The following is a 53,030-nucleotide window of genomic DNA, read 5'->3' as shown; positions in this document are numbered from 1 at the left end:
TCTGGACCAAGACCGCCGACCAAATCCTCGAATCCATCGCAAATTACTGCAAGCGAATTAACGACTCACAACACTAGCACCCCCGCGCGGCTAGCCGTGGCCCAAATACGCCAGCGCGAGCGCGGCGGCATTGGCGCCGCACATGCCGTGTGCACCCGGGCCCGGTGGAGTCGCCGCCGAACAGATGTACATGCCGGGCACCCCAACGCTGTAGGGCGACAGGGTGATTCGCGGACCGAACGTCAGCTGGCGAATGTCCTTGGCGCCGGTCATGATGTCGCCGCCGGCGTAGTTCGCATTGAACGTGGCCAGCTGCGTCGTGGTACGCACCGCCTGACCGACGATGCGGTCTCGAAAGCCGGGGGCGAACCGCTCGATCTGCGCGATGATCGCCTGCGTGGCATCGCCGGTATAGCCGTTGGGGACGTGGGCGTAACTCCACAACGGGTGGATGTCGCCCACCGACCGTTGCGGATCGGCGAGATACTGCTGCCCCACCAACACGAACGGCCGTGCGGGCATGCGTCCGGCGTGTACATCGCGTTCGGCCGCGGCGAGTTCGGCGTAGTTGCCGGCCACGTGCACGGTGCCCGCCAGGCGCGCGTCCGGGTTGGTCCACGGCACCCCGCCCTCGACGGCGAAGTCAACCTTGAACGCACCCGGACCACGCCGGAACCTGGTGAAGGCACTGGCAATTCGGCGGGGCAGCCGATCGCCGAGAATCCCGGCGATCGCGCTGGGCGCCAGGTCGAACATGGTGACGTCGGCCGGCGGCAGCTGCGCGGAGTTCTGCACCCGCACGCCGGTTTCGATCGTGCCACCCAGGTCGCGCAGCAGCGACACCATCGCGTCGGCGATCGCCTGCGACCCGCCCTGCGCCACCGCCCAGCCGTGCCGATGCCCGGCGGTGATGATGCCCATCCCGATGGCCGAGGTCATCGGGTAGTGCAGCGGCCGGAAAGCGTGCGCCGCAACACCTCCGAACAACGCCCGGCCCGCCTCGGTCCGGAACACCCGCGCGAACGTCGAGGCGGGCAACAACGTGGGCGCACCGAACCGGGCCAGCGTCAGCGGGTGACGTGGGACGCGCAGGAGTGGACCCATGATGTCGTCGCTGAGCGCATCGAAATGGGCGGCGGGGGAGCCGAACACCAGGCGCCACCGCGGGCCGTCGCGGCCCAGCCCCGCCGCGGTCTGATGCACCGACCGGTGCAATACCCCGGCGCGGCCGCCGTCGAGGGGATGGGCGCAATCGATCTCCGGCCAGCGCCATGACAATCCGTACCGCTGCAGGTTGAAACGCCCCACGAACGGGGAGCCGACGGCCATCGGGTGAATCGCCGAACAATGGTCGTGCAGCAGGCCGGGAACGATGGCCTCGGCGCTGCGGGTGCCGCCGCCCACCGCGTCGGCCGCCTCGAGCACCGTGACCTGCACTCCCTTGGCGGCCAAGCAAATGGCGGCGGCCAACCCGTTGGGTCCACTGCCGACTACCACTGCCGTACTCATCGTCTTGTGCACGTTACCGGCGGCGTTTTGAATACTCGTCCGCGATGCGCAATTGTGTCGCCACGGACATATTCTTTTCATCAATTGTGGCTAATCATATGAGGATGACTATTCGCGACGACGACACCGTTTTCGAAGGTCCTCTTCGGCAACTTGCCAGCAGTGCCTGGCAAGTGCTCCTCCTCACCGGCGTCCTGGCCATCGCCCTGGGCATCATCGTGCTGGCCTGGCCGGGCCGGACGTTGTTCGTGGCAGGCGTCCTGTTCGGCATCTACTTGGTGTTTTCCGGAATCGGCTACGTGTTCGCCGCGTTCGGCACGCACGCCGGCGTTGCGATGCGGGTGTTCACCTTCATTACCGGCATCGTGTCGCTGATCCTGGGATTCTTCTGCTTCCGTGAGGAATTCGAGGCGGTGACACTGCTCGCGATCTGGATCGGCATCAGCTGGCTGTTCCGCGGCATGACGTTGTTGGCCGCGGCCCTCTCGCTGGACCACATGCCCGGCCGGGGTTGGCAGGTGCTGTCCGGGTTGATCATCGTGATCGGCGGCGCCGTGTTGATCATCTCACCGCTGCGGTCCATTGCCGTCCTCGCCCTGGTCGCCGGCTGCTGGCTGATCGCCATTGGCGCCGTCGACGTGGTCAGTGCGCTGCAAGTTCGCAGCCGGACGAAAGCGGCCTGACCTGCAGTACCGAATCCGGTCCACAACGCCGGTCCGTGTGACCGGCGTTGTGTCCTGGCGGACGGGCCGTCGGATAGACTGGCGGACGAAATTCGACAAACTTTGGTCGAATACCGCAAAGCCCGTTTAAATCCGACTGTCGAAGGTTGTGCCTTTTGTCCTCCAAGAAAAGCGAAACCCCGGAATTGCAACCGTATTTCGAGGACGTCCAGGCGCACTACGACCTGTCCGACGACTTTTTTGCGCTTTTCCTGGATCCCACCCGCACCTACAGCTGCGCGTATTTCGAGCGTGACGACATGTCGCTGGAGGAAGCGCAGTACGCCAAGGTCGACTTGTCGCTGGGCAAACTCGGGCTGCAACCGGGCATGACGTTGCTCGACATCGGCTGCGGATGGGGCACCACGATCGTGCGCGCCCTGGAGCGTTACGACGTCAACGTCGTCGGCCTGACACTGAGCCGCAACCAGCAGGCGCACGTCCAGCGGCGGCTGGACGGCCATCAGTCGTCGCGCACCAAGCGGGTGCTGCTGCAGGGGTGGGAACAATTCGACGAGAAGGTCGACCGCATCGTGTCGATCGGCGCCTTCGAACACTTCGGCCGCGACCGCTACGACGAGTTTTTCAAGACCGCCTACGCGGCGCTGCCGGACGACGGGGTGATGATGCTGCACACCATCATCAAGCCCAGCGACGAGGAATTCGCCGAGCGCGGATTGCCCATCACCATGACCAAGATCCGGTTCATGAAATTCATCATGGACGAGATCTTCCCGGGCGGTGATCTGCCCAACGCCAAGTCCGTCGAAGAGCATGCCCGGCGCGCCGGCTTCACCGTCCAACTCGTCCAGCCGCTGCGTCTGCACTACGCCCGCACCCTGGACCTGTGGGCCGCCGCTCTCGAGGCGCGCCGCGACGAGGCCATCGCGATCCAGTCGCAGGAGGTCTACGACCGCTACATGAAGTACCTGACCGGGTGCGCCGACCTGTTCCGCGAGGGCTACACCGACGTCGCGCAGTTCACGCTGACCAAGAACGTGACCAAGAACGCCACCAAGAATTAGGTGCGAATGGCTGCGGTCACCGCGCCGGTGAGGCGGATCAGGTCTTGCGGAGCCACCGCGATATCCCAGCCGCGCCGACCGGCGCTGCAGAACATCCGCTCCCAGCGGAGCGCGCTGGAATCGACCACCGTGGGCAGCCGCTTGCGCTGGCCGAACGGCGATACCGCCCCCACCACGTAGCCGGTGGTCCGCTGGACCAGCGCGGGGTCGGCCATCGACGCTTTCGGCGCGCCAAGTGCGGCCGCGGCGGCCTTGAGTGAAAGCCGCGCGGCGGCCGGCACGACCGCCACCGCCAGCCCGTCGGGCACCGCGATCACCAAGGTCTTGTAGATCTGCTCCGGCGCGACGCCGGCCTGGGCGAGTGCCTTGACGGCTTCCACCCCGAACGACTGCTCCCGCGGATCGTGGCCGAACTTCACCACCTCGTGCGGCACGCCGGCCCCGGTCAGCGCCGCCAATGCCGGCGTCGCGGCCACGGCGCCCGCCCTAGGGTCCCGTATATCCCGGCGGATTGACGCCGTCCACCCAGAAGTCGCGGCCGAGCTGCCCACCGGGCACGCAGTTGTACACCGAGAGGTCGGTGACGCCGGAGTCCACCAGCACGTCCTCGCACAGCAGCATGTTGCCGGTGAATTCTTTCGATGGCTTGTTCAGGATGACGTAGGCCGCGTCGGCGTAGATCTCCGGCTTGCGGGCGCGCCCCATCGCCTCGTCGCCGCCCAGCAGGTTCTGCACCGCGGCGGTGGCCACCAGCGTGCGCGGCCATAGCGTGTTGGACGCGATGCCCTCCTCGCGCATCTCCTCGGCGATACCCAGCGCGCACAGCGTCATGCCGAACTTGGCCATCATGTACGCCGTCGGCTTCAGCCACTCCTTGCCGAGAAGCACCGGCGGGGACAGCGTCAGGATGTGCGGGTTCTCCCGGCCTTTCAAGTGCGGGATGCACGCCTGCGACACGGCGTAGGTGCCGCGCACCTGGATGCCGTTCATCAAATCGAAGCGCTTCATCGGCACCTCGGTGATGGACCCCAAGTTGATCGCCGAGGCGTTGTTGACACAGATGTCGATGCCGCCGAACTGCTCGACGGTCTTTGCTACGGCGGATTCGACGGAGTCTGGGTCGCGCACGTCTCCCACGATCGGCAGGGCCTGGCCGCCGGCCTCCTCGAGCTCCTTGGCGGCGGTGTACACGGTGCCCGGCAGCTTGGGGTGCGGCTCCGCGGTCTTGGCGATCAGGGCGATGTTGGCGCCGTCCTGAGCGGCGCGCTTGGCGATGGCCAGCCCGATGCCGCGGCTGGCGCCGGAGATGAACATGGTTTTGCCACTTAGAGACATGGCGTCACAGTAACGTCCGGCGGGTGCGTATTGAACTGCGGGTGAATCCCGGGACGGCGCCGATCGCGCCGCGACGGGAAATAGCAGATCGGCCCGCGCTGTTGATTCTGACGGTCTGAAAAACACGTGTCAGCGACCCGGGCAGAGCCCGTCGGTCGCAGCCTTTAGATTGGGAGGGGTACTCGGTGTCAACGGCGACGTGCCTGCTAGGCCCACCACGCAGGGACGAGCAGTTGGCTCGCTTCTTTGCGAGCCAGTTGCCGCCGACGGCGCGGCCGGGTGGCGCTGCAATAGAAGGGACCGTGTTGATCGAGATGGCCGACTCCGAGGATGGCCCCGACCACGTCGAGACGGCGGAAACGCCGGTTGTGGCACCGGTTCACCAGGCCGAAGAGTCCGACGAGGAACTGACCGCGCGGTTCGAGCGCGACGCGATTCCCCTGCTGGATCAGCTTTACGGTGGCGCGCTGCGGATGACGCGCAATCCCGCCGACGCCGAGGACCTGCTGCAAGAAACGATGGTCAAGGCGTACGCCGGGTTCCGGTCGTTCCGCGCGGGCACCAACCTCAAGGCGTGGCTCTACCGGATCCTGACCAACACCTACATCAACAGCTACCGCAAGAAGCAGCGTCAGCCTGCGGAATATCCGACCGAAGAGATCACCGACTGGCAATTGGCGTCCAACGCCGAGCATTCCTCCACCGGGCTGCGGTCGGCGGAGGTCGAGGCGCTGGAAGCGCTACCGGACACCGAGATCAAGGCGGCCCTGCAGGCCCTCCCGGAAGAGTTCCGGATGGCGGTGTATTACGCGGACGTCGAGGGTTTCCCGTACAAGGAGATCGCCGAAATCATGGACACGCCCATCGGGACCGTCATGTCGCGGCTGCACCGCGGCAGGCGCCAGCTGCGCGGCCTGTTGGCCGACGTCGCCAAGGAGCGCGGTTTCACCCGGGGCAGGCCGACGCACGAGGAGGTGTCGTCATGAGCGAGTATTCGCCCACCGACCCCTCGGCGAGCGCGGGGACGCCGCGCACCAAGGCCGAGTGCGCCGAACTGATCGCCGAGGTATGGACGCTGCTGGACGGTGAATGCACGCCCGAAAAGCACGAAAAACTCAAACGCCACCTCGACGAATGCCCGCCATGTCTGCGGTTGTTCGGGATCGAGGAGCAATTCAAAGCGCTGATCGCGACCAAATGCAGCGGCGAAAAGGCCCCGGAAGGCCTCCGCGAACGGTTGCGACTGGAGATCCGCCGCACCACGATCATCCGCGAGGTCCAGTCTTAGCGGACTCGGGTGCGGCCGCGCTACCGGTTAGGAGTTGGGCCGTTTGCCGTGGTTGGCCTTGCTGTGTTTGCGATCACGCTTCTTACGGCCGCGCTTGGCCATGGGGAAACCTCCGTCGCTCGTTCATGATTGGGGCGCCCGGCGCCCATCAGATTGCCCACCATTGTCGCACGGCCCGGTGCCGCCCATTTCGCCCCACCGGCGGCGCCCGGTGTTCGGCGATCCCCGATGATGTTGTGGTTCGATATACATGAGCTTGATGCAAGCCCAGACCAGTCAGCATGCGGAATGGCCGAGACAGTGGGGTGAAGATGGCCGAGGATGTTCGTGCCGAGATCGTGGCGAGCGTGCTCGAAGTGGTTGTCAACGAGGGCGACCAGATCGGCAAGGGCGACGTCGTGGTGCTGCTGGAGTCGATGAAGATGGAGATTCCGGTCCTGGCCGAAGTCGACGGCACGGTCAGCAAGGTGAGTGTGTCGGTGGGCGACGTCATCCAGGCGGGCGACCTCATCGCCGTGATCAGCTAACCGTTGAGCCGCTCATAGCTACCGCCGTTCGACGACGCGGGAGTACTTGATGTCCACTCTCGGTGATTTGCTGGCCGAGCACACGATGCTGCCCGGCAACGCGGTGGATCATCTGCACGCGGTGGTCGGCGAGTGGCAGCTGCTGGCCGATTTGTCGTTCGCCGACTACCTGATGTGGGTGCGTCGCGACGACGGTGTGCTGGTGTGCGTCGCGCAATGCCGGCCGAACACCGCGCCGACAGTGCTGCAAACCGATTCGGTGGGCAGCGTCGTGCCGGCCGAGCGGCTGGCGCTGGTCGCCGACACCTTCTCCTCGGGCGTCGCGCGACGTGAAATCACTGCAGCCCAACAGGATTCGTGGCAGTTGCCCGGACCGCATGTCGCGGCTTCCCCGGTGCGCTACGCGGACCAGGTGGTCGCCGTGCTCACCCAGCACCAAACCGTGCTGACGGCCCAGGAAAACTCCGGCCACTTAGAGACCGCCTACCGCGAATGCGCCGCCGAGTTGGTGAACATGTTGTCCGAGGGCACTTTTCCCGATGTGCGCGACGTCGCAATGTCGCGATCCACGCCGCGCGTGGGCGACGGATTCATCCGGCTCGACGTCGACGGCGTGGTCGCCTACGCCAGTCCCAACGCGCTGTCGGCGTATCACCGGATGGGATTGACAAGCGAACTCGAGGGCCACAATCTGATCCGGATCACCCGACCGCTAATCTCGGATTCCTTTGAGGCACAGGAGATGGCCGAGCACGTGCAGGACCTGCTGGCCGGCGGTAAGAGCATGCGCATGGAGGTCGACGCCGGCGGCGCCACCGTGCTGCTGCGGACGCTGCCGTTGGTGGTGCACGGTGCCAGCAAGGGCGCCGCGGTGCTGATTCGCGACGTGACCGAGGTGAAGCGGCGGGACCGGGCGCTGATCTCCAAGGACGCCACCATCCGCGAAATCCACCACCGGGTGAAGAACAATCTGCAGACCGTGGCCGCGTTGCTGCGACTGCAGGCCCGCCGCACCGCCAACGCCGAGGGCCGCGAGGCGCTGATCGAATCGGTGCGCCGGGTGTCGTCGATCGCGCTGGTCCACGACGCGTTGTCGATGTCGGTCGACGAGCAGGTGAACCTCGACGAGGTCATCGATCGGATCCTGCCGATCATGAACGACGTGGCCTCGGTGGACCGCCCGATCCGCATCAATCGGGTCGGTGATCTGGGCGTACTGGACTCCGACCGCGCGACCGCGCTGATCATGGTGATCACCGAGCTCGTGCAGAACGCGATTGAGCACGCGTTCGACCCCGCAATCCAGGAGGGCGCGGTGACCATCAGCGCCGAACGGTCGGCGCGCTGGCTCGACGTCGTCGTGCACGATGACGGCCGGGGCCTACCCGAAGGGTTCAGCCTGGAAAAGTCCGACAGCCTGGGCCTACAGATCGTGCGGACGCTGGTGGCCGCGGAGCTGGACGGCACGCTGGGCATGCGGAAAGCGCCGCGCGGCGGCACCGATGTGGTGCTGCGGGTGCCGATCGGCCGCCGGTCCAGGTTGTTGCTGTGAATGCTCACGCAACAGCGCGGCCCCGGCGTTTGCCGGGGCCGCGCTGTTAAAGACTGCGTCAGACTCCGCTGCGGGCCTTCGTCCGAGCGTTGCGGCGCTTCAACGCACGCCGCTCGTCTTCGCTCATACCGCCCCACACGCCCGAGTCCTGGCCCGTGTTCAGCGCCCAGCCGAGGCACTCTGTGGTCACCGGACACCGACTGCAGACCAGTTTCGCGTCAGCGATCTGCGCGAGTGCCGGACCACTGTTCCCTACCGGGAAGAACAGCTCCGGATCCTCGTCGCGACAGACCGCCTTGTGGCGCCAATCCATAAGTCGTTACTCCTCACTATGTGCGCAGCAGCGCGCACTCGCGTTATTTCGTCGGCTCTTAACGCTTGCATGAGTAAGGGTCCGTCGGGCACCCCTACAAAATCTCTGCATGCAACCTTTCGATCGTTTCACAGGCTCAACAGATGTCAATAGGATCAGTTCGCTCGTGGGGTATCTCACTTTGGTCACGGCGACGTCGGGCCCTTAATCCGTTGTACTACACTCGCCGCGCCCAGCGCCGCCCCGACGACCGATAATTGCGTCGTTTGCGCAGTTCAGACGTGTTTATTTGGGTGGCGGCGCGGCGACGGGCAGGGCCTCGCGCACCGCGCGGAACGTCATGGACTCCCGTCGCCCCAAATACTCCCCGTCGTACTGGCTGGCGACCGGACCGTCGGCGCACGTGATTCGCAAACAGGCCGCGTCATCGTCGCGGACGAGTTGTTTGGCGTCCGGATCCGCGCCGGTGGCGAGAATCTGCCGCAATAATCTCAGCGTCGGAATCACCTTCATGTTGGTGACCGCGAATACGCCGAGGCCCGATTCGAAGCTGCAACCCGGGTTGGTGACCATCGGACGGCTGTTGCTGTAGGTCCACGGAGTCGTGTTGGACACCCAGGCGAACTGCACGCCCGACACGGGATCGCGGCCGGGCAGCTCGAGGGTCATGCTGGGGGCGCGCCGGCTGTAGCCCACCGTGATCGGCACCGCGACCCGCCAATACCGCAACGGTGTGACCTTGACGCCCTTGTTGCGCTGGGCCTCCACCGCGGCCACCACCTCGGCGTCGACGCCCATCCCCGCGTTGATCACCGCCCATTGCTCGCCGCAGTCGATCAGGCTGATGCGGCGCCAGGTCTGGTGGCGGCGGTAATCGTCGATCAGCTGGATCAGCTGGTTGGTCGCGGCCACCGGATCCCGGGAGATCCCGAGCGAGCGCGCCAAGACGTTGGCCGACCCTCCCGGAACCACGGCGACGGCCGGCAAATGGGCGGGCCGCGGCGCGTCCGGGCGGCCCAGCAAACCGTTGACGACCCCGCTGACCGTGCCGTCGCCGCCGTGCACGACGACCAGGTCCACGCCATCCTCGACGGCGGCCTGACCGAGTTCGGTCCCGTGGCCGTGGTGGTTGGTGTGCTCGACGGTGAGCTCGAGCCGGCTTTTGAGCGCGTGGGCCAACAGATCGCGGCCGGCCGAGGTGGTTGAAGTTGCTGCGGGATTCACGATCAGCACGGCTCGCATGATGCACGAGCTTATGCGGCACGGTTATGGGCCCGCTGTGGGGGAAGCGCCGGCTCGCGGCGCCCGCCGCGGGCGTGGCTACGCTGACGCTGTGAACCGCCCCTCGAGCAGACCGGCCACACCGCCGCCATCGGCCGTCCGCGGCGCCGGGTTCATCGTCGCGGCCCAGGGCCTGGCCGCGGTGGCGACGGCCGCAATCCTGGTGGTGCGGGCAATCGCGGGGGCCGACCAGCGAATCGTCAACGGCCTGGGCACCGCGGTGTGGTTCCTGCTGATCGGCGGTGTGGTGCTGGGCGCTGGGCGCGCATTGGTGATCGGCCGGCGCTGGGGCCGTGGGCTTGCCGTGTTCACTCAGCTGCTGCTGTTGCCGGTGGCCTGGTATCTGGCGGTCGGTTCGCATCGACCGGTCGTCGGCATTCCCGTTGCCGTGCTGGCGTTGACGGTGTTGGTGTTGCTGTTCAGTCCGCCGGCGCTGCGCTGGGCCGCCGCGGGCGATCAGCGCGGCCCGGCCAGCTCCGCCAGCGCCGACCCGGATAGCCGGTAAGTGGTCCACTCGTACTGCGGCTGGGCACCGACCCCATCGTAGAGCGCGATCGCGTCGACGTTCCAATTCATCACCGCCCAGGACAGCCGCGTGTAGCCGCTGTCGACGCATTCACCGGCCAACGTGGCCAGCAGCCGGCGGGCCAGGCCGCGACGGCGAAATGCGTTGCGCACGAACAGGTCCTCCAGGTAAATGCCGCCGGCTCCGTCCCAGGTGGAGAAGTTGACGAACCACAGTGCCATCGCCGCAACCACCCCGTCGACCTCGGCGACGTGGGCGTGGGCGATCGGCGTGTTACCGAAAAGGGCTGTGTGGATTTGATTTTCGGTAACCGTGCACTGATCGGCGGCGTGTTCGAATTCGGCCAGCGCGTGGATCATCTCGGCGATGTCGGCGGCGTCCGCGGGCGCGGCGCGGCGGATGATCTCGCTCACTGCTGAACTCCTAACGCGGTGAGTATCGTGGCGAATTTCGTGGTGGTTTCCCTTACTTCATCGTCGGGATCGGATTCCGCGACGATGCCGCCTCCGGCGCGGGCCGTCGCGGTCCGGCGATCCGCCGACAACTGCGCGCAGCGGATGGACACCACCCAGTAGCCGTCGCCCGCGGCGTCGCAGGAACCTACGGCCCCGGCGTAGAAGCCTCGGTCACCCTCCAGTTCGGCGATCAGCTCGGATGCCGCCTTGGCCGGAACCCCGCCGACAGCGGGGGTCGGGTGTAGCGCCAACGCGAGATCTATTGCGGTGGTTGCGGTGTCGCGCAGCCGGCCGCTGATCGGGGTGCACAGATGCCAGACGGCAGCGGTGCGGCTCAGCTGCGGTTCGGGCGCGATGGTCAGCTCGCTGCACAGGGGTTCCAGTGCCGTGCGCATCGTGTCGATGACCAGCTGGTGCTCGTGACGGTCCTTTGCGGAGGCGGCCAGCGCGGCGCCGTTGGCGGCGTCGCGGTCGGGATCCGCCGCCCGCGGGGCCGACCCGGCGAACGGCTGGCACATCACTCGATCGCCGACGCGCGCGACCAGCAGTTCCGGGCTGGCGCCCACCAGCGCCGCGCCCGCGTAATCCGGTCCGGCCGAACCCAAGTCGACCAGGTAGCCGTAGGCCGCGGGATCGTTGGCGACGAGCCGGCGCAGGATGGCGCGGGCGTCCAGCTCCCCGTCGGAACTCAACCGCAATGCGCGCGCCAGCACCACCTTGCTCAGTGCGCTGTCCGAAGCGGCCAGCTCGTCGCGGGCCCGGCTGATCCGGGCGCGGTAATCGGCCGGGGACGGCACAGCGGCCGCGATGCGCACCGCGGGCAGCGGTCCCATCGGCCAGTCGGGCAGCCGATCGCCGCGGCGCACCTCTTGGGGCACTATCAGCGCCGCTGGCCTTTCGAGGTTAAAAGGCAAGGCGCCCAATACTATTGGAACCGAGCCGGTCGTCAACGCGGCTTGCGCCGCGGCCAGTTCGCCGTAGCGCGCCCGCACACCTTCGCCGATCAACGTGCCGCGCGGGCCGCACAACGCGAACGGCGGCTCGGGACTTGGCTGCTCGGGGTTCACACCGTGTGACCGGTCAGCCCGAGCGCCAGCAGCTGCCGTACGCCGTGCTCGAAACCGCACACCGCCACGGAGGCGGTGCGCATACCGAATCGTCGGCCCTCCACCAGCGGCAGCTCGACCCAGCGGGTGATCACCGCACGGGAGAAGTGGCCGTGGCTGACGAACACCACGTCGCGCGACTCCAGCTGGGGCAGCGCCATCGCGATCGCCCGGTCGGCGCGATCGCTGACCTGCGCGACGCTCTCACCGCCGGGGCAGCCGTGCGTCCACACCAGCCAATCGGGCACGCGTTGGCGAATCTGTTCGGTTGTGCGGCCCTCGTATTCGCCGTAGTCCCACTCGGCGAGCAGCGACGACACCTCCTCCGGCGTCAAGCCCGCCAACTCCGCGGTGACCACGGCGCGTTGCCGCGGGCTGGTGATCACCAGCGGGTTGTCCAGGCTCAAACCGTTGAGCACTCCGCCGGCCAGCTTGGCCTGCGTCCGGCCAACCTCGGTCAGGCCGATCTCGGTGGTGCCGGTGTGCTGGCCGGACAACGACCACTCGGTTTCGCCGTGCCGGAGCAGGAGCAAGCGATGGCTGTGCAGGCCCATGTCGACTGATTCTGCCTGACGAGTTGCCGGCCCCCGCGATCGAAGTCCGTAGCGACGGCGCCGAACGTGCCAGGATGGCAGGTGTGAGTGAAACGCGAGTACTTGCGGTGGCCAACCAAAAGGGCGGAGTCGCCAAGACGACCACGGTTGCCTCGCTGGGCGCGGCGCTGACGGAAAGCGGCCGGCGCGTGTTGCTCGTCGATCTGGATCCGCAGGGCTGTCTGACGTTCTCGCTGGGCCAGGATCCCGACAAACTGCCCGTGTCGGTGCACGAGGTGCTGCTCGGTGAGGTCGAGCCGAGCGCCGCGCTGGTCAGCACCGTCGAGGGAATGACGCTGCTGCCGGCCAACATTGACTTGGCCGGCGCCGAGGCGATGCTGCTGATGCGGGCTGGCCGCGAATACGCGCTCAAACGCGCGCTGGCCAAGGTCGCCGACCAGTTCGACGTGGTCGTCATCGACTGCCCGCCGTCGCTGGGAGTGCTCACGCTCAACGGGCTGACGGCCGCCGACGAGGTGATCGTGCCGCTGCAGTGCGAGACGCTGGCGCACCGCGGCGTCGGGCAATTCCTGCGCACGGTCGCCGACGTCCAGCAGATCACCAATCCGGAGCTGCGGCTGCTGGGCGCGTTGCCGACGTTGTACGACTCGCGCACCACCCACACCCGCGACGTGCTGCTCGACGTCGCGGACCGCTACAACCTGCCGGTGCTGGCGCCGCCGATCCCGCGCACCGTGCGATTCGCCGAGGCGAGCGCGTCCGGCTCGTCGGTGATGTCGGGCCGCAAGAACAAGGGTGCGGTCGCCTACGCGGACCTGGCGCGGGCGTTGATGAAGCACTGGAAGACCGGCAAGCCGCTGCCGACGTTCACCGTCGACGCCTGAGCGGGCCCGGCCCCGCGTCACGCGCCTTCCTCGGGGTGCGCTGGCGGCGTTGCGTGTGCAGTCGCGGTGCCAGGCCCCGGCGTGTCGCCGCCCGCGGCGCACTCAAAACGCCACGGATGCACACGCAACGCCCGGAGCCGGTCGACGCGTACGTCAGCCCAGGGCCACGATGGAGCCGCCGCGCTGTTCGAACACCTTGGAGCCGGACACGGCCGGCACCACCGGGGCGTCGCTCGGCGTTCGGTGGACCGGGATGTAGCGCTCGCTGGCGCCGGTGACGGGGTCGTAGACGCCGATCGCGCCGGTGACCGGAATCAACAGCTTGCCGGCCATCATGGCGCCGGGCCCGATCGGCACGGTCTGCGGGCCCGCGGCGATGGTGTAGCGCAGGGTCAGGCTGCTGGCCTCGAAGACCAGCACGGAATCGCCGGTCCACCACGTCACGAGGTTGCCGGCCTGCGACACCACCGACTTCGACGGCGGCTTGGGCAGCAGCGTGCTGCCCACGGTGGTGCCCGTTTCGTCGACCACCTCGACGCGTGGTTGCGTGCCCGAGACGCCGGGCAGGTACACGGCCGTGCTGCTCTGCCACACCGTGAGCACCTGAGCGCCCGAGTTCGGCCCAAGCTTGGGTTCGGCGACGAAATGTTGCTGGGGCTCGTCGTCTTCCTTACCCGGACGCAGCAGCGCCAGGCGCAGGTCTGCCTGATTCGCGCAGGTCTCGAGCACCGAGACGGCGAGCGAGCTGGCCGCCCCGGAATGCAGCGTGCACCCGGAGTGCAGCCCGCGCGCCGACGGCTTCACCCGGGCATCGGTCTCGCCGTAGGCCAGCATCCGGACCATGTCCGAGCGCCACAGCTCCAGGCGGGTGGCGCCGACCGACAACACCGTGGTGCCGTCCGACGACAGGTGCACCTGCGGGTCGGCGTAGCTGCTGCGGGCGGGGCCGCGCCGGCCCGTGGACCCGTCGATGGTGCTGACCTGTCCGCAGCCGCGGTCGTCGTGGTAGACCGCGACGGCGTAGTGATAAACCCAGGACAGGCCGCACAAATCGGTGTCACGCGCGTAGCTCCAGCGGGGCCGACCGGTGCCGGGATCCCGCCCGGTCACCTCGCGTCCGTCGGCGGTGACGACCGTTCCGCCCACGATCACCGGTGCGGTGGAAGCGGAGCTGGCCGCGGTCCACAACTGCTTGAGGCTGCCCGGCACCTCGCGCGCGAGGCTCGGGTTGGACGCCGGCGTCGCGGCGGGCCGACTGATCGTCGCCCGGGCGTCGCTGGTCCACCAGATCAGCGCCGCGGTGACCGCCACAACGACCGCGATCGCCGCGGCGGCCAGCAGATCGCCCCTCGTGCGGCGTTCGGGTTTGACCATGTCTGCGCTGTCGGTCAGTTGGCTTGGGTGGTGGCTTCTGCGGGCTTGCGGCGACGGCGACGCCGGCTCTTGCCGGCACCGTTACCGCCGTTGCTGCCGGCGCTGCCGTTGGGCGATCCCGCGCCGGACACCGTCTCGGCGGCTGAACCGTCGCCTGCACCGGCCGAGCCGGTGCTGCTGTCCGGGTGGCCGGTGACGGGCTGCCCCCCGCGGGTGCGCCGCCGGCGATTTCCCGACCGGGGTCGGGCGGGCCGCTCGGATGTCGAGGTGCGCTGCTCCGGCTCGCGCCGCTTGACCGGCGATTTGCGTGGCGCGCCGACCGTGCCGCCGGCGTCCGCGGGAATACCCAACTCCGTATAAAGATGCGGCGAGCTGGAGTAGGTCTCGGCCGGGTCGGGGGAGCCCAGGTTCAGCGCCTTGTCGATCGCGGTCCAGCGCGGCAGCTCGTCCCAGTCCACCAGGGTCACGGCGATGCCGGTTTTGCCGGCGCGACCGGTACGGCCGATGCGGTGCACGTAGGCCTGCTCGTCCTCGGGGATCTGGTAGTTGATCACGTGCGTGATGTCGTCGATGTCGATGCCGCGGGCGGCCACATCGGTCGCGACCAGGACGTCGACGTCACCGGCCCGGAAGGCCTTGAGCGCCTTTTCGCGGGCGATCTGGCCGAGGTCGCCGTGCACCGCGCCGACCTTGAACCCCCGCTCGGCCAGCTCGTCGGCCACCTTCTGCGCGGTGCGCTTGGTGCGGGTGAAGATCATCGTCGCGCCGCGGCCTTCGGCCTGCAGCACTCGGCTGACCAGCTCCACCTTGTCCAGCGCGTGGGCGCGGTAGACGAACTGCTCGGTGGTGTCGTGGGTGGCCGCCGAATGCGGGGCCTCGGCCCGGATGTGGGTGGGCTGGTCCATGAACGTACGGGCCAGGGTGATGATCGGATCCGGCATGGTCGCCGAGAACAGCATCGACTGCCGGTCGGCCGGAATCTGGCGCAGAATGCGCTCGATGTCGGGCAAGAAGCCGAGGTCCAGCATCTCGTCGGCCTCGTCGAGGACCAGCACCGACAGACCGCCGAGCTGCAGGTGGCCCTGCTGGGCCAGGTCGAGCAGCCGGCCCGGCGTGCCCACCACGACGTCCGCGCCGACGCGCAGCGCGTCGAGCTGCGGTTCATAGGCACGTCCACCGTAGATGGACACCACCGACAGCGGGCGGTCCTCCTCGGCGATCAGGTACTTCGCGGCTGCGGCCAAGTCCTCGGTGACCTGCAGGCAGAGTTCGCGGGTGGGCACCACGACCAGCGCGCGGGGCGTGCCGTTGAGCGGTCGCACGCCGACGCCGTTGGTGATGCGCTGCAGCAGGGGGATGCCGAAGGCCAGGGTCTTGCCCATCCCGGTGCGGGCCTGTCCGATGACATCGTCGCCGGCCAGCGCCATCGGCAGGGTGAGTTCCTGGATGGCGAACGCGTGCTCGATGCCCTTCTCGGCCAACGCCCGGACGATTTCGTCGCGGACGCCGAGTTGGGCGAAAGTGGGTTCAGTTTTGCTTGTGAGTGCAGTCATGCGTGGGGGATGTACCTTTCGGTGACTATTCGATTGGGTCGGTTTTCTGTCGCGGTCACGCGCGCACGAATTCCGACTCCCGAGTCGCCGAGTCGCTGGTCCCCGCTGAATTGAGGCGGGCCAACTGTGCACGCACATTTCGCCGATAGCGACGGCAGAAGGAAATACAGCCACTATCTATCTGCATGATAGCTGGTCGACAGCTCGGACCCATCCTCGTACAAGTCCGCCGACTACAGTGATGCCCATGACTTCGGCCTCCTCTGCCGACCAAGTGGACGATCCGGCTTCCCCAGGAATCAGCGCGGATCACCCCGGCATCAACGAACTGTTCGCAGTGCTCGCCTACGGCGAGGTGGCCGCCTTCTACCGGCTGACCGACGAGGCCCGCATGGCCCCTGACCTGCGGGGACGCATCTCGATGGCGAGCATGGCGGCCGCCGAGATGATGCATTACGAACTGCTGCGCGACGCCCTGGAGAGCCGCGGTGTCGACGTGGTTGCGGCGATGTCGCGGTACGTATCGGCGCTGGAGAATTACCACCGGTTGACGATGCCCAGCACCTGGCTGGAAGCGCTGGTGAAGACCTACGTCGGCGACGCGCTGGCCGCCGACCTGTACCTCGAGATCGCCGACAGCCTGCCCGACGAGGTCGCCGATGTGGTGCGGGCGGCGTTGGCCGAAACCGGGCACTCGCAGTTCGTCGTCGCCGAGGTCCGGGCCGCGGTCACCGCCAGCGGCAAACAGCGCAGCCGGCTGGCGCTGTGGGCGCGCCGGTTGTTCGGTGAGGCGATCACCCAGGCCCAATACCTGCTGGCCGACCACGATGAGCTGGTTGACCTGGTGGTCTCCGGAGCGGGTGGCCTGGGCGCGCTCGGCGCGTTCTTCGAGCGTATGCAGCAAACGCACGACCGGCGGATGCGCGAGCTCGGTCTGAGCTGACCGTTACCGCGTGCAGGTCGCCAGGTTCGAGTTGTTGGCCGAGGCCACCTCTACCTGGCCCTCGGCGTTGACGATCGCGCAGTTGAGCCGGCCCACGATGCTGGTCGCGACGACCGATCGGGTGGTCACTCCGGGATTGAGTACCACCACTTTGGTCCAGGGCAGCGACACGTTGAACTCGGTTTGCGGGTAGCCACGAGCGTCGGTGTAGACGACGTTCACCAAATCGAGCAGTTGCTTTGTTCCGGTCACGCTGTAGTAGACGGTGTTCGGATCGACTGTCGCCCTTGGCGATACGACCGCCGGAGGCGGGGTGACCAGGGGCGGCACGGTCGGGGCCGCGCTCGGCGTGGTCACCGTCGTGACGGTCTCCGGGGGTAGCTGCCCCCCGACGGAGGTGCTCGGCGACGGGCTGCGCGAAACACTCGGCGCGCTGGAGGTCCGCGGCGCCGACGTCACGGTTGTGGCGGCGGGGCCCACCGTGCCCTTGGTCGAGGCGCTGTCGCCGCTGTTGATGATGACGGCGGTCGCGACGGCGCCGATCGCGACGATCGCGCCCAGCAGGGCGACGGCCGGGCGCCAGCTGCCGACGGGCCAGAGCAGCTCCCTGTACTCGTCGTACTCGTCGTACTCGTCGTCGGCGTAACCGTCTTCGTCGTAGCCGTCATCCCCGTAGCCGTCGTAATTGGCTCCGGCGTAGGTGTCGTCCTCGGGGTAGTCGTGGGCGCGGCCACGGGCTAGGCCGGGACGATCGTCAAGCGTGTTTCTGATGGTGCCGATGTTACTGACGTGAAAATGCCGGCAGCGGTCCCGAACGGCCACCTTGACCCAGCTGAGAACGAATCGTTATCTGCCGTTAGAAACGGTTTCGCTTACCGCGAACTCGCGCCGGTGACCAGCGCACCGGTCGCGTCCACTAACCTGCAGCTGACACGCCTGCGACGAAGAACAACGGAAGGGGCCATCGTGGAGGTCAAGGTCGGTATCACGGACAGCCCGCGCGAGCTGGTCTTCACCAGCGCGCAAACGCCCGCCGAGGTTGAGGATGCCGTCAACGCCGCGCTGCGCGAGGGCCCAGGTCTGCTCAGCCTGACTGACGAGAAGGGCCGCCGCTACCTGATCCAGACCGCCAAGATCGCCTACGTCGAGATCGGCGCCGCGGACAGCCGCCGGGTTGGCTTCGGCATCGGTTTGGGCGCCGACCCGAAGTCGAGCGGGAAGGCCCGCTAAGAGCGGGTGAGCGGCACGTGGGACAGCCCGCCCCACGCGAACGCGACGGTGCCGTCGACGGCGTCCGACTTGGAAATCGGGCGATCGGAGTCCAGCCAGTAGCGGGCGCAATCGACGCTGATGCCGACCAAACCGACCGCGATCATCCGGGCGCGGTGCGGATCAAGGCCGGAATCGGCGCTGATCAGCGCGAACACCGCGTCGATGCACGATTCGGTGGCTGCCCGCACCTGCGCGGCGACCTCAGGCTCGGTGACGTAGTCGTTCTCGAAGATCAGCCGGTAACCCTGGCTGTCGTGCTCGATGAAGTCGAAGAAGGCCTGGACCGCCGCATGCAACCGCTGCCGGTTGTCGGTCGTGGTGCTCAGCGCATTCTGCACGCCCGACACCAAGTTGTCGACGTGCCGGTTGAGCACCGCCAGATACAGCTCTAGCTTGCTGGAAAAGTGTTGGTATAGAACGGGTTTGCTTACTCCCGCTCGGTCGGCGATCTCGTCCATGCCGGCGGCGTGGTAGCCGTGGTCGACGAAGACGTCGCTGGCCACCACCAGCAATTGGCCGCGACGCTCGTCGCGCGGCAACCGGTTACCCCGCCGGTTCGAATTCGCGATGCCGTCACTGGGCCGACCGCGGTCACCCGATCTGACAGCACGCCGTGCCGCCGACTTGGCGAGATCGCTCACTTGGTCCTCATTTGGATTGTGGCCGGCCATCCGACAGGCCGGCCGCGCTTCGCTCGTCGCACAGACATTACTACCCATCATGTGCCCACTATCGGCATCGCCGCCGTCGGCGCAGGCGGAACGAGTGTTGTCGGGCGCGCCAGGGGCGCCTGGGCTCGCGGCTGTGCCATTCTGGGGCAATGACGTCCGAGCCGCCGACGCACGGCACCGGCCGGGTGCCCGTGCTCCGCGACGAGTGGCGGGAGCCGCTTCGGGCGCTGCGTGACCCCATCGCGGCGGGCCCCGGACGACCGCGCGCCGACCGGGAGCGCCCCCGGCGCTGGCGCAAGCAAACCTGGCTGGGGCGTTTCGTCTCCACCTACGGCTGGCGCGCCTACGCGCTGCCCGTGCTGGTGGTGTTGACGGCGGTGGTCATCTATCAGACGGTGACGGGCGTCGGCGAGCCCAAACCGACCGCGGTCAAACCCATTGAGGGCCCGCCGGCGATCGGCGCGACGGGTACGGCCATCCTCGACGCGCCGCCGCGCGGCCTGGCCACCTTCGACGCCAACCTGCCGGCCGGGACATTGCCCGACGGCGGCCCGTTCACCGAAGCCGGCGACAAGACCTGGCGCATCGTGCCCGGCACCACCCCGCAGATCGGGCAAGGCACCGCCAAGGTGTTCAAATACAGCGTCGAGGTCGAGAACGGCCTGGACCCCGCAATGTTCGGCGGCGACGACGCGTTCGCGACCATGGTCGATCAGACGCTGGCCAACCCCAAGGGCTGGACGCACAACCCGCAGTTCGCCTTCGTCCGGATCGACGGATCCACCGGGGTCAAGCCGGATTTCCGGATATCGCTGGTGTCGCCGGTGACGGTGCGCGAGGGCTGTGGCTACGAGTTTCGGCTGGAGACCTCTTGCTATAACCCCGTCTACGGACCCGACCGTCAGGCGCGGGTGTTCATCAACGAAGCGCGCTGGGTGCGCGGCGCCGTGCCCTTCGAAGGGGACATCGGCTCGTACCGGCAGTACGTCGTCAACCACGAGGTCGGCCACGCCATCGGCTACGTGCGCCACGAACCCTGCGACAAGCAGGGGGCGTTGGCCCCGGTCATGATGCAGCAGACGTTCTCAACCTCCAACGACGACGGCGCCCAGTTCGACCCGGAGAGCGTGAAGGCCGACGGCAAGGTCTGCCGCCCCAACCCCTGGCCGTATCCCATCGCCTAGCAGTGGCGATACCGTGCGGGGAAGCAATGCCGGCGATCGAGGCGTTTACTTCAATTAGGTGAGTCGCGCAGTTGACCGAGGAGATATTCGGTGTCCGCATCGTTGCCGCCATTGGTAGCACCCGCCGGCGAGTTGAGCCGCGACGAAGTCGCACGGTACAGCCGTCACTTGATCATCCCCGACGTGGGCGTGGACGGGCAGAAGCGGCTGAAGAACGCCCGGGTGCTGGTGATCGGCGCCGGAGGCTTGGGCGCGCCCGCATTGTTGTACCTGGCCGCGGCCGGCGTCGGGACCATCGGCATCGTCGACTTCGACGTCGTCGACGAGTCCAATTTGCAGCGCCAGATCATTCACGGCGTGGCCGATGTCGGCCGTCCCAAGGGCCAGTCGGCGCGCGACTCGATCCACGCGATCAATCCGCTGGTCGAGGTGCGACTGCACGAATTCCGCCTCCAGGCGGACAACGCCGTCGACCTCTTCGCGCAGTACGACGTGATCATGGACGGCACCGACAACTTCGCCACCCGCTATCTGGTCAACGACGCCGCGGTGCTGGCCGGCAAGCCCTACGTGTGGGGCTCGATCTACCGCTTCGAGGGCCAGGTCTCGGTGTTCTGGGAGGATGCTCCGCCCGACGAGGCCGGCAATCAGCGCGGCCTGAACTATCGCGACCTCTACCCGGAGCCGCCGCCGCCGGGCATGGTGCCGTCGTGCGCCGAAGGAGGCGTGCTGGGCATCATCTGCGCGTCCATCGCATCGGTGATGGGCACCGAGGTGATCAAGCTGATCACCGGCATCGGCGAATCGCTGTTGGGCCGGTTGATGATCTACGACGCGCTGGAGATGAGCTACCGCACTATCACGATCCGCAAGGACCCGTCGACGCCCAAGATCACCGAATTGATCGACTACGAGGGGTTCTGCGGCGTGGTCTCCGAGGACGCGGCCGAGGCGACCAGCGACTCCACCATCACCCCGCAAGAGCTGCGTGAGCTTTTGGACTCGGGCAAAAAGCTGGCCTTGATCGACGTTCGGGAGCCGGTTGAGTGGGACATCAACCACATCGACGGTGCCCAGCTGATCCCGAAGTCGTTGCTCAGTTCCGGCGAGGGACTGGCGAAGCTGCCGCACGACCGCAAGGCGGTGCTGTACTGCAAGACCGGCGTGCGCTCCGCCGAGGCGCTGGCCGCGGTGAAAAAGGCCGGCTTCTCCGACGCCGTCCATCTGCAGGGCGGGATCGTCGCGTGGGCGCAGCAGATGCAGCCCGACATGGTGATGTACTGACGCAATACCGCAGCTGGGCTGCACTAGGCTAACCCGCGTGAGTGTCGAACCGCCGCCGGAGCACGTGCTTTCGGCATTCGGTTTGGCCGGGGTAAAGCCCATCGCGCTGGGCGCCAGCTGGGAGGGCGGCTGGCGTTGCGGCGAAGTCGTGTTGTCCGTCGTGGCCGACCACGCCCGCGCCGCGTGGTCCGCGCGGGTACGCGAGACACTGTTCGTCGACGGCGTGCGGCTGGCCCGGCCGGTCCGCTCGACCGACGGCCGCTACGTGGTGTCGGGTTGGCGGGCGGACACCTTCGTCGCCGGGACACCCGAGCCCAGGCACGACGAGGTGGTCTCCGCCGCCGTGCGGCTGCACGAGGCCACCGGCAAACTGGAACGTCCCCGATTTTTGACCCAAGGACCGACCGCGCCGTGGTCAGACGTCGACGTCTTCATTGCCGCCGACCGGGCCGCGTGGGAAGAGCGTCCGCTGCAATCGATTCCGCCCGGAGCGCGCACCGCCCCGCCGACCGCGGACGGTCAGCGCTCGGTCGAGCTGATCAACCAGCTTGCGACGCTGCGCAAGCCGACCAAAAGCCCCAACCAGCTGGTGCACGGAGACCTTTACGGGACAGTGCTTTTCATCGGAACCGCCGCACCCGGCATCACCGACATCACGCCGTATTGGCGGCCGGCGTCGTGGGCGGCCGGCGTCGTCGTCGTCGATGCCCTGTCCTGGGGCGAGGCCGACGACGGGCTCATCGAACGCTGGAATGCGCTGCCCGAATGGCCGCAGATGTTGTTGCGCGCGTTGATGTTCCGTTTGGCGGTGCACGCGCTGCATCCGCGTTCGACGGCGGAGGCCTTCCCCGGTCTGGCGCGCACCGCCGCGCTGATCCGGCTGGTGCTCTAGTCCGAGGGGAACTCGTAGCGAACTTCGCCGAGCGCGATTCTGCCGTCAACGGCCAGAACCCCTTCCGCGCGCAACAGTTCGAGTTGCCGGGTGGTCAGGTGCCGGGCCGGACGCCCGGAGGCCGTGATCACTCGGTGCCAGGGCAGGTCCGACGAGTCGGTGCGCATGATCCAGCCGACGACGCGCGGGCTGGAAAGGCCTGCGACAGCGGCAATGTCGCCGTAGGTGGCGACCCGACCGGAGGGGATGGCGGCCACCAGGGCGCGCACCCGCTCGACTTGCTGGTCGGTCACCGGCGGCACGGTCAGCGCGCCTGCAACTGCTTGCGGATCAGGGCGGCGACCTCGGTCGGCTTCGCGCCGGCCACCATGTGGTTGCACTCGAAGGTCAGCGCCTCGAAGTCCGAACCCAAACGGTCCTGCAGCCCCGCGACGAGCTGGTCACTGACGTAGGGCGGCGTCGTCCACGCCGCCCGCACCAGAACGGTCGGCGTGCCCGCCGGCGGATACACCACCGGGCGGGCCATCTGGCTCCAGTAGGACAGCACCGCCGGAACGCTGATTCGCCAGCGGTACCGCCCATTCGGCAGCTGGATCAGATGCTCGTCGAGTTCCGCATCGAGCGCGGCGGGGTCCACGTCGGCCCACGAACCCGTGGCCTTTTCCGCTCGCGCCTCGGCGGGATCGGGGTAGTCGGGCGAGGCGAACATCCGCTCGGCGATGTCGCGCATCCACGCGCCGTCCAATCCCACTGCCGGGTCGAGCAGCACCAGCGCCGACACCAGGTCCGGCCGCGCGGCGGCCAGGTGCATGGCCAAACCCCCACCAAACGAATGCCCGACGACCAGCACCGGGGCCACCGCCACGTCCTCGAGCAACGCGGCCAGCGCCGCGACATTGGCGTCGATGGTCCACGGCGCGTCCCAGGACGACCTGCCGTGGCCGATCAAATCCGGAGCGGCAAAGGAGATCTCGGGCAGGTATTCGCTCAGATGCTTCCAGCGCTCACCGTGGCCGGTCAGTCCGTGGAGGGCGAGAAACTGAATCGGGGCGGCGGGGCCGAAGCGGTGCACGTACAGATCGGTGGTCACGCCTCGATGATGCCAGGCCCGGCCGACACCCGTGGTCGTCGCCGGGCCGACTTGTCAGACCCTCGTGATGTCATGCCGGTATGTCGTTGACCTGGGATGCCGAGGCGAGCGCGGTGCTGACGCCGGGCGCGCGCGGCGTGATCCGCATCCTCGGCGGCCCGGGCACCGGAAAGAGCAGCTTGCTCGTCGACGCCGCGATCGCGCGGGTCGCCGCCGGCGCAGACCCGGAATCGGTTCTGCTGCTTACCGGCTCGGGACGGATCGGGACGCGGGAACGCAGCGCGTTGACGATGGCGGTGCTGCGAGCGACCGATGCGAGCCGGTCGGCGCTCCGCGAACCGTTGGTCCGCAGCGTGCACGGCTACGCCTACGCGGTCTTGCGCCGCGCGGCCGAGCGCGCCGGTGACGCGCCGCCCCGACTGGTCACCAGCGCCGAACAGGATGCGATCATCCGGGAGTTGCTGGCCGGAGACCTCGAAGACGGCGCCACCCGGTGGCCGGCCCAGCTGCGGCCCGCGCTGAGCACCACGGCGTTCGCTAGCGAACTGCGAAACCTGTTGGCGCGCTGCGCCGAACGTGGGGTAGATCCGCAGAAGTTGCAGCGGCTCGGCCGGTTTGCCCGGCGGCCGGAATGGACGGCGGCGGGTCGATTCGCGCAACAGTACGAGCAGGTGATGCTGCTGCGCGCGGCGGTGGGAACCGCGGCGCCGCAGGCGACGACGCCGGCGATGGGTGCGGCCGAACTCGTCGGCGCCGCCCTGGAAGCTTTCGCGGTCGACCCGGAGTTGCTGGCCGCCGAGCGTGCCCGGATCCGGGTTTTGCTGGTCGACGACGCGCAGCAACTCGACCCGCAGGCGGCCCGCCTGGTCCGGGCGCTGGCGGCCGGTAGCGAATTGGCGCTGCTGGCCGGGGATCGAAATCAAGCCGTGTTCGGCTTCCGGGGTGGCGAGCCGGCCGGGCTGCTTGACGGCGATACGCCCGCGGTGACGCTGGCCGAATCGCATCGGTGTGCGCCCGCGGTGGCGCGTGCCGTCAGCGCCGTCGCGCAACGACTTCCGGGCAGTAGTGCGGGCAGACAGGTCAACGGCACCGGCGCGGAGGAAGGGTCGCTCACCGTGCGCCTGGCGGCGTCGCTGCATGCGGAGGCCGCGTTGATCGCCGACACGCTGCGGCGGGCTCACCTCGTCGACGACGTGCCGTGGTCGCAGATGGCGGTGATCGTGCGGTCGGTGCCGCGTGCCGGCGCCCGGCTGCCCAGGGCGCTGGCGGCCGCCGGGGTGCCGGTGGCCGCACCGGCCGTCAACGGGTCGCTGGCCGAGGAACCGGCCGTCCGGGCGATGCTCACGGTGCTGGAAGCGACCGCCGACCGGCTCGACGGTGACCAGGCGCTGGAGCTGCTGAGTGGACCAATCGGCCGGGTAGACCCGGTATCGCTGCGCCAGCTGCGCCGGGCGTTGCTACGTGACCGATCCGCGGACGCATCAGCAACTTTCGGGGACCTGGTGGCCGCCGCGCTGCGGGCCGAGTCGCCCCCGCGTGCGGGTTCGCGCGCCCTGAAACGGGTACGCGCGGTGCTTGAGGCGGCCGCGCGCTGTCACGCCGACGGTCAAGATCCGCGCTACACGCTGTGGGCGGCGTGGCAGCGGTCCGGTCTGCAGCGCCGCTGGCTGGCCGCCAGCGAGCGAGGTGGCGCGGCGGGCGCTCAGGCCACCCGCGACCTCGACGCGGCGACCGCGTTGTTCGACGTCACCGACCAGTACGTGTCCCGCACCCCCGGGGCGTCGCTGCGCGGTCTGATCGAACATGTCGCGGCGCTGCAGGTGCCGGGCGCGACGACCGAGCCCGCGGCGGCGTCGGAGCAGGTCCGGGTGCTCAGCGCGCACGCGGCGCTGGGGCACGAGTGGGACCTGGTGGTGATCGCCGGTCTGCAGGATGGGTTGTGGCCCAACACCGTTCCGCGCGGAGGTGTGCTGGCCACCCAACGATTGCTCGACGTGGTCGACGGGGTATCCGCGGACGCATCGGTACGGGCGCCGCTGCTCGCCGAGGAACGCAAGTTGCTGCTCGCCGCGATGGGGCGGGCCCGACGGCGATTGCTGATCACCGCCGTCGACAGTGACGCCGGTGGTGCCGACAACGGAGCCGCGCTGCCATCGCCTTTCTTCTTCGAGGTCGCCCAGTGGGCCAGTGCCGACGCGGAAGAGGCTGCGGTTCCGCCGGTTTCGTCGCCGCGCGTGCTGTCGTCGCCAGCGCTTGTCGGTCGGTTGCGCGGCGTCGTCTGCGCCCCGCCCGGCGCCGTCGACGACGACGCGAGACGTTGTGCCGCAACACAATTGGCCAGGTTGGCGAAGGCCGGTGTGCCGGGCGCCGACCCCTCCGCCTGGCACGGGCTGACCGAGGTCAGCACCAGCGCTCCGCTCGCCGATGCCGGTGCTGCCGTCACCCTGACGCCGTCGACGCTGCAGACGCTCAGCGACTGCCCGCTGCGCTGGCTGGTCGAGCGGCACGGCGGAACCAACCCGCGCGAGCTGCGGTCCACTCTCGGATCGGTGCTGCACGCGGTGATCGCCGAACCGGGCAGAACCGAATCCGAGATGGTCGCGGAGTTGGAACGGGCTTGGCAGCACCTGCCTTTCGAGGCCCGTTGGCATTCGCGGAACGAGCTGGCCCGGCACCGCGCCATGATTTCGGCGTTCGTCGAGTGGCGTACCCAGACGCGTGGCGAGTTGCGGGAGGTCGGCGTCGAGGTGGACGTCGACGGGGCCCTGCAGACACCGCGTGAGGGAGGCGGGGAGGTCCGGTTGCGCGGCCGCGTCGACCGGCTGGAACGCGACGCGGCCGGGCGGCTGGTCATCGTGGACGTCAAGACCGGCAAATCGCCCGTCAGCAAGGACGATGCACAACAGCACGCCCAGCTGGCGATGTATCAGTTGGGCGTGGCCGACGGCCTGATGGCGGACAGTGCGCCCGATACCGAGCCAGGTGGCGCCCGGCTGGTCTACCTGGGCAAGACCGGGTCGAGCGGGGCCACCGTGCGTGAGCAGGACCCCCTGACGCCGGCCGCCCGGGACGCGTGGCGCGAATTGGTCAAGCGGGCCGCCGACGCCACCGCCGGCCCGCAGTTCGTCGCCCGGCGCAACGAGGGTTGCCCGCATTGCCCGCTGCGCCCGTCCTGCCCCGCCCATCTCGAAGGGAGCCCGTGATGACCCTGCGTCCGCGTTATAGTCCGACCGAATTAGCTTCGGCGCTAGGGCTTTTCCCGCCCACCGAGGAGCAGGCCGCCGTGATCGCCGCGCCGCCGGGCCCGCTGGTGGTTATCGCGGGAGCGGGGGCAGGTAAGACCGAGACGATGGCGGCGCGGGTGGTGTGGCTGATCGCCAACGGTTACGCCGATCCCGGCCAGGTGCTGGGATTGACGTTCACGCGCAAGGCCGCCGGTCAGCTGTTGCGCCGGGTCCGTTCCCGGCTGGCCCGGCTGGCCGGCATCGGCCTGGGGGCCCTGGGGTCGCTCGACACCGGCGCGGCGCCGACCGTCAGCACCTATCACGCGTTCGCGGGATCGCTGCTGCGTGACTACGGCCTGTTACTGCCGGTCGAGCCCGACACCCGGTTGCTCAGCGAAACCGAGCTCTGGCAGCTGGCCTTCGACGTGGTCAACCGCTACGACGGACAGCTGAGCACCGATAAGACCCCGGCCGCGGTGACCGCGATGGTGCTGCGGCTGTGGGGCCAGCTCACCGAGCACCTGGTCGACACCGACCAGCTACGCGACACCCACCTGGAGTTGGAGCGGCTGGTGCACGCGCTGCCCGCCGGCCCGTACCAGCGCGACCGCGGGCCCAGCCAATGGCTGTTGCGGCTGTTGTCCGCCCAGACCGAGCGCGCCGAACTGGTGCCACTGCTCGACGCATTGCAGGACCGCATGCGCGCCGGGAAGGTACTGGACTTCGGCGGGCAGATGGCGGCGGCCGCCCGGCTCGCGTCGGGCTTCCCGCAGGTCGGTGCCGACCTGCGCAGCCGCTACCGAGTGGTCCTGCTCGACGAATACCAGGACACCGGTCATGCCCAACGCATCGCACTGTCGGCGCTGTTCGGCGGCGGCTCCGGCGTCCAAGACGACGGATTGGCGCTCACCGCCGTCGGCGACCCCATCCAGTCGATCTACGGCTGGCGCGGCGCTTCGGCGACCAACCTGCCGCGGTTCACCACCGACTTCCCGCGCTCCGACGGCACGCCGGCGCCGGTCCTGGAACTGCGCACCAGCTGGCGCAACCCGCCGAGCACCCTGCACATCGCCAACGCTGTTTCGGCGCCGGCGCGGCGCCGGTCGGTGGCCGTGCACGCGCTGCGTCCCCGTCCGAACGCCGCGCCCGGCACGGTCCGGGTCGCGTTGCTGGCCGACGCGCAGGCCGAACGCGACTGGATCGCCGACCACCTGCACGGGCATTACCAGCGGGCGGCGGCCGCCGGCGTCAGCCCGCCGACAGCGGCGGTGCTGGTGCGCCGCAACGCCGATGCCGCACCGATCGCCGAGGCGCTGCGCGCGCGGGGCATCCCGGTCGAGGTGGTCGGGTTGGCCGGCCTGCTGTCCGTCGCCGAGGTCGCCGAACTCGTGGCGATGCTGCGGCTGGTCGCCGATCCCACCGCCGGCGCCGCGGCCATGCGGGTGTTGACCGGCCCGCGCTGGCGGCTGGGTGGGCGAGACCTCGCTGCGCTGTGGCGGCGGGCGCGGGCGCTGTACGCGGGACACCCGGTCGCCGGGTCCTCGGCCCAGGCGATCGCGGAGGCGGCCAGCCCGTCGCGCATCGACGACACTGCATGCTTGGCCGACGCGATCGACGACCCCGGCCCGGCCACCGCGTATTCGGTTGCGGGATATCAACGCATCACCGCGTTGGCGACCGAGCTGACCGCCTTGCGCGGGCACTTGGGGCATTCGCTGCCCGATTTGGTCGCCGAGGTGCGGCGCACGCTGGGACTGGATTGCGAAGTCCGCGCCGCCGCGGGCCACCTCGCCTGGGCCGGCGCTGAGCACCTCGACGCCTTCGCCGACGTGGTTGCCGGGTACGCGGAACGCAACAGCACGGGTGCGTCGGTCCTGGGTCTGCTGGCGTATCTGGACGCGGCCGAGACCGTCGAAAACGGTTTGGCGCCTGCGCCGTTGGCGGCGGCCCGTGACCGCGTGCAGGTGCTCACCGTGCACTCGGCGAAGGGACTGGAATGGGAAGTGGTCGCGGTAGCCCACCTGTCCGGCGGAACGTTTCCGTCGACCGCGTCGCGCAGCAGCTGGCTCACCGATGCGGCCGAATTGCCGCCGCTGCTGCGCGGCGACCGTGCCTCCGCCGGGTCACTGGGCATCCCGGTGCTGGACCTGTCGGACGTCACCAACCGTAAGCAGCTGTCGGACAAGATCTCCGAGCATCGCCGCCAGCTGGGGCAGCGGCGCCTCGACGAGGAGCGCAGGCTGTTGTACGTCGGCATCACCCGGGCCGAGGACACACTGTTGGTCTCCGGTCATCACTGGGGCCCCACCGGGATCAAACCGCGCGGACCGTCCGAATTCCTCTGCGAGCTCAAAGAGATCATCGACCGGTCGACGGCGACCGGCGATCCGTGCGGGGTGGTCGAGCAGTGGGCTCCGCCGCCATCCGATGGAGAGCGAAATCCGCTGCGCGACAAGGTTATCGAAGCAGTATGGCCCGCCGATCCGCTGGCCTCCCGCCGCGCCGACGTCGAGCATGGGGCGGCATTGGTGGCGGCGGCGATGGCCGCCGATGCGCCGCAGGACTGCGTCGATGTCGAGGGCTGGACCGGCGACGTCGACGCGTTGCTGGCCGAGCGTGCGCGGTGCGAGCGGCGGACCGCCCGAGGGCTGCCCAGCCAGCTGTCGGTCAGCGGGCTGGTCGATTTGGCCCGCGACCCCGACGGCGCGGTGCAACGGCTGGTGCATCGGTTGCCGACCCGGCCCGATCCACATGCGTCGTTGGGCAACGCGTTTCATTCCTGGGTGCAGCAGTTCTACGGGACAGAGGCGCTTTTCGACGTGGTCGATCTGCCCGGTGCCGCGGACTCCGGGTTCGGCCACACCGAGGAGCTGGCCGCGCTGCAGCAGGCATTTACCCGATCGCGGTGGGCGGCCCGCACCCCGATAGCCGTCGAGGTGCCCTTCGAGATGCCCATCGCCAACACGGTGGTGCGCGGGCGTATTGACGCCGTCTTTGCCGAACCCGGCGGCGGCGCTACCGTGGTGGACTGGAAGACGGGAGAGCCGCCGCGGGGCCCGGAAGCGATGCGGCAGGCCGCCGTCCAGCTCGCGGTCTACCGCTTGGCGTGGGCCGCGCTGTCCGGATGTGCGGAGTCCTCGGTGCGGACGGCCTTCCACTATGTGCGCACCGGCGTCACGATCACCCCGGACGAACTTCCCGACGCGAACGCGCTGGCCGGGCTTGCCCTGGCGGGCGCGATGACGCCGCAGGTGAGCGATGTCGCGGTCTGAGCCGATCGAGTGTCTGCCCGCCGCGGATCGTGGTTACATTTGATTCGTGCGTGCCCATGCGGCGGGATCAAACCGATGACGGACCAGCGTGGCCAAAGGTAGCTGGCGGCGGCTGCGGCGCCTCGACGAGAGGTTGACCGTCCAGCCCAGTTACGCCCTCGTCGGCGTGCTGCGCATCCCGCAGGGGCATGCCAGCCCCGCCCGGATCATCTCCCGCCGGATAGCGATTGCCGTCGCCGCGTTATTGCTCGGTGCCGTCACCGTGTACCTGGACCGCGACGGCTACCACGACGCACAGGGTGACCGCCTGACGTTTCTGGACTGCCTGTACTACTCGGCGGTGACGCTGTCGACGACCGGTTATGGCGACATCACGCCGATCTCGGAGTTCGCGCGCGCAACCAATGTCTTGATCGTGACGCCGTTGCGCATCGCCTTCCTGATCTTGTTGGTCGGTACCACGCTCGAAGTCGTCACCGAAACATCGCGCCAGGCCTGGAAGATCCAGCGTTGGAGGAGCAGAGTGCGTAACCACACGATCGTGATCGGCTACGGCACCAAGGGCAAGACGGCCGTCGCGGCGATGCTCGCAGACGAGGTGCCCCCGGGAGAGATCGTCGTCGTCGACACCGACCAGCCGGCACTGGACCGTGCCGCTTCCGCCGGCCTGGTCACCGTGCACGGCGATGCCACGAAATCCGATGTGCTGCGGCTGGCGGGTGCCCAGCACGCCGCGTCGATCATCGTCGCCTCCAGCCGGGACGACACCGCGGTGCTGGTGACGCTGACTGCCCGCGAGATCGCCCCCAAGGCCAAGATCGTGGCATCCATCCGCGAGTCCGAAAACCAGCACCTGCTCGAGCAATCGGGCGCGGACTCGGTGGTGGTCTCTTCCGAGACCGCTGGCCGGTTACTGGGCCTGGCCACCACCACCCCCAGTGTCGTGGCGATGATCGAGGATCTGCTCACTCCGCAGGAGGGGCTGGCCATCGCCGAGCGCGAGGTCGACAAGGACGAGATCGGCGGATCGCCGCGCCATTTGCGCGACATCGTCCTCGGCGTGGTGCGAGACGGGCGACTGCTGCGCATCGGGGCGCCCGAGGTGGACGCCATCGAGGCCAGCGACCGGCTTCTCTACGTCCGAAACGCGGAAAGCTAGTGGATTTTCAGCTGCGCAGCGTCCCGCTGCTCTCGCGCGTCGGCGCGGACCGGGCCGATCAATTGCGCACCGACGTCGACGCGGCTACCGCCGGATGGGCGACCGCCGCACTGCTGCGGGTGGATTCGCGCAACCAGGTGCTGGTCGCCAACGGCCGGGTGGTGCTCGGCGCCGCAGCCGAACTGGGCGAAAAACCCCCGACGGACGCGGTTTTCCTTGGCCGCATCGACGACGGCCGACACGTCTGGGCGATCCGGGGCGCCCTGCAAGCGCCCGAAGACCCCGACCTGAAAACCGAGGTCGTCAACCTGCGCAGCCTCGGCCCGATCTTCGATGACACCAGCAGCCAGCTGGTGTCATCGGCCGTCGCGTTGCTGAATTGGCATGAGCGAGCACGGTTCAGCGCGATCGACGGAGCGCCGACCAAGCCGGCCAGGGCGGGCTGGTCGCGCGTCAACCCGATCACCGGGCACGAGGAGTTTCCGCGCATCGACCCGGCAATCATCTGCCTGGTCCATGACGGCCGCGATCGCGCGGTGCTGGCCCGCCAGGCGGTGTGGCCGGAGCGGATGTTCTCGCTCTTGGCCGGATTCGTCGAAGCCGGCGAGTCTTTCGAGGTCTGCGTGGCACGGGAGATCCGCGAGGAGATCGGCCTGAACGTGCGCGACGTCCGCTACCTGGGCAGCCAGCCGTGGCCGTTTCCGCGGTCGCTGATGGTGGGGTTCCATGCTCTGGGCGACCCCGACGAGGAGTTCTCGTTCAATGACGGTGAGATCGCCGAGGCGGCGTGGTTCACCCGCGACGAGGTACGCGCCGCCCTGGCGGCCGGTGACTGGGGCAGTTCCTCGGAGTCGAAACTGCTTTTGCCCGGGTCGATTTCGATTGCACGGGTGATCATCGAGTCCTGGGCGGCACTGGACTAGGCGCGAACCGCCTCAGCCGTTCACCGCGGCCAGCTTCGCCTTGACCTCGGCGGCGCTGGGGTTGGTCAGGGTCGACCCGTCGGCGAACTTCACCGTGGGCACCGTCCGGTTGCCGCCGTTGACCGAACCGACGAACTCCGCGGCCGCCGGGTCGTGTTCGATGTCGACCGCCTCGTAGGGGATGCCGTTGGACTTGAGCACGGTCATGAGCCGGTGGCAGTAGCCACACCATGACGTCGTGTAAACGGTGATCGGAGCGTTGCTCATAAGTCGATAACGTAGCCGGGCGGCGATGCGTTCCACGCCAGGGCCTCGGCCACGGCGCCGATTTTGCGGGTCGGCGTGGCGACACGCCGGGTTTGTCGGCCACCGCTGCCAAGATGGACGCCATGCCGGTGGTGGCCGACCCGTTGATCGCGGGACTGGATGACGAGCAGCGCGAGGCCGTGCTCGCGCCGCGCGGGCCGGTGTGTGTCCTGGCCGGCGCCGGAACGGGCAAGACCCGCACCATCACCCATCGCATCGCCCAACTGGTGGCGAACGGGCACGTCGCGGCCGGCCAAGTCCTTGCGGTCACCTTCACCCAGCGCGCGGCGGGGGAGATGCGATCTCGGCTGCGCACGTTGGGTGCCGCCACGCAGAACGCGGCGGGCGTGGGCGCCGTGCAGGCCCTGACCTTTCACTCGGCCGCACACCGCCAGCTGCGCTACTTCTGGCCGCGGGTGGTCGGTGACACGGGCTGGCAGCTGTTGGATACCAAATTCGCCGTCGTCGCCAGGGCGGCCAGCCGCATCAGGCTCAACGTCAGCACCGACGACGTGCGTGACCTGGCCGGGGAGATCGAGTGGGCCAAGGCATCGCTCATCGGGCCCGAGGCGTATCCGGCCGCGGTGGCCGCCGCGGCCCGAGACATTCCGCTGGACGCCGGCAAGATCGCCGAGGTTTACACCGCCTACGAGGCCCTCAAGGTGCGCGACGAAGCGGTGACGCTGCTCGACTTCGACGACCTATTGCTGCACACCGCGGCGGCGATCGAGAACGACGTCGCCGTCGCCGAGGAGTTCCGCGACCGTTACCGCTGCTTCGTCGTCGACGAGTACCAGGACGTCACGCCGTTGCAGCAGCGCGTGCTGTCGGCGTGGCTGGGCGATCGGGACGACCTGACGGTCGTCGGCGACGCCAACCAGACCATCTACTCGTTCACCGGGGCTTCGCCGCGTTTCCTGCTCGACTTCTCGCGGCAGTTTCCCGACGCCACGGTGGTGCGCCTGGAACGCGACTACCGCTCCACGCCGCAGGTCGTCTCGCTGGCCAACCAGGTGATCGCCGCGGCGCGCGGGCGCGTCGCGGGCAGCAAGCTGCAATTGTCCGGCCAGCGGCCCCCGGGCCCGGCGCCGACATTTCACGAGCACCCGGACGAAACCGCCGAGGCCGCCGCGGTGGCCCAGAGGATCGGCGGGCTGATCGAGTCCGGCACCCCGCCGTCGGAGATCGCGGTGCTTTACCGCGTCAACGCCCAATCCGAGATCTACGAGGAGGCGCTGACCGAGGCCAACATCGCCTACCAGGTTCGCGGCGGCGAGGGATTTTTCACCCGCCAGGAGATCAAGCAGGCGATGGCGGCCCTGCACCGCGCGGCCGAGCGCGCGGGCGACAACCCGGTCAAGGCGCCGCTGCCCGACCTGGTCCGCGCCCTCCTCGAACCGCTCGGGCTGACGGCCGACGAACCGGTCGGCACCCGGGCGCGTGAGCGCTGGGAGGCGTTGAGCGCCCTGGCGGAACTGGTCGTCGACGAGGTGGCGCAGCGGCCCGAGCTGGACCTGCGCGGGCTGGTGGCCGAGCTGCGGATCCGGGCCGATGCGCGGCATCCGCCGGTCGTCCAGGGCGTCACCTTGGCGTCGTTGCACGCCGCCAAGGGGCTCGAGTGGGATGCGGTGTTCCTGGTCGGATTGGCCGACGGCACCCTGCCCATCTCGCACGCCTTGGCGCACGGGCCCGAGAGCGAACCGGTGGAGGAAGAGCGCCGTCTCCTTTACGTCGGAATCACCAGGGCCCGAGTGCATTTGGCGCTCAGTTGGGCGTTGTCGCGCAGCCCGGGCGGCCGGCAGAGCCGCAAACCGTCGCGGTTCCTCAACGGCATCGCGCCGCAGGCCGGTGTGGCGGCGGGGCCCGGCAAACCCCGGCGCAAACCGGGCGCTTCGCGGTGCCGGATCTGCAACAGCAACCTGACCACCCCGGCGGCTGTCATGCTGCGTCGTTGCGAGACGTGCAGCGCCGACATCGACGAGAAGTTGCTGTTGCGGCTCAAGGAGTGGCGGCTTGAGGTCGCCAAGGAGCAGAAGGTGCCCGCCTTCGTCGTGTTCACCGACAACACCCTGATCGCCATTGCCGAGCTGCTGCCCGACGACGAGGCCGCGCTGATCGCGATCCCGGGCATCGGCGCGCGCAAGCTCGAGCAATACGGCGCCGACGTGCTGCAGTTGGTGCATGACCGTTAGGCGCGAACGCGCAGGTCAGAAAATCGGTTGTCAGCGTCGGCTGCTAGCATCTACCCTCGTATTCGCGTTTACGCTGTCGAATGCCCAAAAGGAGGTGGCCGCGATGATCAACGACACGTTCGGACTCGCCGTGGCCGCCGCGCTGCCCGCGGGCACCTTCCACGCCGCCCACGCCGCCGCCGTACCGGCGGCCGGTGCTAAGCATCGCGCCGCCGCGACTGACGCGTCCGTGGATCGGAGACGTACGTAACCGCTACGTAACCGCCCACTAATGGCCACGGACCCGAAGTCAAGGATCCGTGGCCGTCGTTTTGGGACTGAGTAATCAAGCCCGCAACCTGGTCCGGATCACCAAGAGGACACCCAACCAGGAAGCAGGTGAGCAGGACATGTCGATACCGACAGTCCCCAGACAACCGCAGCCGGTGTTGCCATGTCACGCCGGCGATCCCGATCTCTGGTTCGCCGAGACCCCGGCCGACCTGGAGCGCGCCAAGACGCTGTGCGCGGACTGCCCGGTGCGGCGGCAATGCCTGACGGCGGCGCTAGACCGCGCCGAACCGTGGGGAGTCTGGGGCGGCGAGATTTTCGAGCGCGGCGCGGTCGTGAGCTACAAACGCCCACGCGGACGTCCGCGCAAGGCCACGGTCGCGGCCTAGAGGGCGGCGGCGTCGGGTTCGGCGAAGCCGGGAACCAGCTCTTCGGACAGCTTTTTGATCGGCACCCGAGCGTCCAGCTGGCACAAAATCGCCGCCACCGACATGATCACCCGCATCGGGATCACCAGCTTGGGGGGCAGGTCCATCTGCCGGGCCGTCCTGATCTGCGACACCGATCGGTCGATCTCGATGGTGGACATCTTCTGCAGCCACTTGCGGGTGTAGTGAAACACTTCGACCTCGACCGGCTCGACGTACTGGCGCAGCATGTCGTCGATGTCGCGCACCGACACCTGCTGGCCCTTCTGGATGAACCCGGCCTTCTCCATCGTCGGCAGCAACAGGTCGTAGTTCTTCTCGCGGGCCAGCCGAATGGTCATTCCGAGCTCGACCGGAAAACCCCCGGGCATCGGCGCGACGGCGCCGAAGTCGATGACGGCCATCCGGCCGTCGGGCAGCAGCATGAAGTTGCCCGGGTGCGCATCGCCGTGCAGCATCCCCAGCCGGCGCGGCGCGTCGAAGGTGAGCTCGAGCAGCCGGGTGCCGATCAGGTCGCGCTGCTCGCAGGTCCCGTCGCGGATGATCTCGGCCATCGGTACGCCCTGAATCCATTCCTGGACAACGACTTTGGGCGCGCTGGCCACCACTCGGGGCACCGCGAAGTGCGGATGGTCGCGGTAGGCCTTGGCGAACGCGCGCTGGTTGTCGGCCTCCAGTCGGTAGTCGAGTTCCATCTCGGTGCGTTCGATCAGCTCGTCGACCACACCTTGGACATCAGCCCCCGGGGCCAGCTGCTTGGCCACCCCGACCAGCCGCTGCATCGTCTTGAGGTCGGCTCGCAGCGCCTCGTCCGCGCCCGGGTACTGAATTTTGACGGCCACCTCGCGGCCGTCCGACCACACCGCCTTGTGCACCTGGCCGATGCTCGCCGAGGCCACCGGGGTGTCGTCGAATTCGCTGAATCGGTCCCGCCACTTGGTGCCCAGCTGCGCGTCGAGCACCCGGTGCACGCGGTCGGCCGGCAGTGGTGGGGCGTCCTTTTGCAGCTTGGTCAGTGCTTCGCGGTACGGCTCGCCGTACTGCTCGGGGATCGCGGCTTCCAACACCGACAGGGCTTGGCCGACCTTCATCGCCCCGCCCTTGAGCTCACCGAGCACGGTGAACAACTGATGGGCGGCCTTCTCCAGCAGCTCGGCCTGGACTTCGTCTTTCGATTTGCCGGTCAGCCGCTTACCGAAGCCGAGCGCGGACCGCGCCGCAAAGCCGACCGGAATGCTGGCCAACCTGGCGTTACGCGCCGCCCTGCCCCGTTTGATGTCTGCCACAACGTCCATCATCCATGTCCATCATCCATGACGGGCCACCCGCCCCGGGGTTGATCTAGGCAACAGTGCGGTGACGAGACGACCGGTGGTCACACGCCGTCCGGGGCCGATCAGCAAGAACACAACGGGTGGCGGGTCCACTGTCGGGCGACGATCGCGCCGGCGCGGAGGTCGAACTCCAGGGTCGCGTTGAGCGCCTGCGGCGGGTCGGTATCCGGTCCGGCGTCGTCCCCGCGCACCGCGGCGATCACCCGGTTCACCTGGCTGAGCGCCAGCGCGGCGGTAGCCAGCAACGTGGCCCGATCGGCCACCCCGACGGTTTCCCGCAGTTGCGCCGCGACCGCGGGCCAGGCGGCGTCGCGGTCGTTGCGGTGCAGGTCGGCGCACCCCAGGCAGCTGGTCACGCCGGGGATGACCAGCGGCCCCACCAGGCCGGTGCCGTCGCGGACCCGCACCGCCAGATGGGCTACGCCCTGGCTGTGCAGGTCGCGCACCATGCGCGGGTCGGCTACCAGGTAGTCGGCCAGCACCACCAGATCCACGGCGGCGCGCGTGACGGCGGCGTGCGGCTGGCTGCTGTGCGCTATCCGGGCCCCGGAACACCGCAGCGCCTCCATCAGCAAGTCCGACAGCGGGCCGCGGCCGTGGATCCGGATGGAGGCCGCCCGCCCGCCGGTTTGCCGGAACCCGCGAGTCACCACCCCGGCGCGCACCAATTGCGCGAGCAGCTGGGTCATGCCGTCGACGTCGGCCAGCCCATGCCCGACGGCTTGGCGATGCAGCTCGGCGAGCGGCAGGGGAGAGCGCATCGCGCGCAGCAGCGCGGCCAGCGTCGCGGCGGCGAGGCCACGGGGTGGGCGCACCAAAACGGCCCGGCGGGGATCCCAGCCGACCTGGACGGCGCCGTCGGGGCGCAACAGCACGGGCATGGCCGGGTCGAGCGCATAGAGCGCGGCGCGCGGCATGTGTCGGACTGTGCCACGGCGCGGGCAACGGTCCGTGCAGTTATCCACAGGGGGGTCAGCCGGGCGGCGCTGTGACGATGATCGTTTGCTGCCCGTTCTTCCACGCGGGCACGGAACCGGCGGCGCTTTCAGTGGTCGGCAGAACCGCCGTCAGCCCCGGGGTCTTCCTCTTCGAGGCGGGCGATCGCCTCGTCGATGCCGGTGGTGTCGCCGCCGACGACCCGGTCGATGAAGCCGGCCGGATCGTCGAGATCGTCGGCGCCGGGCAGCAGATCGGGATGTTGCCAGACGGCATCGCGAGCGTCGGCGCCGACGGCCTCAGTCAGTCGCTCCCACAGTGCCGCGGCCTCGCGCAGCTTGCGGGGCCGCAGCTCCAGGCCGACCAGGGTGGCGAAGGTCTGCTCGGCCGGGCCGCCGCTGGCCCTGCGCCGGCGCAAAGTCTCACTGAGCGCGGCCGTTCCAGGGATCCGATCGCCCAGCGCGGCGGTGACCACGATCTGCACCCAGCCCTCGATGAGCGCGAGCAGGGTCTCGAGTCGTTCCAGCGCCTGAGTCTGCGCCGGGGTGGCCTTCGGCTCGAACACACCCTGCCCGAGCAGGTTTTCGATGGCCGCCGGATCGGCCAGCGACGCGGGGTTGAAATCGCGCGCGAGCTCTTCGATTCCGCTCATGTCGATCTGCATGCCCCGGGCGTAGGCCTCGACGGCACCGAGCAGCTGGCTGGCCAACCAGGGCACGTGACTGAAGAGGCGATGGTGGGCCGCCTCCCGTGCCGCCAGAAACGTCATGATCTCGCTGCGCGGTTGCTCGAGCCCGGCGGCGAATTCCTCCACGGCGTCCGGCATGACGGCCGCCACGCCTTTGGGACCCAGCGGCAGGCCGATGTCGGTCGACGTCAGCACTTCCCGCGACAACCGGCCCAGCGCCTGGCCCAGCTGCGAGCCGAATGCCATGCCGCCCATCTGCGACATCATCGCCATCAGCGGGCCCGCCATGCTCTTGGCCTCCTCCGGCAGCGACTGCGCCCACACCGACGAAATCTGTTGGGCCATCGGGTCGCACAGCCGCTTCCAGGTCGCCAGGGTGTTGTCCACCCAGTCGCTGGGGCTCCAGCCGACCGCCTTGGTGGCGCCGGAGGGCAGCGCCGTGACGCCGTCGAGCCAGGTGTCGGCCAGACGTACCGCGTCGCCGATCGCCGAGTTCGTCGACGCCGGAATGGGAGCGACGAAGCCGATCGAGCTGGACGCGACCTGCCGGGCCAGTTCATAGTTGACGGGCCCCGACTGCCCGCCGGCCGTCATCGTGCCGGCGTTGCTGAACATCTGACCCAGTTGCGTGAAGATTTGGCCTAGGTCACCCATGCTGAAGTCCCCGCTCATGCCGAACGCGCCGAGCGGGTTTGACGCACCCGAGCCGGACTCGGGATCGTTCTTCCCATGCTTGTCGCGCTCGGGGTCTTCTCCGGAGGAGAAGCCGAAGGGCAGGTCAGCCATAACCCCAACGGTACTCACCACGGAACCGGCTGGCGCCATCAGTTGTCACGCTTGTAGCTGAACCGGCGTGCGGCCGGCCCGGTTAGGGTAGCGGCGTGAACAGGCGGATTCTGACCTTGATGGTCGCGCTGGTGCCGATCCTGGTCTTCGGCGTGTTGCTCGCGGTGGTGACGGTGCCGTTTGTTTCCCTGGGGCCGGGGCCCACCTTCGACACCCTGGGTGAGGTCGACGGCAAGCAGGTGGTCGACATCGAGGGCACCCAGACGCATCCGACGACCGGCCACCTCAACATGACGACGGTGTCCCAGCGTGACGAACTGAGCCTGGGCGAGGCGCTGACCCTGTGGTTGTCCGGGCAAGAGCAGCTGGTGCCCCGCGACCTGATCTACCCGCCCGGAAAGTCGCGCGAGGAGGTCGACAAGGCCAACAACGCCGATTTCAAGGACTCCGAGGACAGTGCCGAGTACGCCGCCCTGGGCTACCTGAAGTACGCGCCCGCAATCACCATCGCGAGCGTCACCGACCCCGGACCGTCGGTGGGCAAATTGAAGGTCGGTGATGCTATCGACGCGGTCAACGGCACCCCGGTCGCCAACGTCGAGCAGTTCACCGGACTGCTGAAGAGCACCAAGCCCGGGCAGGTGGTGACGATCGATTACCGGCGCAAAAACGAGCCGGCCGGCGTCACGCAGATCACCTTGGGCACCAACAAGGACCGCGACTACGGCTTCCTGGGTGTCGCGGTCCTCGACGCGCCGTGGGCGCCGTTCTCGGTGGACTTCAACCTCGCCAACGTGGGCGGGCCCTCGGCGGGCCTGATGTTCAGCCTGGCGGTGGTCGACAAGCTCACCACGGGCGATCTGGCCGGTTCGACGTTCATCGCCGGGACGGGCACGATTTCCTCCGATGGCAAGGTCGGCCAGATTGGCGGGATCACGCACAAGATGGTCGCCGCGCACGAGGCCGGCGCCACGGTGTTCCTCGTGCCCGCCAAGAACTGCTACGAGGCGGCTTCGGACAATCCAGACGGCTTGCGCTTGATCAAGGTCGAAACCCTTGCCCAGGCGGTGGAGTCCCTACACGCCATCCAGCAGGGCGGCCAGGCACCGAGTTGCTAGTCCCTCATTTCGCGCACGGCGGTGCGTACAGTTGTGACCGTCCCGGCCACATTGATCAGGGAGCGTAACCAGTGGGGATGCGGCCCACCGCAAGAATGCCGAAGCTGACACGACGCAGCCGGATTCTGATCATGATCGCGCTCGGCGTGATCGCGCTGCTGCTGGCCGGCCCGCGGCTGATCGACGCGTACGTCGACTGGTTGTGGTTCGGCGAACTCGGGTACCGCTCGGTGTTCACCACCGTCCTGTGGACCCGCATCGTGGTGTTTCTGATCGCGGGCCTGGTCGTCGGCGGCATCGTGTTCGGCGGCCTCGCGCTGGCCTACCGCTCACGCCCGGTCTTCGTCCCGAGCAACGACAACGACCCGGTGGCCCGGTATCGCGCCGTGGTGATGACGCGGCTGCGGTTGGTGGCCATCGGTGTCCCGACGGCGATCGGCTTGTTGGCCGGGGTGGTCGCGCAGAGCTACTGGGTGCGCATCCAGTTGTTCCTGCACGGTGGCGACTTCGGCATCAAAGATCCGCAGTTCGGCAAGGACCTCGGCTTCTACGCGTTCGAGTTGCCGTTTTACCGGCTGGTGCTCAGCTACCTGTTCGTGTCGGTTTTCTTGGCTTTCTTGGCGAACCTGTTGGCGCACTACATCTTTGGCGGCATCCGGTTGTCCGGTCGCACCGGTGCGCTGAGTCGCTCCGCCCGGATTCAGTTGATCAGCCTGGTCGGCACGCTGGTTCTGCTCAAGGCCGTCGCCTACTGGCTGGACCGTTACGAGTTGTTGTCGCACACCCGCGGCGGTAAGCCGTTCACCGGCGCCGGCTACACAGACATCAACGCGGTGTTGCCGGCGAAGCTGATCCTGATGGCGATCGCGATCATCTGCGCCGCGGCCGTGTTTTCCGCGATCACGCTGAAGGACCTGCGGATCCCTGCCATCGGGCTGGTGTTGTTGCTGCTGTCGTCGCTGATCGTGGGCGCCGGGTGGCCGCTGATCGTCGAGCAGATCAGCGTGCGACCCAATGCCGCGCAGAAGGAAAGCGAATACATCAGCCGAAGCATCACCGCGACGCGGCAGGCGTACGGACTCACCTCCGACGTGGTGACCTACCGCAACTACAGCGGCGACAGCCAGGCCACCGCCCAGCAAGTCGCCGCCGACCGCGCGACGACCTCCAACATCCGGCTGCTGGACCCGACAATCATCAGCCCGGCATTCACCCAGTTCCAGCAGGGCAAGAACTTCTATTACTTCCCCGATCAGCTCTCGATTGACCGCTACCTGGACCGCAACGGCGCGCTGCGCGACTACGTGGTCGCGGCCCGAGAACTCAACCCCGACAGGCTGATCGACAACCAGCGCGACTGGATCAACCGGCACACCGTCTTCACCCACGGCAACGGATTCATCGCGTCGCCGGCCAACACGGTGCGCGGTATCGCCAACGATCCCACCCAAAACGGGGGCTATCCGGAGTTTCTGGTCAACGTCGTCGGAGCCAACGGCGGCGTGGTCTCCGAGGGACCGGCACCGCTGGATCAGCCCCGCATCTATTTCGGCCCGGTCATCTCCAATGCGTCCGCCGACTATGCGATCGTCGGCAAGAACGGGCCCGACCGTGAATACGACTACGAGACCAACACCGAAACCAAGAATTACACCTACACCGGCCTCGGTGGGGTCCCGATCGGCGACTGGTTGTCGCGCAGCGTGTTCGCCGCCAAGTTCGCCGAACGAAATTTCTTGTTCTCCAACGTCATCGGCAGCAACAGCAAGATCCTGTTCAACCGGGATCCGGCGGCCCGGGTGGAGGCCGTGGCGCCGTGGCTGACCACCGACAGCGCCGTATACCCGGCGATCGTCAACAAGCGCCTGGTGTGGATCATCGACGGCTACACCACGCTGGACAACTACCCGTATTCGGAACTGACGTCCCTGGAATCCGCGACCGCGGATTCCACCGAGGTCGCCTTCAACAAGCTCGGTCCGGACAAGCAGGTCTCCTACATCCGTAACTCGGTGAAGGCAACGGTCGACGCGTACGACGGGACCGTGACGCTCTACCAACAGGACGAGCAGGATCCGGTGCTCAAGGCCTGGATGAAAATTTTCCCGGGGACGGTCAAACCCAAGAGCGACATCACCCCCGAACTTGCCGAGCACCTGCGCTATCCCGAGGACCTGTTCAAGGTGCAACGGATGCTGCTGGCGAAATATCACGTCAACGACCCGGTGACGTTCTTTTCCACGTCGGACTTCTGGGACGTGCCGCTCGATCCGAACCCCACCGCCAGCAGCTATCAGCCGCCGTATTACATCGTCGCGAAAAACATTGCAAAGAACGACAATACGTCGTCGTATCAATTGACGAGCGCGATGAACCGATTCAAGCGCGACTATCTGGCCGCCTACATCAGCGCCAGTTCCGACCCCGCGACGTACGGCAAGATCACGGTGCTCACCATTCCCGGCCAGGTCAACGGGCCGAAGCTGGCCAATAATGCGATCACCACCGACCCGGCGGTCTCTCAGGACCTCGGTGTGATCGGGCGTGACAACCAGAACCGGATACGGTGGGGCAACCTGCTGACGTTGCCGGTAGCGCAGGGCGGGTTGCTCTACGTCGAACCCGTGTACGCCTCCCCGGGAGCCAGCGACGCCGCGTCGTCGTACCCACGGTTGATCCGGGTGGCGATGATGTACAACGACAAGATCGGTTACGGCCCCACGGTCGGAGATGCGCTGACCGGATTGTTCGGGCCCGGGGCCGGGGCGGCCGCCACCGGAATCGTGCCCACCGATGCCGGCGCACCGGCGAATCCGCCCGCCAGTCCGCCGCCGCCGGCCGCGGCGCCGGGCAATGCGCCACCACCGGCGGCGGCACCGCCGGCTCCCGACGGGGCCACTACGTTGTCGCCTGCGAAAGCCGCAGCGCTGCAAGATATTCAGACGGCGATCAACGCCGCGCGGGACGCGCAGAAGAAGGGTGATTTCGCCGGCTATGGGGCGGCACTGCAACGGCTCGACGACGCGATCAACAAGTACAACAACACCAAGTAGGCCGCCCGCAGTTCAATCAGGTGAGGATTTGTCGACGGTAGGCGGTCGGTGTCACTCCGAGGCGTCGGCGCATCACTACGGCAAAATGTTGAGAACTGGCGAATCCGCATTGGTGTGCGATCTCGGTGATCTTCAGCGCGGGGTTGGCAAGCAATTCGCATGCCCGGGTGAGACGCCGGTTCATCAGCCACCGGTGCGGTGTCTCGCCCGTGCCCTGGCGGAACAGTTCCGTCACTCGTCCCGCCGACAACCCCACCACGCCGGCGATCTCCTCGAGGCCCACGTCGGCCGATAGGTGAGCCTCCAGATAGTCGATTGCCCGGCGTAACCGCCAATCGCGATAGCTCAGAGCACTTTTCCCGCTGGAGGCGACCGATCCGGAAACGCTCGAATGCTGCCGCAACAGGCGAACGGCGAGTTGATTGCCCAGCGACTCGATCATCATCCGCGAGCACCCGTCGCGTTGCCTCAACTCGCGAACGATGCCCCGGCAGATGTCCTCGACGAGCGGACTCCAAGAACACATCGGATCGATCAGCGTGACGGTCCGCCCCGCCTTGATCGCTCCACTCTCGACGGCGATGCGCTCGATCATGGCGTGCGGGACGTACACGTGCAGATAGCTAAACGGCCGCTCTGATTGGAAGATTCCTCTGGGTTCTTCGCCGGCGACGACGATGTTCATGTGAAGAGGCGGGTGTGCCCGGCTCCATTTGCGGCGACCGTTGCCGAAATACGTGTGGTGATGCTGCCCGCTTATCGGAATCGAGACCAGGTCCGTGTTTTCGACCGCGGGACCGCGTAGCTCGTACACGGGGGCGTCGGCGAAGTTCCAGATGGCTGCCGAAAGCGTGCCGCTCGACGCCGTCATGCGTTCTGCGGGTGCGAAACCGAGCCAATATGACACGTTTTCGGGCGTTGTGAATACCGGCGCCTGCATACGGCGGTGCTCGGCCGGACTGGTGCCGCGCTTGAGCCCGGGTGCTCGTGCAACCACTCGCACAGTGTCCGACCTGAGATGAATTGGCGGCCAGTGAAAATCGGACGCGTTGCCCACAAAAACCGACATGCATCGAACGCCAACCAAGGCAACCGAACCCGAAGTGTGTTTCATGCACACCCCGGACGCCTCAGGTACACCGATGACTTCGATTTCGCGTAGACCGAACTGACGAAGGCCCGCCTCATCGAAGAAGGAAGCGCATTGTGTCCGAATCCAGCTCAACCGCAGTGGTTCTCGGGGCCAGCATCGCGGGGTTATTGGTCGCCCGGGTGTTGAGCGACTTCTATAGCGAGGTCACCGTGGTGGAGCGGGACGCCTTGTCCGATCAGCCGGTTACCCGCCGCGGTGTGCCGCAAGGCGTCATGCCCCACATTCCGGCGGCCCGTGGCATGCGGATCATGGATGAGTTGTTCCCGAAATTTCTCGACGAGTTGGTTGTCGCCGGCGCCAGGATCTGGAACGACGGTGACCTCTCGCGACTGTGCGTCACGTTCAACGGCCACCAGTTCCAACGAGTGCGGACAATTCCCGACCCTGGGCGGCTCGCCATGTACTTCGTGCACCGGCCGTTCCTGGAGTGGCGGCTGCGCCGCAGGGTGGTGGCCCTGCCCAACGTCGAGATTCGCGACGGCCACGACGCGGTGCGACTGGCCTCAACCGCCCGGCGCGACCGGGTGACCGGAGTCGTGGTGGCTCATCGGGATTCCGGCACGGAGGCGACGTTGACAAGCGATCTCGTCGTCGACGCAACCGGCCGCGGCTCACGGACACCGGTATTCCTCGAACAGCTCGGCTTTCGGCGTCCGAAGGAAAGCGAGCTGACGGTGCATGTCACCTACGCCGGGTTGCCGGTCCGGCTACCCCCCCGGTGCGCTGCGCGAATTCATCGCGTTTGCCGCGCCGCAACCAGCCCGTCCGCGTGGGTACGCGATGTTCGCCGGTCAAGACGACACCTACATGCTCGCCGTGCAAACCGTGGCGGGGGGCCGTGCACCTTCCGATCACCCATCGTTGCTGAACTACCTGAGCGAGTTGGCGCCCCCCGCACGTGCTGGCTGCCGCGCGGTGCGCTCAACCACTGGCGGATGTCGCCCAGTACCGATTTCGGTCCAACCGGTGGCGTCGCTACGACAAACTGACCGCGCTGCCTGACGGGCTCATTGTCATCGGCGACGCGTTGTGTAATTTCAATCCGCTTTACGGGCAAGGTATGTCGGTCGCCGCTATCGAGGCGCTGGTGTTACGAGATTGTCTTAGCCAAGGCCGTGCGGGGCTAGGGCCACGGTATTTCTGCCACTCGGCCAGACAGATCGGTGTGGCGTGGCGTGCGGCGGTGAGTTCGGACCTGGCGTTGCCGCAAATACCGGGCAAGCGGTCGGCCTCCATCCGTCTCACCAATGCCTACCTGGACCGGGTGCTGGCGGCAGCCGAGGTCGATCCCGCGCTGATTCAGCAATTTCTGCTTTCACTCAACATGATTGAGCCGCCTTCTCGGTTGTTGCGGCCCGCGGTGGTCGCCCGGGTGATCAACGCATCGCGGCGGAGAACGGCTGATTCCCATGCTTAAGGTGGGACTGATCGAGCAGCCGCTGCACACCCGCTACGTACCGGCGGCGCTGATCGGCCTGGGTTATCTGACCGCGATCGGTACCGGGGCAGACTCGTACTGGGTGCCCGACCACATCAACTCGCTGTTTCCCCCGGCAGTGATGACGGCCAAGTACGTCGGGACCGCGCGACTGGTCTCGGACATCGAGGCCCATTACGACCCCTGGACGGTACTGGGACATCTGGTCGCCCGAAACCGCTGGGGCAGACGTCGACTTGGCATTGGGGTGACCGATACCGGCCGTCGCAACCCCGCCGTGATCGCCCAGGCGGCCGCCACATTGCATCTGCTCACGCGCGGACGGACGATCCTCGGAATCAGGACGGTCGCACGAGCGAGTAACGAACCCTACGGCGTGGACTGGTCAAAGCCGGTGGCGCGCTTCGAAGAAGCCGTCGCGACCATTCGAGCGCTGTGGAATTCCGGCGGCGAACTGGTTACCTGGGACTCGCCATTCTTCCCGCTGCACAACGCGGCGTTCAGGTTGCCTCCCTATCGAGGGACGTGGCCGAGGATGTGGATTGCGTCCCACGGACCGCGTATGTTGCGCGTGACGGGGCGCTACGCGGACGGATGGTTCCCGGCCGCCTTCCATTACCGACCGAAGGACTATGCCGGTGGCCTGCAATCGGTGCGCTCCGCGGCCAGCGACGCCGGACGGGATCCCCTCTCGGTAACCGCCGCCGGTATGTTTTTCGTCTTGACCGGCCACCGCCGCGACCACATCGACGAGGCACTGGACTCGCCTCCCATCAAGGCGATTGCGCTGAACACATCCGCACGCGTGTGGGCCCGCCACGGCGTGAGTCACCCGCTGGGCGAGCACTTCACCGGCGCCCAGGACATCATCCCGCAGGTGTTCGACGAACAGACGGTGCTGTCGCTGACCGCCGACGTGCCGAGGTCGCTGCTGCGAAAGACGCTTCTCACCGGAACCCCGGCCGAGATTGTCGACCAGGTCGCCGAATGGCGGGACCACGGCCTGCAATACGTGGTATTGAGCAATCTCAGCGGTATCCAGCGCAGCCTGCGCCGAGGACTTTCGGCGAACCTTCCGTTCGGCCGCATCCTGCACGGGCTGCGCAAACTATGAATAGCGACACCGCCCAGCCTCTGACATACGTGCTCATCCCCGGGGCTTGGCAGGGGGCATGGTCGTGGTGGCCGGTCGCCAAACGGCTTCGCGCCCAAGGGCATCGGGCCGTTCCCCTGACATTGCCGGGACTGCACCACGGCGACGACCCGGCCGGTCATCGCCTTCGCGACGCGGTCGACTACATCGTCAGCGAGGTTCACCGACTCGGATGCGACAACGTGTGCCTGATCGCGCACAGCTGGGGCGGCTATCCCGCCACCGGCGCAGCGCATCTGCTTGCGGACGCCGTGCGCAAGGTTATCTACTTCAACGCCCACGTGCCCGTTGGCGGCGCCGGGTTGGCGGATGAAAACCCGCCTCACATACGGGAACTGATGCTCCGGCTGATCGACGAATCTCCGGACGGCGCGATTGCGCCGATGCCCGGGTACGTCGAGCAGAAATTGATGCAGGGCGTCTCGTCGCCGCTGCAGAGACTGGTAGCGGAACTGCAGACACCGCACCCTGGACGATACTTCCTCGATGCCCCCGACGTCGGCGGGGCGGAACTCGGGGTTGTCAGTGCCTACGTGGCCGGCGACAGTGATCGTGCGCTTCCCCGACCGGCCGCGGAATACGCCGGGAGGCTGGGGGTTCGGCCCACGGTGGTGCCCGGTACCCATAACTGCATTCTGACTCACCCCGATGAAGCGGCTGCGGCGATTCTGGCCACCTGAATGCCCTCGGCCGCAGCGACTTTCATGCGCAGGCGCTGCGGAACCGGTCCCGGTAGGCTTTCGGGCTGATGCCCAGGTGCTGGACGAACACCCGGCGCAGCGTTTCGATGCTGCCGAACCCCGCCAGGTGTGCGGCCTCGGTGACGGTCCGGCCGGATTCCAGTCCGGCCCGGGCGAAGTCGACTCGTACCAATTCGACGTAGCGGGCCGGGGTCATGCCGAGTTCGGACTGAAACAGCCGGGTCAGTTGTCGGGTGCTCAGCGACGCCCGGGCCGCAAGCTTTTTCACGCTGTGATCGGACGCGGGGTCGGCCGTGATCGCTTCGGTCACCGTCCGCAACGGCGAGCCCGGCGGTGGGTCGGCCTCGACGAGCACCGAGAACTGCGACTGGCCGCCCGCGCGTTTGAGGTAGACGACCAACCAGCGCGCCACCTCGCGGACCAGTTTGGAGCCATAGTCCATTTCCACCAGCGCCAGCGCCAGGTCGATGCCCGACGAAATGCCGGCCGAGGTGAACACGTCGTCGTCCCGGATGAAGATGGCGTCCGGCTCCACCGTGGTGTCCGGGAAGGCCCGGGCCAGCAACCGCGTGTCATGCCAGTGCGTGGTGGCGCGGCGGCCGTGCAGCAAGCCGGCTTGCGCGAGCAGGAAGGACCCCGTGCATACGGAGGCCACCCTTCGGGATCGCGCCGACAGTGCCCCGATGGCCGCGACGAGTGCCGGGTCGAGCGGACGCGCCGGCAGGGCGTCGCTCCCGGCGACCAGGACGGTGTCGGCGGCCTCGATGGATGAGATGCTGTCGGTGACGCCCAGCGCGGTCCCGAGCGAGGTCGTCACGTCGCGCCCGTCCAGCGACGCGATTTTGAGCTGGTAATCGGCGCCGAACCGGTTGGCTTCGACGAAGACTTCACCCACTCCGGCGACGTCCAACAACGTCACTTCGTCGTACACGACGATGACCACCACTCGTGACCGCGCTGCAGCTTCAACCACGAACTCATTGTGTCGCTTTTTGTGGAAAAGACGACCGGAACGACATGCGTCGGACGGTATGAGCGGCCGCACACTGGCTACCAGGCCCAACCAGGAGGCGCACCGATGACCGCTCAATCCGTCGAGACCATCGCCGGCATCGCCATACCCGAGACTTCGCTGGTACGCGAGATCACGGCCCACATCCGCGAGGCGGAGGACGACTTGCTCTTCAACCACTCGCGCCGGGTGTTCCTGTTTGGCGCATTGCAGGGCCGCCGCCGCGGGCTCGAGCCGAATCTGGAACTGCTCTACGCCGGGGCGATGTTTCACGATCTTGGCCTGACCGAGCGGTACCGCAGCTCGACACTGCGCTTCGAGGTCGACGGCGCAAATGCGGCGCGAAACTTCTTGTTGGAGCACGACGTTGCTCAAGCCGACGCCGACAAGGTGTGGTTGAGCATCGCCTTGCACACCACGCCCGGCATCCCCGAGTTTCTGGCGCCGGAGGTGGCTTTGGTCACTGCCGGGGTGGAAACAGACGTGCTGGGCATCGAGCGTGACGCCCTGCCGCCCGAAGCGCTCGCCGCGGTCACCGCCGCGCACCCGCGCCCACATTTCAAGCAGCGCATCCTGGCCGCGTTCAACGACGGCATGAAACACCGCCCGCACAGCACGTTCGGCACCGTCAACGACGACGTGCTCGCGCACTTTGACCCGTCGTTCGTCCGCGACAATTTCGTCGACTTCATCCTGAACAACACGTGGCCCGAGTAGATGGAAGAAATGGCGAAATGGATATCTACGAAGCGCTTTACACCACCAGGATGATGCGGCGGTTGCGGCCGGACCCGATCCCGCTAAAGGCGCAGGCCCGCATCCTCGATGCCGCTGTGCGCGCCCCGAACGGGGGTAACACCCAGCGCTGGCACTTCGTCGCCGTTGACGATCGGGACCTGATCCGCCGGTTCGCCGCGCTGTTCCGTCAGGGCCGCGCTTTGGAATTCGCGAAGTTCGCGTCCGGCGCCGGGCCCATGGCCGCGCCGGCACCCGGCGCCGACACGGCAGCTCACGCCGAGACGATGCACCGCATGAAGGGATCCGGTGACTACCTGGCCGACCATTTCGAAGAAGTTCCCTTGTTGCTCTTTGTCTTTGCCATCGATGATCTCGGCGGCGCCAACATCTACCCGGCGATCTGGAGTGCGTTGCTTGCCGCCCGAGCCGAGGGGGTTGGCGGGGTCATGACGATGGTGCTTCGCAACTTCGCGGACGAGGTGAACGAGCTGGTGGGTGTTCCGGTCGAGCAAGGCTGGAAGATGTCGGCCATGCTGGCCCTCGGCTATCCGCTGGGCAGGTGGGGGGTCGCGGCCAATCGGCGTCCCGTGCATGAGGTTTCATCTCGTAACGGCTGGGGCAAGCCGTTCGGGGTCGAGGTGCCGCAGCCACTGTGGCCGTCGCAGAAAGCCTCGACCGGGAGCGCAAATGAGTGACCTAAAGCCGATCGGGGTTTCGGTGGTGCAGCCCGGCGAGGGGGACTATGTGGCCATCCCGGGCTTCGGGGCGGCCTTCAAGCTCTCCGCCGCGAACAACAATGGCGAGGTGTCCATCGTGGAGCATCCGTTCGAGGTCGGCTTCATCTCCGCGGCGCACCGGCACACCCGTGAGGACGAGCACTCGTTCGTGTTGGCGGGCGAGATCGGCTTCCGATCCGATGACAGTGAGGTGGTGCTCGGGCCGGGCGGTTACATCACCAAGCCGCGCGGGCAGATGCATGCGATGTGGAATGCCGGCACCGTGCCGGGCCGCATCATCGAGATCATCACGCCGGGCGGGTTCGAGAATTACTTCCGGGAGCTCGGCGAGTTGTTGTCCGAGCACACCGGAGACCGGTCCGGACGGCCGCTGCATGAGCTGCCCGAGTTCGGCGAACTCGCCGACAAGTACGGCCTGACCTACGGGTCACCGGCGTGGATGGACGACGTCGCGCGCCGTTACGGGCTGCAACCACCCACCCATTGATCCGGCCAAAACCCCCGCTGAGCGTGCGATTTGGTCGGCTCGACACAGGTTCGGTAACCTGGGATTCACCAACGCGGGGTGGAGCAGCTCGGTAGCTCGCTGGGCTCATAACCCAGAGGTCGCAGGTTCGAATCCTGTCCCCGCTACGAATGCGGTGTCGCAAGACCCCGGAATAGCCCTGAACCTACGTGAGGTTCAGGGTTTTTTCCGTGTGGGCCTTCAGTAGTTCCTGGCGGGGCGAGGGTTCGGCAACGGGCCACCCCGAGCGTGCCTAGTCGACTACTTGACTGGCGTCGGCGACTCCCGTTGGCTGTGCGGCCGGTTTCTATGCCTTGGGTATGAGGCTCTCGACGCCGTTTGAGAACGACAATCGTTTTCAATTATGTTCGGTGAGTCCGTAGCCCGCTAACGCCGAGGAGGTGCCGATCCCGATGGCACCTACCTGGCTGGCCTTCCCGCCGGAGGTGCATTCGGCGTTGCTGAGCAGCGGACCGGGCCCGGGATCGCTGTTCGCCGCGGCCGCGGCGTGGAGCGCGATGAGCACCGAATACCATGCGGCGGCAGCAGAACTCGCCGCCCTGGTGGCCTCGGCGCAGGCCGACGCATGGCAGGGGCACGCTGCAGAGTCCTACGCCACCGCGCACGCCCCGTACCTGGCGTGGTTGGCTCAGGCCGGCGCCCGAAGCGCCGCGGCGGCCGCGCAGCACGAGGCGGCGGGCACGGCCTACACCTGCGCGCTCGCTGCGATGCCGACGCTCGCGGAGCTGGCGGCCAACCACGCGGCCCACAGCGCGCTGGTCGCGACGAATTTCTTTGGCGTCAACACGATTCCGATCGCCGTGAACGAGGCCGACTATGCCCGGATGTGGGTGCAGGCCGCCGGCACCATGGCGACATATGACGCCGTCGCCACGGCGGCCCTAGCGGCCACGCCGCGGGCCGAGCCGGTGCCGCAGATCTTGAGATTCGACGCCGCACCCGAACACGAACACGAACACGAGGACGACGACCACCACGATCACGAGCACGGATTCGACAGCCCGCTCAATCGGTTGGTCGCGCAGATTCTGCGCCTGTTCGGTATCGAATGGGATCCGGTCGAGGGGACGCTCAACGGCCTGCCGTACGAGGCCTACTCCAATCCGGGCGACCTGCTCTGGTGGGTGGCACGGGCGCTGGAACTGTTCTCGGACTTCCAACAATTCGGGTCGCTGTTGCAGGAAAACCCGGCGGCCGCGTTTCAGTTCATCACCAACCTCATGCTGTTCGACTGGCCGACGCATCTGGCCCAACTCGGCAGCTGGCTGCCGCTGCAGCCGCAGCTGTTCCTGGTTCCGGCGCTGCTGGCCGTGGCCCCGCTCGGCGCGCTGGGTGGCTTAGCGGGCCTGGCCGCGCTGGCGCCCTCCGCGGCGCCCTTGGCTCCGCCGCCCCCGCCCGCTGCGGCGGCGGCGAGCCTGCCAGCCGCGCCCGGTTTGGCGTCGATCACCGCGCCGGGCGCGGCTCCCGCGTCGGCGCCGGCATCCACCCCGACCGCTTCGGCGAGCACCGGGTCCAGTGCGGCCGCGCCGGCGTCACCCGCCGGGCCCGGTTTCGCGCCGCCCTACGCCATCGCGCCGCCGGGCGTCGGGTTCGGCTCAGGCCTGAGCGGCAGTGCGGCAGCGAAAAGGAAAGCGCCGGAACTGGATTCGTCCGCTGCGGTAACCGGCGCGGCGGCACGAGAGGCGGCGCGTGCCTGGCGGCGCCGTAAAGCGCGGCAGCGCGGGCATGGCGAGGAGTATCTGGACATAACTGTCGGCGTCGACCCCGACTGGCAAGAGACAGCGGTGACGGCCTCCGATCACGGCGCCGGGAAGCAGGGCTTTGTCGGCACCGCTCCAACGCGACCCGCCACGGCCGCGGGTCTGACCACCCTCGCCGGTGACGAGTTCGGTGGCGGGCCCAGCCTGCCGATGGTCCCTGGCACTTGGGACCCGGAGAACGGCGCGGGCTGACACTCCCGGGGTAGGCGTCGCGCCTATCGGGGGAGGACGGCCTCGATGGCGTCGATGACCTCGGGTGCGTCGGGCTCGGTGCGGGGCCGGAACCGGTTGGCTACGGCACCGTCCGGGGCGAGCAGGAACTTTTCGAAGTTCCACTGAACGTCGCCGGCGGCGCCTTCGGCGTCGGCGGTCTTGGTCAGCTCGGCGTACAACGGATGGCGGCCGGCGCCGTTGACGTCGGTCTTGGCCAGCAACGGGAACGTGACCCCGTAGGTCGTCGAGCAGAACCCCTGGATTTCCTCCGCGGTGCCCGGCTCCTGGCCCATGAACTGGTTGCACGGGACGCCGACGACCGTCAGACCGCGGTCGCGGTAGTCCTTGGCCAGTTTCTCCAGTGCCGTGTACTGCGGCGTCAGCCCGCATTTGGAGGCGACGTTCACCACCAGCGTTGCGCCCTCGGACAATTCGGCCACGGTAGTCGGCCGGCCATCGAGAGTGGTCAGGGGAAGGTTTTTCAGCGTCACGCGTTTCTCCTATGTCAAGTCGCTGCCGTTTGGCAAGGCTGTGTTCGGGTGTGGTGGTCGGTGTGGAGGTGGCCGAAGA

51 protein-coding genes, 1 tRNA gene and 1 pseudogene are annotated in these 53,030 nt (G+C 67.9%); 31 read left to right on the top strand and 22 right to left on the bottom strand.

What is annotated here, in order from left to right; translation table 11 throughout:
• Positions 1 to 90 precede the first annotated feature (90 nt).
• A complete protein-coding gene (locus AWC25_RS23915) occupies positions 91 to 1,509 on the bottom strand; it encodes a phytoene desaturase family protein (RefSeq protein WP_069402509.1) in 1,419 nt (472 codons plus the stop codon).
• A gap of 104 nt (positions 1,510 to 1,613) precedes the next feature.
• Between AWC25_RS23915 and AWC25_RS23910 the strand changes: the two genes are divergently transcribed.
• Together AWC25_RS23910 and AWC25_RS23905 are read left to right on the top strand one after the other, a co-directional pair.
• The gene (locus AWC25_RS23910) at positions 1,614 to 2,192 is read left to right on the top strand and encodes an HdeD family acid-resistance protein (RefSeq protein ID WP_232327298.1); all 579 of its coding nucleotides are present in this window, start codon (positions 1,614 to 1,616) and stop codon (positions 2,190 to 2,192) included.
• 155 nt (positions 2,193 to 2,347) lie between these two features.
• Entirely contained in the window at positions 2,348 to 3,256 is a 909-nt protein-coding gene (locus AWC25_RS23905; RefSeq protein WP_069402501.1) for a cyclopropane mycolic acid synthase family methyltransferase, read from the top strand.
• On the opposite strand, the gene AWC25_RS23900 is transcribed toward AWC25_RS23905, so the two are convergent.
• Entirely contained in the window at positions 3,253 to 3,732 is a 480-nt protein-coding gene (locus tag AWC25_RS23900; protein ID WP_069402500.1) for a YbaK/EbsC family protein, read from the bottom strand. The genes AWC25_RS23905 and AWC25_RS23900 overlap by 4 nt on opposite strands.
• A 10-nt stretch (positions 3,733 to 3,742) precedes the next feature.
• Positions 3,743 to 4,591, bottom strand: coding sequence for an SDR family oxidoreductase (locus AWC25_RS23895; RefSeq protein ID WP_069402499.1), 849 nt, complete (start codon positions 4,589 to 4,591; stop codon positions 3,743 to 3,745).
• A 314-nt stretch (positions 4,592 to 4,905) separates the two neighbouring features.
• Here AWC25_RS23895 and AWC25_RS23890 point away from each other — a divergent pair, with 314 nt between their 5' ends.
• Positions 4,906 to 5,577, top strand: coding sequence for a sigma-70 family RNA polymerase sigma factor (locus tag AWC25_RS23890; protein ID WP_069402508.1), 672 nt, complete (start codon positions 4,906 to 4,908; stop codon positions 5,575 to 5,577).
• A complete protein-coding gene (gene rsrA / locus AWC25_RS23885; RefSeq protein ID WP_085167953.1) occupies positions 5,574 to 5,879 on the top strand; it encodes a mycothiol system anti-sigma-R factor in 306 nt (101 codons plus the stop codon). The genes AWC25_RS23890 and rsrA overlap by 4 nt, the downstream gene beginning before the upstream one ends.
• 27 nt (positions 5,880 to 5,906) lie before the next feature.
• On the opposite strand, the gene AWC25_RS27920 is transcribed toward rsrA, so the two are convergent.
• Entirely contained in the window at positions 5,907 to 5,981 is a 75-nt protein-coding gene (locus AWC25_RS27920) for a 50S ribosomal protein bL37 (RefSeq protein WP_085976515.1), read from the bottom strand.
• A 209-nt stretch (positions 5,982 to 6,190) separates the two neighbouring features.
• Here AWC25_RS27920 and AWC25_RS23880 point away from each other — a divergent pair, with 209 nt between their 5' ends.
• Positions 6,191 to 6,406, top strand: a complete 216-nt coding sequence (locus AWC25_RS23880; protein WP_044512934.1) for a biotin/lipoyl-binding carrier protein — start codon at positions 6,191 to 6,193, stop codon at positions 6,404 to 6,406.
• A 49-nt stretch (positions 6,407 to 6,455) separates the two neighbouring features.
• A complete protein-coding gene (locus AWC25_RS23875; protein WP_069402497.1) occupies positions 6,456 to 7,958 on the top strand; it encodes a sensor histidine kinase in 1,503 nt (500 codons plus the stop codon).
• Between the two features lie 58 nt (positions 7,959 to 8,016).
• On the opposite strand, the gene whiB1 is transcribed toward AWC25_RS23875, so the two are convergent.
• The gene (gene whiB1, locus AWC25_RS23870) at positions 8,017 to 8,271 is read right to left on the bottom strand and encodes a transcriptional regulator WhiB1 (RefSeq protein WP_069402496.1); all 255 of its coding nucleotides are present in this window, start codon (positions 8,269 to 8,271) and stop codon (positions 8,017 to 8,019) included.
• A gap of 285 nt (positions 8,272 to 8,556) precedes the next feature.
• Positions 8,557 to 9,513 carry a diacylglycerol/lipid kinase family protein gene (locus tag AWC25_RS23865; protein ID WP_085167951.1) on the bottom strand — a complete coding sequence of 319 codons (957 nt, stop codon included), beginning with the start codon at positions 9,511 to 9,513 and terminating at the stop codon, positions 8,557 to 8,559.
• A 91-nt stretch (positions 9,514 to 9,604) separates the two neighbouring features.
• Between AWC25_RS23865 and AWC25_RS23860 the strand changes: the two genes are divergently transcribed.
• Positions 9,605 to 10,057, top strand: coding sequence for a hypothetical protein (locus AWC25_RS23860; RefSeq protein ID WP_142279026.1), 453 nt, complete (start codon positions 9,605 to 9,607; stop codon positions 10,055 to 10,057).
• On the opposite strand, the gene AWC25_RS23855 is transcribed toward AWC25_RS23860, so the two are convergent.
• From AWC25_RS23855 to AWC25_RS23845, 3 genes are read right to left on the bottom strand one after another with little or no spacing between them, the layout of a single operon-like run.
• Positions 10,009 to 10,491 (bottom strand): GNAT family N-acetyltransferase, encoded by a 483-nt coding sequence (locus tag AWC25_RS23855; protein ID WP_085167949.1) that lies wholly within the window; start codon positions 10,489 to 10,491, stop codon positions 10,009 to 10,011. The genes AWC25_RS23860 and AWC25_RS23855 overlap by 49 nt on opposite strands.
• Positions 10,488 to 11,600, bottom strand: coding sequence for an isochorismate synthase (locus tag AWC25_RS23850; protein ID WP_069402493.1), 1,113 nt, complete (start codon positions 11,598 to 11,600; stop codon positions 10,488 to 10,490). The genes AWC25_RS23855 and AWC25_RS23850 overlap by 4 nt, the downstream gene beginning before the upstream one ends.
• The gene (locus AWC25_RS23845; protein ID WP_069402492.1) at positions 11,597 to 12,193 is read right to left on the bottom strand and encodes an acid phosphatase; all 597 of its coding nucleotides are present in this window, start codon (positions 12,191 to 12,193) and stop codon (positions 11,597 to 11,599) included. The genes AWC25_RS23850 and AWC25_RS23845 overlap by 4 nt, the downstream gene beginning before the upstream one ends.
• An 83-nt stretch (positions 12,194 to 12,276) precedes the next feature.
• Between AWC25_RS23845 and AWC25_RS23840 the strand changes: the two genes are divergently transcribed.
• Complete coding sequence (locus AWC25_RS23840) at positions 12,277 to 13,077, top strand: ParA family protein (RefSeq protein WP_084229528.1); 801 nt, start codon at positions 12,277 to 12,279, stop codon at positions 13,075 to 13,077.
• 153 nt (positions 13,078 to 13,230) lie between these two features.
• Here the strand turns inward: AWC25_RS23840 and AWC25_RS23835 are convergent, their stop codons facing one another.
• Positions 13,231 to 14,451, bottom strand: a complete 1,221-nt coding sequence (locus tag AWC25_RS23835) for an Rv3212 family protein (RefSeq protein ID WP_085167947.1) — start codon at positions 14,449 to 14,451, stop codon at positions 13,231 to 13,233.
• 14 nt (positions 14,452 to 14,465) lie between these two features.
• Positions 14,466 to 16,004 carry a DEAD/DEAH box helicase gene (locus tag AWC25_RS23830; protein WP_069402489.1) on the bottom strand — a complete coding sequence of 513 codons (1,539 nt, stop codon included), beginning with the start codon at positions 16,002 to 16,004 and terminating at the stop codon, positions 14,466 to 14,468.
• Positions 16,005 to 16,251: 247 nt separating this feature from the next.
• On the opposite strand from AWC25_RS23830, the gene AWC25_RS23825 reads away from it, so the two are divergent.
• On the top strand, positions 16,252 to 16,947 hold the full coding sequence (locus AWC25_RS23825) for a ferritin-like fold-containing protein (protein WP_069402488.1): 696 nt from the start codon (positions 16,252 to 16,254) through the stop codon (positions 16,945 to 16,947).
• 3 nt (positions 16,948 to 16,950) lie between these two features.
• On the opposite strand, the gene AWC25_RS23820 is transcribed toward AWC25_RS23825, so the two are convergent.
• Positions 16,951 to 17,727 (bottom strand): MmpS family transport accessory protein, encoded by a 777-nt coding sequence (locus AWC25_RS23820; protein WP_084229527.1) that lies wholly within the window; start codon positions 17,725 to 17,727, stop codon positions 16,951 to 16,953.
• A 186-nt stretch (positions 17,728 to 17,913) separates the two neighbouring features.
• Here AWC25_RS23820 and AWC25_RS27580 point away from each other — a divergent pair, with 186 nt between their 5' ends.
• Complete coding sequence (locus tag AWC25_RS27580; RefSeq protein ID WP_069402487.1) at positions 17,914 to 18,177, top strand: DUF3107 domain-containing protein; 264 nt, start codon at positions 17,914 to 17,916, stop codon at positions 18,175 to 18,177.
• Here AWC25_RS27580 and fasR read toward each other — a convergent pair.
• Complete coding sequence (gene fasR, locus AWC25_RS23810; RefSeq protein WP_069402506.1) at positions 18,174 to 18,860, bottom strand: HTH-type transcriptional activator FasR; 687 nt, start codon at positions 18,858 to 18,860, stop codon at positions 18,174 to 18,176. The genes AWC25_RS27580 and fasR overlap by 4 nt on opposite strands.
• A 179-nt stretch (positions 18,861 to 19,039) precedes the next feature.
• Here fasR and AWC25_RS23805 point away from each other — a divergent pair, with 179 nt between their 5' ends.
• From AWC25_RS23805 to AWC25_RS23795, 3 genes are all read left to right on the top strand, one after another.
• Positions 19,040 to 20,074 (top strand): DUF3152 domain-containing protein, encoded by a 1,035-nt coding sequence (locus AWC25_RS23805; protein WP_142279024.1) that lies wholly within the window; start codon positions 19,040 to 19,042, stop codon positions 20,072 to 20,074.
• A gap of 90 nt (positions 20,075 to 20,164) precedes the next feature.
• Positions 20,165 to 21,358, top strand: coding sequence for an adenylyltransferase/sulfurtransferase MoeZ (gene moeZ, locus AWC25_RS23800; protein ID WP_069402486.1), 1,194 nt, complete (start codon positions 20,165 to 20,167; stop codon positions 21,356 to 21,358).
• A 37-nt stretch (positions 21,359 to 21,395) separates the two neighbouring features.
• A complete protein-coding gene (locus AWC25_RS23795) occupies positions 21,396 to 22,250 on the top strand; it encodes a TIGR02569 family protein (RefSeq protein ID WP_044510127.1) in 855 nt (284 codons plus the stop codon).
• Here the strand turns inward: AWC25_RS23795 and AWC25_RS23790 are convergent.
• Together AWC25_RS23790 and AWC25_RS23785 are read right to left on the bottom strand one after the other, a co-directional pair.
• Positions 22,247 to 22,552 (bottom strand): MGMT family protein, encoded by a 306-nt coding sequence (locus AWC25_RS23790; RefSeq protein WP_069402485.1) that lies wholly within the window; start codon positions 22,550 to 22,552, stop codon positions 22,247 to 22,249. The two genes, AWC25_RS23795 and AWC25_RS23790, sit on opposite strands and share 4 nt — an antisense overlap.
• A 2-nt stretch (positions 22,553 to 22,554) precedes the next feature.
• Positions 22,555 to 23,340: an alpha/beta hydrolase gene (locus AWC25_RS23785; RefSeq protein ID WP_069402484.1), complete on the bottom strand. Its 786-nt coding sequence runs from the start codon at positions 23,338 to 23,340 to the stop codon at positions 22,555 to 22,557.
• An 80-nt stretch (positions 23,341 to 23,420) separates the two neighbouring features.
• Between AWC25_RS23785 and AWC25_RS23780 the strand changes: the two genes are divergently transcribed.
• The 4 genes from AWC25_RS23780 (at position 23,421) to nudC (ending at position 31,918) form a co-directional block, all read left to right on the top strand.
• The gene (locus AWC25_RS23780) at positions 23,421 to 26,543 is read left to right on the top strand and encodes an ATP-dependent DNA helicase (RefSeq protein WP_085167945.1); all 3,123 of its coding nucleotides are present in this window, start codon (positions 23,421 to 23,423) and stop codon (positions 26,541 to 26,543) included.
• Positions 26,543 to 29,836: an ATP-dependent helicase gene (locus AWC25_RS23775; RefSeq protein WP_085167943.1), complete on the top strand. Its 3,294-nt coding sequence runs from the start codon at positions 26,543 to 26,545 to the stop codon at positions 29,834 to 29,836. Before AWC25_RS23780 ends, AWC25_RS23775 begins: the two co-directional genes overlap by 1 nt.
• A gap of 88 nt (positions 29,837 to 29,924) precedes the next feature.
• Complete coding sequence (locus tag AWC25_RS23770) at positions 29,925 to 30,995, top strand: potassium channel family protein (protein WP_069402481.1); 1,071 nt, start codon at positions 29,925 to 29,927, stop codon at positions 30,993 to 30,995.
• Positions 30,995 to 31,918, top strand: a complete 924-nt coding sequence (gene nudC / locus AWC25_RS23765; protein ID WP_085167941.1) for an NAD(+) diphosphatase — start codon at positions 30,995 to 30,997, stop codon at positions 31,916 to 31,918. Before AWC25_RS23770 ends, nudC begins: the two co-directional genes overlap by 1 nt.
• 12 nt (positions 31,919 to 31,930) lie before the next feature.
• Here the strand turns inward: nudC and mrx1 are convergent, their stop codons facing one another.
• Positions 31,931 to 32,185, bottom strand: coding sequence for a mycoredoxin Mrx1 (gene mrx1 / locus AWC25_RS23760; RefSeq protein WP_069402479.1), 255 nt, complete (start codon positions 32,183 to 32,185; stop codon positions 31,931 to 31,933).
• A 122-nt stretch (positions 32,186 to 32,307) separates the two neighbouring features.
• On the opposite strand from mrx1, the gene AWC25_RS23755 reads away from it, so the two are divergent.
• The 3 genes from AWC25_RS23755 (at position 32,308) to AWC25_RS23750 (ending at position 35,075) form a co-directional block, all read left to right on the top strand.
• The gene (locus AWC25_RS23755; protein ID WP_169717162.1) at positions 32,308 to 34,416 is read left to right on the top strand and encodes an ATP-dependent DNA helicase UvrD2; all 2,109 of its coding nucleotides are present in this window, start codon (positions 32,308 to 32,310) and stop codon (positions 34,414 to 34,416) included.
• Positions 34,417 to 34,519: 103 nt separating this feature from the next.
• On the top strand, positions 34,520 to 34,666 hold the full coding sequence (locus AWC25_RS27055; protein WP_169717161.1) for a hypothetical protein: 147 nt from the start codon (positions 34,520 to 34,522) through the stop codon (positions 34,664 to 34,666).
• A 139-nt stretch (positions 34,667 to 34,805) separates the two neighbouring features.
• Complete coding sequence (locus AWC25_RS23750) at positions 34,806 to 35,075, top strand: WhiB family transcriptional regulator (protein WP_069402503.1); 270 nt, start codon at positions 34,806 to 34,808, stop codon at positions 35,073 to 35,075.
• Here AWC25_RS23750 and AWC25_RS23745 read toward each other — a convergent pair.
• The 3 genes and pseudogenes from AWC25_RS23745 to AWC25_RS23735 all read right to left on the bottom strand — a co-directional run bounded on the left by AWC25_RS23745 (position 35,072) and on the right by AWC25_RS23735 (position 38,876).
• A pseudogene (locus AWC25_RS23745) lies at positions 35,072 to 36,416 on the bottom strand (macrolide-binding ATPase MABP-1). The gene AWC25_RS23750 and the pseudogene AWC25_RS23745 overlap by 4 nt on opposite strands.
• Positions 36,417 to 36,510: 94 nt before the next feature.
• A complete protein-coding gene (locus AWC25_RS23740) occupies positions 36,511 to 37,365 on the bottom strand; it encodes a cyclodehydratase (protein WP_069402477.1) in 855 nt (284 codons plus the stop codon).
• Positions 37,366 to 37,493: 128 nt separating this feature from the next.
• Complete coding sequence (locus AWC25_RS23735; protein ID WP_142279020.1) at positions 37,494 to 38,876, bottom strand: zinc-dependent metalloprotease; 1,383 nt, start codon at positions 38,874 to 38,876, stop codon at positions 37,494 to 37,496.
• A gap of 77 nt (positions 38,877 to 38,953) precedes the next feature.
• On the opposite strand from AWC25_RS23735, the gene AWC25_RS23730 reads away from it, so the two are divergent.
• Together AWC25_RS23730 and AWC25_RS23725 are read left to right on the top strand one after the other, a co-directional pair.
• Positions 38,954 to 39,976 carry a YlbL family protein gene (locus tag AWC25_RS23730; RefSeq protein ID WP_069402475.1) on the top strand — a complete coding sequence of 341 codons (1,023 nt, stop codon included), beginning with the start codon at positions 38,954 to 38,956 and terminating at the stop codon, positions 39,974 to 39,976.
• Between the two features lie 71 nt (positions 39,977 to 40,047).
• Complete coding sequence (locus AWC25_RS23725; protein ID WP_069402474.1) at positions 40,048 to 43,029, top strand: UPF0182 family protein; 2,982 nt, start codon at positions 40,048 to 40,050, stop codon at positions 43,027 to 43,029.
• 16 nt (positions 43,030 to 43,045) lie between these two features.
• On the opposite strand, the gene AWC25_RS23720 is transcribed toward AWC25_RS23725, so the two are convergent.
• Positions 43,046 to 43,900: an AraC family transcriptional regulator gene (locus tag AWC25_RS23720; protein WP_244899600.1), complete on the bottom strand. Its 855-nt coding sequence runs from the start codon at positions 43,898 to 43,900 to the stop codon at positions 43,046 to 43,048.
• Positions 43,901 to 44,235: 335 nt separating this feature from the next.
• Between AWC25_RS23720 and AWC25_RS23715 the strand changes: the two genes are divergently transcribed.
• From AWC25_RS23715 to AWC25_RS23705, 4 genes are all read left to right on the top strand, one after another.
• On the top strand, positions 44,236 to 45,171 hold the full coding sequence (locus tag AWC25_RS23715) for an FAD-dependent oxidoreductase (RefSeq protein WP_158089783.1): 936 nt from the start codon (positions 44,236 to 44,238) through the stop codon (positions 45,169 to 45,171).
• 194 nt (positions 45,172 to 45,365) lie between these two features.
• Entirely contained in the window at positions 45,366 to 45,599 is a 234-nt protein-coding gene (locus tag AWC25_RS26925) for a hypothetical protein (RefSeq protein ID WP_211281074.1), read from the top strand.
• Positions 45,586 to 46,734 carry an LLM class flavin-dependent oxidoreductase gene (locus AWC25_RS23710; protein ID WP_372513597.1) on the top strand — a complete coding sequence of 383 codons (1,149 nt, stop codon included), beginning with the start codon at positions 45,586 to 45,588 and terminating at the stop codon, positions 46,732 to 46,734. The genes AWC25_RS26925 and AWC25_RS23710 overlap by 14 nt, the downstream gene beginning before the upstream one ends.
• A complete protein-coding gene (locus tag AWC25_RS23705) occupies positions 46,731 to 47,453 on the top strand; it encodes an alpha/beta fold hydrolase (protein WP_244899599.1) in 723 nt (240 codons plus the stop codon). Before AWC25_RS23710 ends, AWC25_RS23705 begins: the two co-directional genes overlap by 4 nt.
• A gap of 22 nt (positions 47,454 to 47,475) precedes the next feature.
• Here AWC25_RS23705 and AWC25_RS23700 read toward each other — a convergent pair whose 3' ends face one another.
• Positions 47,476 to 48,447 (bottom strand): GlxA family transcriptional regulator, encoded by a 972-nt coding sequence (locus tag AWC25_RS23700; protein WP_244899598.1) that lies wholly within the window; start codon positions 48,445 to 48,447, stop codon positions 47,476 to 47,478.
• Between the two features lie 105 nt (positions 48,448 to 48,552).
• On the opposite strand from AWC25_RS23700, the gene AWC25_RS23695 reads away from it, so the two are divergent.
• The 5 genes from AWC25_RS23695 to AWC25_RS23675 all read left to right on the top strand — a co-directional run bounded on the left by AWC25_RS23695 (position 48,553) and on the right by AWC25_RS23675 (position 52,439).
• Entirely contained in the window at positions 48,553 to 49,203 is a 651-nt protein-coding gene (locus AWC25_RS23695) for an HD domain-containing protein (RefSeq protein WP_069400279.1), read from the top strand.
• Between the two features lie 17 nt (positions 49,204 to 49,220).
• A complete protein-coding gene (locus AWC25_RS23690; RefSeq protein ID WP_069400278.1) occupies positions 49,221 to 49,919 on the top strand; it encodes a nitroreductase family protein in 699 nt (232 codons plus the stop codon).
• Complete coding sequence (locus tag AWC25_RS23685) at positions 49,912 to 50,448, top strand: cupin domain-containing protein (RefSeq protein WP_069400277.1); 537 nt, start codon at positions 49,912 to 49,914, stop codon at positions 50,446 to 50,448. Before AWC25_RS23690 ends, AWC25_RS23685 begins: the two co-directional genes overlap by 8 nt.
• Before the next feature lie 72 nt (positions 50,449 to 50,520).
• Positions 50,521 to 50,594, top strand: a tRNA-Met gene (locus AWC25_RS23680).
• Positions 50,595 to 50,879: 285 nt separating this feature from the next.
• A complete protein-coding gene (locus AWC25_RS23675; protein ID WP_085167955.1) occupies positions 50,880 to 52,439 on the top strand; it encodes a PPE family protein in 1,560 nt (519 codons plus the stop codon).
• Positions 52,440 to 52,462: 23 nt separating this feature from the next.
• On the opposite strand, the gene AWC25_RS23670 is transcribed toward AWC25_RS23675, so the two are convergent.
• Positions 52,463 to 52,951, bottom strand: a complete 489-nt coding sequence (locus AWC25_RS23670; RefSeq protein ID WP_069400267.1) for a glutathione peroxidase — start codon at positions 52,949 to 52,951, stop codon at positions 52,463 to 52,465.
• Positions 52,952 to 53,030 lie beyond the last annotated feature (79 nt).

It is taken from the genome of Mycobacterium sherrisii (assembly GCF_002102355.1).
Taxonomy (GTDB): Bacteria; Actinomycetota; Actinomycetes; order Mycobacteriales; family Mycobacteriaceae; genus Mycobacterium; species Mycobacterium sherrisii.
This window is presented reverse-complemented; position numbering and strand designations above follow the sequence as displayed.

Coding starts and splice junctions, on each gene's coding strand:
- AWC25_RS23695 (WP_069400279.1), top strand. CDS start 48,553: ATGACCGCTCAATCCGTCGAGACCATCGCCGGCATCGCCATACCCGAG.
- AWC25_RS23830 (WP_069402489.1), bottom strand. CDS start 16,004: ATGACTGCACTCACAAGCAAAACTGAACCCACTTTCGCCCAACTCGGC.
- AWC25_RS23895 (WP_069402499.1), bottom strand. CDS start 4,591: ATGTCTCTAAGTGGCAAAACCATGTTCATCTCCGGCGCCAGCCGCGGC.
- AWC25_RS23780 (WP_085167945.1), top strand. CDS start 23,421: ATGTCGTTGACCTGGGATGCCGAGGCGAGCGCGGTGCTGACGCCGGGC.
- AWC25_RS23875 (WP_069402497.1), top strand. CDS start 6,456: ATGTCCACTCTCGGTGATTTGCTGGCCGAGCACACGATGCTGCCCGGC.
- AWC25_RS23720 (WP_244899600.1), bottom strand. CDS start 43,900: ATGACGGCGTCGAGCGGCACGCTTTCGGCAGCCATCTGGAACTTCGCC.
- AWC25_RS23805 (WP_142279024.1), top strand. CDS start 19,040: ATGACGTCCGAGCCGCCGACGCACGGCACCGGCCGGGTGCCCGTGCTC.
- AWC25_RS23890 (WP_069402508.1), top strand. CDS start 4,906: ATGGCCGACTCCGAGGATGGCCCCGACCACGTCGAGACGGCGGAAACG.
- AWC25_RS23675 (WP_085167955.1), top strand. CDS start 50,880: ATGGCACCTACCTGGCTGGCCTTCCCGCCGGAGGTGCATTCGGCGTTG.
- rsrA (WP_085167953.1), top strand. CDS start 5,574: ATGAGCGAGTATTCGCCCACCGACCCCTCGGCGAGCGCGGGGACGCCG.
- AWC25_RS27055 (WP_169717161.1), top strand. CDS start 34,520: ATGATCAACGACACGTTCGGACTCGCCGTGGCCGCCGCGCTGCCCGCG.
- AWC25_RS23705 (WP_244899599.1), top strand. CDS start 46,731: ATGAATAGCGACACCGCCCAGCCTCTGACATACGTGCTCATCCCCGGG.
- AWC25_RS23690 (WP_069400278.1), top strand. CDS start 49,221: ATGGATATCTACGAAGCGCTTTACACCACCAGGATGATGCGGCGGTTG.
- mrx1 (WP_069402479.1), bottom strand. CDS start 32,185: ATGAGCAACGCTCCGATCACCGTTTACACGACGTCATGGTGTGGCTAC.
- AWC25_RS23685 (WP_069400277.1), top strand. CDS start 49,912: ATGAGTGACCTAAAGCCGATCGGGGTTTCGGTGGTGCAGCCCGGCGAG.
- AWC25_RS23910 (WP_232327298.1), top strand. CDS start 1,614: ATGACTATTCGCGACGACGACACCGTTTTCGAAGGTCCTCTTCGGCAA.
- AWC25_RS23740 (WP_069402477.1), bottom strand. CDS start 37,365: ATGCCGCGCGCCGCGCTCTATGCGCTCGACCCGGCCATGCCCGTGCTG.
- AWC25_RS23775 (WP_085167943.1), top strand. CDS start 26,543: ATGACCCTGCGTCCGCGTTATAGTCCGACCGAATTAGCTTCGGCGCTA.
- AWC25_RS23880 (WP_044512934.1), top strand. CDS start 6,191: ATGGCCGAGGATGTTCGTGCCGAGATCGTGGCGAGCGTGCTCGAAGTG.
- AWC25_RS23915 (WP_069402509.1), bottom strand. CDS start 1,509: ATGAGTACGGCAGTGGTAGTCGGCAGTGGACCCAACGGGTTGGCCGCC.
- whiB1 (WP_069402496.1), bottom strand. CDS start 8,271: ATGGATTGGCGCCACAAGGCGGTCTGTCGCGACGAGGATCCGGAGCTG.
- AWC25_RS23825 (WP_069402488.1), top strand. CDS start 16,252: ATGACTTCGGCCTCCTCTGCCGACCAAGTGGACGATCCGGCTTCCCCA.
- AWC25_RS23755 (WP_169717162.1), top strand. CDS start 32,308: ATGCCGGTGGTGGCCGACCCGTTGATCGCGGGACTGGATGACGAGCAG.
- AWC25_RS23845 (WP_069402492.1), bottom strand. CDS start 12,193: ATGGGCCTGCACAGCCATCGCTTGCTCCTGCTCCGGCACGGCGAAACC.
- AWC25_RS23750 (WP_069402503.1), top strand. CDS start 34,806: ATGTCGATACCGACAGTCCCCAGACAACCGCAGCCGGTGTTGCCATGT.
- AWC25_RS23865 (WP_085167951.1), bottom strand. CDS start 9,513: ATGCGAGCCGTGCTGATCGTGAATCCCGCAGCAACTTCAACCACCTCG.
- AWC25_RS23835 (WP_085167947.1), bottom strand. CDS start 14,451: ATGGTCAAACCCGAACGCCGCACGAGGGGCGATCTGCTGGCCGCCGCG.